Annotated in this window: 55 protein-coding genes and 1 pseudogene (2 of these 56 cut by a window edge); 32 read left to right on the top strand and 24 right to left on the bottom strand. The window is 63.2% G+C overall.

All coding sequences use genetic code 11. From position 1 onward, the window contains the following. The 3 genes from JN279_RS12620 to JN279_RS12610 all read right to left on the bottom strand — a co-directional run. A protein-coding gene (locus JN279_RS12620; protein WP_096449392.1) for a hypothetical protein crosses the window boundary here: on the bottom strand, nucleotides 1–245 show its 5' portion. Its footprint begins 67 nt before the window's first position; only the first 245 of its 312 coding nucleotides appear in the window; it begins with the start codon at nucleotides 243–245; its stop codon lies beyond the left edge, outside the window. A gap of 161 nt (nucleotides 246–406) precedes the next feature. Further along, nucleotides 407–700, bottom strand: a complete 294-nt coding sequence (locus tag JN279_RS12615; RefSeq protein ID WP_096457774.1) for a hypothetical protein — start codon at nucleotides 698–700, stop codon at nucleotides 407–409. A gap of 38 nt (nucleotides 701–738) precedes the next feature. Continuing rightward, complete coding sequence (locus JN279_RS12610; RefSeq protein WP_013893442.1) at nucleotides 739–1038, bottom strand: hypothetical protein; 300 nt, start codon at nucleotides 1036–1038, stop codon at nucleotides 739–741. Nucleotides 1039–1382: 344 nt separating this feature from the next. Between JN279_RS12610 and JN279_RS12605 the strand changes: the two genes are divergently transcribed. Next, nucleotides 1383–2099 carry a response regulator gene (locus tag JN279_RS12605; protein ID WP_096457777.1) on the top strand — a complete coding sequence of 239 codons (717 nt, stop codon included), beginning with the start codon at nucleotides 1383–1385 and terminating at the stop codon, nucleotides 2097–2099. Continuing rightward, nucleotides 2096–3502, top strand: coding sequence for an ATP-binding protein (locus JN279_RS12600; RefSeq protein WP_202352909.1), 1407 nt, complete (start codon nucleotides 2096–2098; stop codon nucleotides 3500–3502). The genes JN279_RS12605 and JN279_RS12600 overlap by 4 nt, the downstream gene beginning before the upstream one ends. A 150-nt stretch (nucleotides 3503–3652) precedes the next feature. On the opposite strand, the gene JN279_RS12595 is transcribed toward JN279_RS12600, so the two are convergent. From JN279_RS12595 to JN279_RS12580, 4 genes are all read right to left on the bottom strand, one after another. Continuing rightward, entirely contained in the window at nucleotides 3653–4198 is a 546-nt protein-coding gene (locus JN279_RS12595) for a hypothetical protein (RefSeq protein WP_202352908.1), read from the bottom strand. A 117-nt stretch (nucleotides 4199–4315) separates the two neighbouring features. Beyond that, nucleotides 4316–5497 carry a choline ABC transporter ATP-binding protein gene (gene choV, locus JN279_RS12590; RefSeq protein ID WP_202352907.1) on the bottom strand — a complete coding sequence of 394 codons (1182 nt, stop codon included), beginning with the start codon at nucleotides 5495–5497 and terminating at the stop codon, nucleotides 4316–4318. Beyond that, nucleotides 5494–6348 carry a choline ABC transporter permease subunit gene (gene choW, locus JN279_RS12585; protein ID WP_183462502.1) on the bottom strand — a complete coding sequence of 285 codons (855 nt, stop codon included), beginning with the start codon at nucleotides 6346–6348 and terminating at the stop codon, nucleotides 5494–5496. The genes choV and choW overlap by 4 nt, the downstream gene beginning before the upstream one ends. A 132-nt stretch (nucleotides 6349–6480) precedes the next feature. Beyond that, entirely contained in the window at nucleotides 6481–7416 is a 936-nt protein-coding gene (locus tag JN279_RS12580) for a choline ABC transporter substrate-binding protein (RefSeq protein WP_202352906.1), read from the bottom strand. A 256-nt stretch (nucleotides 7417–7672) separates the two neighbouring features. Here JN279_RS12580 and JN279_RS12575 point away from each other — a divergent pair, with 256 nt between their 5' ends. Continuing rightward, nucleotides 7673–8284, top strand: a complete 612-nt coding sequence (locus tag JN279_RS12575; RefSeq protein WP_202352905.1) for a thymidine kinase — start codon at nucleotides 7673–7675, stop codon at nucleotides 8282–8284. Nucleotides 8285–8297: 13 nt separating this feature from the next. Here the strand turns inward: JN279_RS12575 and JN279_RS12570 are convergent, their stop codons facing one another. Then, nucleotides 8298–9194: a DMT family transporter gene (locus JN279_RS12570; protein WP_202352904.1), complete on the bottom strand. Its 897-nt coding sequence runs from the start codon at nucleotides 9192–9194 to the stop codon at nucleotides 8298–8300. Nucleotides 9195–9293: 99 nt separating this feature from the next. Between JN279_RS12570 and JN279_RS12565 the strand changes: the two genes are divergently transcribed. The 8 genes from JN279_RS12565 to JN279_RS12530 all read left to right on the top strand — a co-directional run bounded on the left by JN279_RS12565 (nucleotide 9294) and on the right by JN279_RS12530 (nucleotide 20014). Continuing rightward, complete coding sequence (locus JN279_RS12565) at nucleotides 9294–10151, top strand: LysR substrate-binding domain-containing protein (protein ID WP_202352903.1); 858 nt, start codon at nucleotides 9294–9296, stop codon at nucleotides 10149–10151. A gap of 120 nt (nucleotides 10152–10271) precedes the next feature. Then, nucleotides 10272–10661, top strand: coding sequence for a c-type cytochrome (locus JN279_RS12560; protein ID WP_096449404.1), 390 nt, complete (start codon nucleotides 10272–10274; stop codon nucleotides 10659–10661). 309 nt (nucleotides 10662–10970) lie between these two features. Then, nucleotides 10971–12059, top strand: a complete 1089-nt coding sequence (locus JN279_RS12555) for a hypothetical protein (protein ID WP_202352902.1) — start codon at nucleotides 10971–10973, stop codon at nucleotides 12057–12059. Nucleotides 12060–12099: 40 nt separating this feature from the next. After that, a complete protein-coding gene (locus JN279_RS12550; RefSeq protein ID WP_202352901.1) occupies nucleotides 12100–13245 on the top strand; it encodes a hypothetical protein in 1146 nt (381 codons plus the stop codon). Nucleotides 13246–13269: 24 nt separating this feature from the next. Further along, nucleotides 13270–15180, top strand: a complete 1911-nt coding sequence (locus JN279_RS12545) for an AAA family ATPase (RefSeq protein WP_202352900.1) — start codon at nucleotides 13270–13272, stop codon at nucleotides 15178–15180. A 222-nt stretch (nucleotides 15181–15402) separates the two neighbouring features. Continuing rightward, a complete protein-coding gene (locus tag JN279_RS12540; RefSeq protein ID WP_202352899.1) occupies nucleotides 15403–16710 on the top strand; it encodes a DUF6638 family protein in 1308 nt (435 codons plus the stop codon). Nucleotides 16711–16814: 104 nt separating this feature from the next. Next, the gene (locus JN279_RS12535) at nucleotides 16815–17939 is read left to right on the top strand and encodes a DUF2333 family protein (RefSeq protein ID WP_096449414.1); all 1125 of its coding nucleotides are present in this window, start codon (nucleotides 16815–16817) and stop codon (nucleotides 17937–17939) included. A 395-nt stretch (nucleotides 17940–18334) separates the two neighbouring features. Then, a complete protein-coding gene (locus tag JN279_RS12530) occupies nucleotides 18335–20014 on the top strand; it encodes a formate--tetrahydrofolate ligase (protein ID WP_096449418.1) in 1680 nt (559 codons plus the stop codon). 70 nt (nucleotides 20015–20084) lie between these two features. Here the strand turns inward: JN279_RS12530 and JN279_RS12525 are convergent, their stop codons facing one another. After that, complete coding sequence (locus tag JN279_RS12525) at nucleotides 20085–20723, bottom strand: cysteine hydrolase family protein (protein ID WP_096449420.1); 639 nt, start codon at nucleotides 20721–20723, stop codon at nucleotides 20085–20087. A gap of 127 nt (nucleotides 20724–20850) precedes the next feature. Between JN279_RS12525 and JN279_RS12520 the strand changes: the two genes are divergently transcribed. Beyond that, a complete protein-coding gene (locus JN279_RS12520; RefSeq protein WP_096449422.1) occupies nucleotides 20851–21837 on the top strand; it encodes a helix-turn-helix domain-containing protein in 987 nt (328 codons plus the stop codon). 18 nt (nucleotides 21838–21855) lie between these two features. Here the strand turns inward: JN279_RS12520 and JN279_RS12515 are convergent, their stop codons facing one another. Beyond that, entirely contained in the window at nucleotides 21856–22413 is a 558-nt protein-coding gene (locus JN279_RS12515) for a sugar O-acetyltransferase (protein WP_096449424.1), read from the bottom strand. A gap of 140 nt (nucleotides 22414–22553) precedes the next feature. On the opposite strand from JN279_RS12515, the gene JN279_RS12510 reads away from it, so the two are divergent. From JN279_RS12510 to JN279_RS12495, 4 genes are all read left to right on the top strand, one after another. Continuing rightward, entirely contained in the window at nucleotides 22554–23015 is a 462-nt protein-coding gene (locus JN279_RS12510; RefSeq protein ID WP_096457780.1) for a DUF4126 domain-containing protein, read from the top strand. Next, the gene (locus JN279_RS12505) at nucleotides 23012–24388 is read left to right on the top strand and encodes an FAD-containing oxidoreductase (RefSeq protein ID WP_202352898.1); all 1377 of its coding nucleotides are present in this window, start codon (nucleotides 23012–23014) and stop codon (nucleotides 24386–24388) included. The genes JN279_RS12510 and JN279_RS12505 overlap by 4 nt, the downstream gene beginning before the upstream one ends. Before the next feature lie 111 nt (nucleotides 24389–24499). Then, on the top strand, nucleotides 24500–25675 hold the full coding sequence (locus tag JN279_RS12500; protein WP_096449428.1) for an MFS transporter: 1176 nt from the start codon (nucleotides 24500–24502) through the stop codon (nucleotides 25673–25675). A 176-nt stretch (nucleotides 25676–25851) separates the two neighbouring features. After that, nucleotides 25852–26907 (top strand): succinylglutamate desuccinylase/aspartoacylase domain-containing protein, encoded by a 1056-nt coding sequence (locus tag JN279_RS12495; protein ID WP_096449430.1) that lies wholly within the window; start codon nucleotides 25852–25854, stop codon nucleotides 26905–26907. Between the two features lies 1 nt (nucleotide 26908). Here the strand turns inward: JN279_RS12495 and JN279_RS12490 are convergent, their stop codons facing one another. Beyond that, a complete protein-coding gene (locus tag JN279_RS12490) occupies nucleotides 26909–27679 on the bottom strand; it encodes an isocitrate lyase/PEP mutase family protein (protein ID WP_096449432.1) in 771 nt (256 codons plus the stop codon). A gap of 318 nt (nucleotides 27680–27997) precedes the next feature. Here JN279_RS12490 and JN279_RS12485 point away from each other — a divergent pair, with 318 nt between their 5' ends. Together JN279_RS12485 and JN279_RS12480 are read left to right on the top strand one after the other, a co-directional pair. Beyond that, the gene (locus JN279_RS12485; protein WP_096449434.1) at nucleotides 27998–30187 is read left to right on the top strand and encodes an anthranilate synthase; all 2190 of its coding nucleotides are present in this window, start codon (nucleotides 27998–28000) and stop codon (nucleotides 30185–30187) included. Between the two features lie 5 nt (nucleotides 30188–30192). After that, nucleotides 30193–31140 (top strand): cation diffusion facilitator family transporter, encoded by a 948-nt coding sequence (locus JN279_RS12480; RefSeq protein ID WP_096449436.1) that lies wholly within the window; start codon nucleotides 30193–30195, stop codon nucleotides 31138–31140. A 141-nt stretch (nucleotides 31141–31281) separates the two neighbouring features. On the opposite strand, the pseudogene JN279_RS12475 reads toward JN279_RS12480, so the two are convergent. Together JN279_RS12475 and JN279_RS12470 are read right to left on the bottom strand one after the other, a co-directional pair. Further along, nucleotides 31282–31488, bottom strand: a pseudogene (locus JN279_RS12475) (antitoxin). Between the two features lie 21 nt (nucleotides 31489–31509). After that, nucleotides 31510–32613 carry a hypothetical protein gene (locus tag JN279_RS12470; RefSeq protein ID WP_096449440.1) on the bottom strand — a complete coding sequence of 368 codons (1104 nt, stop codon included), beginning with the start codon at nucleotides 32611–32613 and terminating at the stop codon, nucleotides 31510–31512. Between the two features lie 94 nt (nucleotides 32614–32707). Between JN279_RS12470 and JN279_RS12465 the strand changes: the two genes are divergently transcribed. The 7 genes from JN279_RS12465 to JN279_RS12435 all read left to right on the top strand — a co-directional run bounded on the left by JN279_RS12465 (nucleotide 32708) and on the right by JN279_RS12435 (nucleotide 38604). Then, on the top strand, nucleotides 32708–33145 hold the full coding sequence (locus tag JN279_RS12465; RefSeq protein WP_096449442.1) for a DsrE family protein: 438 nt from the start codon (nucleotides 32708–32710) through the stop codon (nucleotides 33143–33145). Nucleotides 33146–33208: 63 nt separating this feature from the next. Then, nucleotides 33209–33988, top strand: a complete 780-nt coding sequence (locus tag JN279_RS12460) for an SDR family NAD(P)-dependent oxidoreductase (protein ID WP_096449444.1) — start codon at nucleotides 33209–33211, stop codon at nucleotides 33986–33988. A gap of 64 nt (nucleotides 33989–34052) precedes the next feature. After that, the gene (locus tag JN279_RS12455) at nucleotides 34053–34361 is read left to right on the top strand and encodes a putative quinol monooxygenase (RefSeq protein WP_096449446.1); all 309 of its coding nucleotides are present in this window, start codon (nucleotides 34053–34055) and stop codon (nucleotides 34359–34361) included. Nucleotides 34362–34512: 151 nt separating this feature from the next. Next, nucleotides 34513–34755, top strand: coding sequence for a type II toxin-antitoxin system Phd/YefM family antitoxin (locus JN279_RS12450; protein WP_096449448.1), 243 nt, complete (start codon nucleotides 34513–34515; stop codon nucleotides 34753–34755). Continuing rightward, the gene (locus JN279_RS12445; RefSeq protein WP_096449450.1) at nucleotides 34752–35138 is read left to right on the top strand and encodes a type II toxin-antitoxin system VapC family toxin; all 387 of its coding nucleotides are present in this window, start codon (nucleotides 34752–34754) and stop codon (nucleotides 35136–35138) included. Before JN279_RS12450 ends, JN279_RS12445 begins: the two co-directional genes overlap by 4 nt. A gap of 79 nt (nucleotides 35139–35217) precedes the next feature. Next, the gene (locus JN279_RS12440; RefSeq protein WP_096449452.1) at nucleotides 35218–36321 is read left to right on the top strand and encodes an AbrB family transcriptional regulator; all 1104 of its coding nucleotides are present in this window, start codon (nucleotides 35218–35220) and stop codon (nucleotides 36319–36321) included. A 171-nt stretch (nucleotides 36322–36492) separates the two neighbouring features. Beyond that, nucleotides 36493–38604 (top strand): TonB-dependent siderophore receptor, encoded by a 2112-nt coding sequence (locus tag JN279_RS12435; RefSeq protein WP_096449454.1) that lies wholly within the window; start codon nucleotides 36493–36495, stop codon nucleotides 38602–38604. A 21-nt stretch (nucleotides 38605–38625) separates the two neighbouring features. On the opposite strand, the gene JN279_RS12430 is transcribed toward JN279_RS12435, so the two are convergent. The 6 genes from JN279_RS12430 to JN279_RS12405 form a co-directional block, all read right to left on the bottom strand. Beyond that, nucleotides 38626–39705, bottom strand: a complete 1080-nt coding sequence (locus tag JN279_RS12430) for a siderophore-interacting protein (protein ID WP_096449456.1) — start codon at nucleotides 39703–39705, stop codon at nucleotides 38626–38628. Nucleotides 39706–39860: 155 nt separating this feature from the next. After that, nucleotides 39861–41141: an MFS transporter gene (locus JN279_RS12425; protein WP_096449458.1), complete on the bottom strand. Its 1281-nt coding sequence runs from the start codon at nucleotides 41139–41141 to the stop codon at nucleotides 39861–39863. After that, nucleotides 41138–41467, bottom strand: a complete 330-nt coding sequence (locus tag JN279_RS12420; RefSeq protein WP_096449460.1) for a hypothetical protein — start codon at nucleotides 41465–41467, stop codon at nucleotides 41138–41140. Before JN279_RS12420 ends, JN279_RS12425 begins: the two co-directional genes overlap by 4 nt. 1 nt (nucleotide 41468) lies before the next feature. Beyond that, nucleotides 41469–42032 (bottom strand): cysteine hydrolase family protein, encoded by a 564-nt coding sequence (locus tag JN279_RS12415; protein WP_096449462.1) that lies wholly within the window; start codon nucleotides 42030–42032, stop codon nucleotides 41469–41471. A gap of 48 nt (nucleotides 42033–42080) precedes the next feature. Then, the gene (locus JN279_RS12410) at nucleotides 42081–42494 is read right to left on the bottom strand and encodes a MarR family winged helix-turn-helix transcriptional regulator (protein ID WP_244734544.1); all 414 of its coding nucleotides are present in this window, start codon (nucleotides 42492–42494) and stop codon (nucleotides 42081–42083) included. A 154-nt stretch (nucleotides 42495–42648) separates the two neighbouring features. Then, the gene (locus JN279_RS12405) at nucleotides 42649–43536 is read right to left on the bottom strand and encodes a LysR family transcriptional regulator (protein ID WP_096449467.1); all 888 of its coding nucleotides are present in this window, start codon (nucleotides 43534–43536) and stop codon (nucleotides 42649–42651) included. Between the two features lie 147 nt (nucleotides 43537–43683). Between JN279_RS12405 and JN279_RS12400 the strand changes: the two genes are divergently transcribed. After that, on the top strand, nucleotides 43684–45216 hold the full coding sequence (locus tag JN279_RS12400; RefSeq protein ID WP_202352897.1) for an MFS transporter: 1533 nt from the start codon (nucleotides 43684–43686) through the stop codon (nucleotides 45214–45216). Nucleotides 45217–45226: 10 nt separating this feature from the next. Here the strand turns inward: JN279_RS12400 and JN279_RS12395 are convergent, their stop codons facing one another. From JN279_RS12395 to JN279_RS12385, 3 genes are read right to left on the bottom strand one after another with little or no spacing between them, the layout of a single operon-like run. Continuing rightward, nucleotides 45227–45541 (bottom strand): nuclear transport factor 2 family protein, encoded by a 315-nt coding sequence (locus tag JN279_RS12395; protein ID WP_096449470.1) that lies wholly within the window; start codon nucleotides 45539–45541, stop codon nucleotides 45227–45229. After that, nucleotides 45541–46317, bottom strand: a complete 777-nt coding sequence (locus JN279_RS12390) for an esterase family protein (protein ID WP_202352896.1) — start codon at nucleotides 46315–46317, stop codon at nucleotides 45541–45543. The genes JN279_RS12395 and JN279_RS12390 overlap by 1 nt, the downstream gene beginning before the upstream one ends. 4 nt (nucleotides 46318–46321) lie before the next feature. Next, complete coding sequence (locus tag JN279_RS12385) at nucleotides 46322–47488, bottom strand: ATP-grasp domain-containing protein (protein WP_096449474.1); 1167 nt, start codon at nucleotides 47486–47488, stop codon at nucleotides 46322–46324. A gap of 435 nt (nucleotides 47489–47923) precedes the next feature. Here JN279_RS12385 and leuA point away from each other — a divergent pair, with 435 nt between their 5' ends. From leuA to JN279_RS12365, 4 genes are all read left to right on the top strand, one after another. Then, nucleotides 47924–49669 (top strand): 2-isopropylmalate synthase, encoded by a 1746-nt coding sequence (leuA, locus tag JN279_RS12380; protein ID WP_202352895.1) that lies wholly within the window; start codon nucleotides 47924–47926, stop codon nucleotides 49667–49669. A 254-nt stretch (nucleotides 49670–49923) separates the two neighbouring features. Beyond that, the gene (locus tag JN279_RS12375) at nucleotides 49924–51690 is read left to right on the top strand and encodes a tetratricopeptide repeat protein (RefSeq protein WP_202352894.1); all 1767 of its coding nucleotides are present in this window, start codon (nucleotides 49924–49926) and stop codon (nucleotides 51688–51690) included. Between the two features lie 239 nt (nucleotides 51691–51929). Continuing rightward, nucleotides 51930–52733: an alpha/beta fold hydrolase gene (locus tag JN279_RS12370; RefSeq protein WP_096449480.1), complete on the top strand. Its 804-nt coding sequence runs from the start codon at nucleotides 51930–51932 to the stop codon at nucleotides 52731–52733. A 112-nt stretch (nucleotides 52734–52845) separates the two neighbouring features. Continuing rightward, nucleotides 52846–53460 (top strand): hypothetical protein, encoded by a 615-nt coding sequence (locus JN279_RS12365; RefSeq protein WP_096449482.1) that lies wholly within the window; start codon nucleotides 52846–52848, stop codon nucleotides 53458–53460. Here the strand turns inward: JN279_RS12365 and JN279_RS12360 are convergent. Next, nucleotides 53444–54373: a metallophosphoesterase family protein gene (locus tag JN279_RS12360; protein WP_096449484.1), complete on the bottom strand. Its 930-nt coding sequence runs from the start codon at nucleotides 54371–54373 to the stop codon at nucleotides 53444–53446. The genes JN279_RS12365 and JN279_RS12360 overlap by 17 nt on opposite strands. A gap of 71 nt (nucleotides 54374–54444) precedes the next feature. On the opposite strand from JN279_RS12360, the gene JN279_RS12355 reads away from it, so the two are divergent. Together JN279_RS12355 and JN279_RS12350 are read left to right on the top strand one after the other, a co-directional pair. Beyond that, nucleotides 54445–54942 (top strand): NUDIX domain-containing protein, encoded by a 498-nt coding sequence (locus JN279_RS12355; RefSeq protein ID WP_096449486.1) that lies wholly within the window; start codon nucleotides 54445–54447, stop codon nucleotides 54940–54942. A 66-nt stretch (nucleotides 54943–55008) separates the two neighbouring features. Then, nucleotides 55009–55488 (top strand): ABZJ_00895 family protein, encoded by a 480-nt coding sequence (locus JN279_RS12350; protein WP_202352893.1) that lies wholly within the window; start codon nucleotides 55009–55011, stop codon nucleotides 55486–55488. Nucleotides 55489–55518: 30 nt separating this feature from the next. Here the strand turns inward: JN279_RS12350 and JN279_RS12345 are convergent, their stop codons facing one another. Further along, on the bottom strand, nucleotides 55519–55534 hold the 3' portion of the coding sequence (locus JN279_RS12345; protein WP_096449490.1) for a glutathione S-transferase family protein. 968 nt of this gene lie beyond the right edge of the window; 16 of the gene's 984 nt are visible here — the last part of the coding sequence; its start codon lies off the right edge, out of view — the gene reads right to left on this strand; its stop codon occupies nucleotides 55519–55521.

Raw genomic sequence — 55534 nt, 5'->3', positions numbered from 1 at the left:
ATCGGCCATCCGGCAACGCAGATCAGCGTCACGGCGAGAAGCACGATCAGCAGCCAGGCCTGGACGGGCGTGATGTAGTCCCAGTTGCTGGAAATGATCGGCGCGAACAGCGAGGGCTCGGTGCGGCCACTGGCGGGGTCGGGCACGGGGCTGGCGGTAAGCAGAATCAGGACCCTGGCGACACCGGTGGCAACCAGGCCACCAATCACCATCGAACGCAAAATGGACGAAAGCCGCTTCTTCATGCGGATTGTCCTACATGGCCGGCGTTGAAAACGGGTTAAATGCGATCGAGGTGGCTGGCTGTGAGCCGCCGGCATTCAGCTCATCGACCATGCACTTGGCAGAAGGCCGCCCCAGCCAGTGCGGCTGGAACGGCCTTGATAGAAACTGGCGTCAGAGCCGATCAGGGCTTCTTCTTCGGAGCAGCCTTCGGAGCAGCCATCGGGGCAGTCTTGGGGGCCGCCTTCTTGACCGGGCACTTGTGCTTCTTGGTCGGCTTGCAGACGGTCTTCTTGACGACCTTCTTCGGAGCAGCCTTGGCCGGAGCGGTGGCAGCCGGAGCGGTGGTGGCCGGAGCAGTGGTCGTGGCGGCAGCAGCCGGGGCAGCGGTCGTGGTGGCGGCAGCGTTGCCAAGAGCCGGCATCGAGAAGGCGAGAGCAACGGCGAGGCCGAGGGCCGACAGGAGGGACTTTTTCATGGCTTCATTTTCCTTTTTATGCGGGTCGATTTCGAGCGTCACTGGACCGGGTCGTTCGGTGTCACTCCAAGCAGCTTCAAAGCGTTGGCGAGCATCCGGATCCCCTGTGCCTGTTTCTTGGCGGCACAATACCGGTTGCCCTTTCTCTGAAGTGCCTTTGCCGCGGTGACCTGCGTTGCCGTGGCATGGGTTTCGAGGGCTTCATCAAATTGGTGGCTGAGATTGGCGCACCGTTCGCTCCGGGTGAGCGGCGCCTTTGCGTCCGATTGGCCGACAGCGGCAGTGACCAGGCCAAGGCCCAGCAACGCACCCAACAAACTGATCGACAACCTTGGCATCGGTTTTTCCGTAACCCGGAGATTTGCGTCGCAGCCGATAACCTGACCGCCACGGCACCGTTATGCCGACCTACCTTTTCAGGAGTTTTTCCCGATTGTAGAATTTTGTTTCTGGATTGTGTCTGGCCGGCCCGGCTGACGCGTGTCGGCCGAAAGTGGTCCCGGTTTTGGCAGAACGACACGCGTGGAAATAAGAGCTTCAGCACGGCCATCGCTTTCCATGTGGAGAAGGCGGAATTCGTTCTCCCTTGAAATCCAAGGCACTGGCCAACATATGGCCCGAATTCTATCGTGTGGCTCACCTGCCAGGAATGACTTGGCTGGCAATCGAGACAGGGCACCTCGTGAAATCCGACGCACACATACTGATCGTCGACGACGACAAGGGCATCCGCGACCTGCTTCAGGAGTTCTTCCAGAAGCGGGGGCTGCACACTTCGGTAGCCGCCGACGGCACCGAGATGGAGGCCATCCTGCGCCGTGCGCAGGTGGACCTCATCGTGCTCGACGTGATGTTGCCCGGCAAGAGCGGGCTGGAACTGTGCCGTGACCTGCGCGCCCAGTATACGACGCCGATCATCATGCTGACCGCCGTCACCGAGACCACCGACCGCGTGGTCGGCCTGGAGATGGGCGCTGACGACTATGTGCCCAAACCCTTCGACCCGCGCGAACTCCTGGCCCGCATCCGCGCCGTGCTGCGGCGCAACGGCACCACCGAGCCGAAACGCGCCACCACCAAGCAGATCTACCGTTTTGCCGGCTGGACAATGGACTGTTCGCGGCGCCGGCTGACGGCGCCCGACGATGTCAGGGTCGAGCTGACCATGGCCGAATTCAACCTGCTGCAGACCTTCGTCAAGAGCGCCCAGCGGGTGCTGACCCGCGACCAGCTCATCGAACTCTCCGGCGGCGACAGCGACTATTCCTTCGACCGCAGCATCGACATCCTGGTCAGCCGGCTGCGGCGCAAGATGGAAGACGACCCCAAGACGCCCAAGCTGATCCTGACGGTGCGCAGCGGCGGCTACCAGTTCCTGCCCGAGACGACCTCCGAATGAGACGTCTCCTGCCGCAGACCTTGCCTGCCTGGGTGCTGCTGATCGTCATTGCCGGGCTTTTGATCAGCCAGGTCGCGACCCTCTACATCGTGGCGCGCGACCGCGCCGTCGCCAATGACGTGGTCGACCTCTACCGCCTCAACGACCGCGCCTTCTCGCTGGTGCAGCTGATGAGCAGCGCCACGCCCGAGGAGCGCAAGGCCACCGCGGCGGGACTGTTCAACTCGACTTATGCGCTGACCGTCTCGGACACGCCCGCCGTCACCTCCTCGATCGCCGGCGACGACGAACTGGCTGAACTCGAAGACATCCTGGTCGGCCGGCTGTCGAAGTTCGGCGTCACCGACGCGCGCGTGCGGCGCGACCCGGCGACGCGCGAGGCCGACGACGCCAGCACCGTATCCGGCCCCGATATCGGCCAGGTCGAGCGCGACCTTCTGGTGCTGGCCGCCGATTTCGCCCAGAGCGACAAGCTGACGGCCTCTTTGCGCTTCGCCGACGGCCAGTGGCTGAACTTCACCGAGCCGATCACGCCGGTCGGCCCGATCCTGAGCTTCGACAGCCTGCCGCTCTATTCGCTGATCGCCGGCCTGGTGGTGGTCATGTCGATCTGGTCGCTGCGCCGGCTGACCGCGCCTTACCGGATGATGGAAACCGCCGTGAACCGGATCGGCAAGGATTTGAAGAGCCCACCGATCGCCGAGTCGGGCAGCCGCGAGGTGCAGGCTGCAGCCAGGGCAATCAACGCCATGCAGAAGAGGCTGCGCGAATATGTCGAGGACCGCGAACATCTGGCCGCCGCACTCGCGCATGATCTGCGCACACCGATAACGCGCATGCGTCTGCGCCTAGAATTGTTGCGCAAATCGGCGGTTCGCGAGGCGCTGGCGCATGATCTCGCCGATGTCGAAAGCATCGCCAGTTCCGTGATCGACTTCGCCACCTTCGAGGTCAACGAGGAAAAGACCGAGCGCATCGACTTCTGGTCGCTCGTGGAATCGATCGCCGACCCCTATCCGGAGGTCTCGTTCGACAATGACGACACCCGTTCGCGCGGCCTGATCTGCATCGCACGGCCGGTGGCGCTCAGGCGCTGCGTCACCAATCTGGTGCAGAACGCCGTCACCTACGGCAAGAAGGCGCATCTCAGCCTGCACCGCTCCGACGGCACGATCACGCTCACCATCCGCGACGAAGGACCAGGCATACCGCAGGCTCAGATCGATGCCGTGTTCGGCTCCTTCGTGCGCCTCGAACAGTCCCGCAACCGCCAGACCGGCGGCCTTGGCCTCGGCCTCACCATCGCCCGCAACATAGCGCGCGCTGCCGGCGGCGAGATCCGCCTGTCCAATCACCCGGATGGTGGGCTGCTGACGGAACTGCGCCTGCCGCTGGCGGCTTAAGCTTGGAACAGCCGGCCGAATCTCAAGTTCGGTCTGCGGCTCGCGATGCCGGTGATCCTGCAAAAGACCGCCACGTTTCGGCAGCGGCCAGGCATGAAGTGCCTGGATCAACCAGCAATAGGTCAACGAACGGTGGCGAGGGCTGGTTGCTTATTTTTGTGCCCCGTCCTTGCGTTGAAATATGCGACGTTGCATCGGGTCGCGCCAACGCGTCATCACCTTTTCCTCGAAGCGATCTCTTCTAAATTTAACGCAATCAATGTCCTCGACCGGGAAGACATCATCCTTGGATGCGACTGCCTCCAAGAACTGGGGAGATCGAACGGCCAGGTTGACCTCGTCCTCACGCGCCGAAGTTTGATCGATTAATTGGCGAAAGGTGAACATTGCGTAGCAATAATTGTCGAAGGTCTCGAACTCTGAAAAGTCTGCAACCCGACATTCGTCCAAGGTCATTAAGGGGTAGCTATACGGGCTGCTCCTGTTCGGGTGCATCTGGAGGGTTTTGATGGCGCCGACCTCCTCCAGCACAGACGTACTCCACTCCCAGCAGCTCATATGCATGTGATAGAAGGCTTCGCGCATCACGCCATGTTCGTCTGGCAGCCAATCGTTATGCGGTCGCCCGGCGTCGATTTGCCAGTAAACGTCGAATAGAAACTCGTATACGAGTGCAGCCACCGTCGTGTTTCGCATTCCTCAACCTCAATTAATGCGACCCCGGCTGTGCCTTAGACTATTCAGCAATTCCTGCTGAATAGTCCTGCGTTCCTCGAAACGATAAACGCTCTATGGCTGAATTGACGGCGAAGGTTACCGCCGCAGCACGGCGCTCAGCACATCCCTGATGCCGATGGCGCCGACGAAACGGGACTGGTCGTCGAACAGCGCCACCGGTGCCGTCTGCGAACGGTGCATGGCCAGCATCACGGTTTTCAGTGACGTTCCGGGATTGGCCCAGAACACCTGCGCTGCTTCCTCGGACTGAGCCTCGACATCGGCGCAGGACACCCACACCGCCGGCTTGCCGTCGCGTTCGGCCGCCGCCACCAGGCCGTGCTCGTCGATCTTGAAGCGCGTCGTCTTGCGCCGGTCGAGCCACACCCAGCCATTGTCGCCGTGGTCGAGGTCGCGGCTGTCGCGCATGACGTTCCAGGCGGTGAGCACCGACAGCGGGTTCACATTGGCGATGAAGTCGCGGACATAGTCGTTGGCAGGCCGCAGCACGATGTCTTCCGGCGCGCCGGTCTGGACGATGCGTCCGCCCTCCATGATGGTGATGTGGCTGCCGATCTTCAGCGCCTCTTCGAGATCGTGGCTGACGAAGATGATGGTCTTCTTCAGCTCGGCCTGCAGCTGCAGCAATTCGTCCTGCAGTTTGGTGCGGATCAACGGGTCGAGTGCCGAGAACGGCTCGTCCATCAACAGGATCGGCGCCTCGGTGGCGAAGGCCCGCGCCAGGCCGACGCGCTGCTGCATGCCGCCCGACAGCTCATGGGCGTATTTCTTCGACCACTGGTCGAGATTGACCAGTTTGAGCTGCTTGTGCACGCGCTCCTTGCGTTCGGCGTCCGGCACGCCGGCGAGTTCGAGGCCGAGGCCGACATTTTCCTCGACCGTGCGCCATGGCAGCAGGCCGAACTGCTGGAACACCATCGCCACCTGCTTCTGGCGCAGGCGCCGCAAGGTCGGCTCGTCGCAGGTGACCACGTCGACAATCTTGCCGCCGTCCTTGACCAGTACCTGGCCGCGCGACACCACGTTGAGCCGGTTGACGGCCCGAAGCAGCGTCGACTTGCCAGAGCCCGACAGGCCCATCAGCACCGAGATCTCACCCTCATGCACGGTCAGGCTGGCGCCGGCGCAGCCCAGCACGTTGCCGGTTTTCTCGAGGATCTCGGCGCGCGTGGCTCCCTTGTCGATCATGGCCAGCGAGCCTGCCTGATCGGCGCCGAAGACGATATCGACGTTCTTGAAATCGACGGCGACGGTCATTTCTTGCCTCCAACGCCAATGCGGGTCATTCGGTCGAGCACGATGGCCAGCACCACGATGGCGAGGCCGGCTTCAAGCCCGAGATCGATGCGGCGAGAGCCGAGCGCGCGGTTGATTTCGGTACCCAGCCCACCGGCGCCGATGAGGGCCGCGAACACCACCATCGACAGCGACAGCATGATCGACTGCGTCAGGCCCGCCATGATGGTGGGTAGCGCCGAAGGCAGTTCCACCTTCCACAGAAGCTGGCTCTTGGTGGCGCCGAACGCCTCACCGGCCTCGATGATCGACTTCGGCACCGAGACGACGCCGAGATGGGTGAGCCTGACCGCGGTCGGGATGACGAAGATGATGGTGACGATGAGGCCGGGCGCGTTGCCGAGGCCGAACAGCGTCAGCACCGGGATCAGGTAGACGAAGGTCGGCAGCGTCTGCATCAGGTCGAGCACCGGCAGCATGATGCGATAGACCTTCGGCTTGTGCGCCGCCCAGATGCCGAGCGGCACGCCGATGGCCATGGCCATGGCGGCGGCGGCGACGACCAGCACCAGCGTCTGCACCGTCTGCTTCCACAGGTTCTGGTTGATGATGAAGATCAGGCCGAGGAAGACGCCGATGGCGAGCGGCCGCGAGCGCTGCAGCAGCCATGCAATGATCGCGATGACCAGTGCCAGCAGCACCGGCGGCACCAGCAGCAGGACGTTGACCAGCCCGTCGAGGATGAAGTTGAGGCCATTGGAGAAGGCCCTGAAGATGGTATCGAAATTGTCGGTAAGGAAGCCGAAGAACGCCTTGCCCCAGGCGCCTATCGGGATCTTGTGATCGACCATGAATTGCGAAATCGGATCCATCTCACCCCTCTTCGTCCAGGAGCCGCCCTGCTCTCGGCTCGCGCAACGTCATCTTGTCACAGGATATGAAAAAGGGCAGCCTTTTCTAAGATGGCTGCCCTTCCTGGTTCGGCCTTGCCGAATTCAGTCGGCTCAGCTTCCGAGCGCGGTCTTGACCGCTGCCGCGGCATCGCCACCGTCGAAGGTGGTCACGCCGGCGAGCCATGGCTTGACCGCGTCCGGGTTCTTCTTAAGCCAGTCGGTCGCCACCGTGGCGGCGTCGCCACCCTTAAGGATCGCGTCCATCATCTGGCCTTCCATGTCCAGATTGAACTTCAAATTGGCGATGAACTTGCCGGCGTTCGGGCACTCGGTGGTGTAGCCCTTGCGCACATTGGTGAACACGGTGGCGGCGCCGAAGCCGCTGTCGCCCATGCCGTCGAGATAGGTGATCTTCATGGCGCCCATCACCGGATGCGGCGTCCAGCCGAGGAAGGCGATCCACTCATTGTTCTTCATCGACTGCTCGGCCTGGGTCAGCATGCCGGCCTCCGAGGATTCGACCAGCTCGAAGCCCTCGAGATTGTCCTTCGGGTTCTTGATCATGTCGAGGATGATGCGGTTGCCGTCATTGCCGGCTTCGATGCCGTAGATCTTGCCGTTGAACTTGTCCTTGAACTTGCCAAGGTCGGTCAACGACTTGACGCCGGCATCCGCGACATAGGTCGGCACGACGATGCCATAGCCGGCGCCGGTCAGGTTCGTGCTGATGGTCTCGACCGAGCCATCGGCGGTGTAATCCTTGATGTCGTTGGTCATCGACGGCATCCAGTTGCCGAGGAAGACATCGAGGTCCTTGTTCTTCAGCGAAGCCATGGTCACCGGCACCGACAGCTGGATCACCTTCGGCTCGTAGCCGAGCGCGGTGAGCAGCACCGAGGCAACCCCGGTGGTCGCCTGGATGTCGGTCCAGCCGACATCGGAAAGACGCACGGTCTTGCAGCTTGCGGCGTCGCCGGCGAAGGCGGCGCTCGTCGACAACAAAGCCGCCAGGCCGAGGCCGGCGGCGAAGGAATTCATACGCGACATAGTTAGTCTCCCATTGTGATTCTTTGGCGAAGCGTAGTTACGGTTTCTCTGCCCGCCTTGTTTCGTCAGCCAAACACCATTCTGGTGTGGATTCAAGCGTTAAGGCAATCACGATCAACGGCGCGGACTGGCCAATCAGCGACACGGTTGACGCTTTTGTCGCGCCAAGCATCTTTTTCAGGGGCAAGGCTGCTTTTTCGGGGGAATGCGTTGGCGGCCCCTCCCCGCGCGGAGGCAAGTCAGCTTAAAAGATCGCATGGCCAAGCTCTATTTCAACTACGCGACGATGAATGCCGGCAAGACGACGATGCTCTTGCAGGCGTCGTACAATTATCGCGAACGCGGCATGACGACGATGCTGTTTGTCGCCGGCCACTACCGCAAGGGCGACAGCGGCCTGATCTCATCGCGCATCGGGCTGGAGACCGAGGCCGAGATGTTCCGCGACGGCGACGATTTGTTTGCCCGCGTCGTCGAGCATCACGACCATACGACGGTCCATTGCGTCTTCGTCGACGAGGCCCAATTCCTCGAGGAGGAGCAGGTCTGGCAATTGGCCCGCATCGCCGACCGGCTGAACATTCCGGTGATGTGCTACGGCCTGCGTACCGATTTCCAGGGCAAGCTGTTTTCCGGCTCGCGCGCGCTGTTGGCGATCGCCGACGATCTGCGCGAGGTGCGCACCATTTGCCGCTGCGGCCGCAAGGCGACGATGGTCGTGCGCCTCGGCGCCGACGGCAAGGTGGCCCGCCAGGGCGAACAGGTGGCGATCGGCAAGGATGTCTACGTCTCGCTCTGCCGCCGCCACTGGGAAGAAGAAATGGGCCGCGCCGCGCCCGACGATTTCATCGGCTTCATGAAGTCCTGACCCGCGATCCGCCTCAGGCCGCCGAGACACGCCGCGGCGGAAACCGCCAGCCCAGTCGGACACCGAGCGTCGCCAAGGCGATCAGCGCCATGCCGGCGGCCTGCGCCGGCCCGAGCGGATGCCCATAGATCGCCCAGTCAATGATGATGGCAACGACCGGATAGATGAAGGTGATGATGCCGATCACCGGCGTCGTCAGGCGCGGAAAGGCCGAGTTCATCAGCACATAGGCAATGCCGGTGTGCAGCACGCCGATGCTGACCAGCCAGCCCCATGAATGCGCGGGAATAGGCTCGCCGATCCCGGCGAAGGGCGCGAGCATGACGATCCCGACGATCGTCTGGCAGAGCACTGTGACCTCCGCGCGCTGCTGGCCCAGCCCCTTGGCGAGGATCGTCGCGACCGCATAGAGCAGTGCGGCGACCAGCGTCAGCGCGATGCCCAGCGCCCAAGCCGCGCTGGCTTGCGTATGCGAGACCACCAGCCCGCTGGCCAGCACGACGCCAAGGAACGCGCCAAGCATCCACAGGATCTGGTCGAGCGCGATGCGCTCCTTGAGAAAGACCACGCCGATGATCACCACGAAGAACGGCTGCACGTGATAGACGATCGTCGTCGTGGCGATCGACGTCATGGCGAAGCCGGCGAAGAAGGCGGTCCAGCTCAGCACCATGCAGGCACCGCCAAGTGCCGCCAGCGCGAGGCGGGACGGCGACAGCGTCCTGTCCGGCAAATAGCCGCGCAGCAGGCACCAGGCGCCGAGGAACATGGCGCCAAACACGCAGCGCCAGAACACGATCGTCACGGGATGAAGCCCCGCTTCCGTGACGAAGGCGCCAACCGTGCCGGCGATCGTCATTGCAAAGGCCAGGCTCGCGGCCGGAAAACGGGAGGTTGGCAGGTCCTTCATCGAAGGCTCCTCAAACGGGCGAAACCCATCAGGCCAGCAGGATAGCTTTCAAACAAGCGAATAGATTTGGACATAGCTATTCGATATGCTGATAGCATTATGGCTACTCCGCTTGACCTCACCCTCCTGAAAACCTTCGTTGCCGTCGTCGAGAGCGGCAGCCTGTCCAATGCGGCACCCCGGGTCGGCCGCAGCCAGTCGGCGGTCTCAATGCAGATGCAGCGGCTGGAAGAGATGGTGGGCAACCAGCTTCTGGTGCGCGGCCCCCGAACCGTCACGCCCAACGCCATCGGCGAGGACTTTCTCATCTATGCGCGCCGGTTGCTGAAGCTGTCGGACGAGGCCTGGGCGAGCGTCACGCGGCCGAAGGAGACCGGCAGCGTGCGCCTTGGCGTGCCGGACGACTATGCCGCCTTCTTGCTGCCACCCGTACTCTCACGCTTTGCCGAGGACCACCCGCTGGTGACGGTGGAACTGATCTGCGAACAATCGACCGCGCTGGTGAAAACCCTGGCCGAGGGGAAGCTCGACCTGGCGATCGTCACCCGCTTGCCGGACCAGCCGCTCGACGTCATCCGGCTGGAGCGTTTCGTCTGGGTCGCCTCGCCAAACCATGTCGCCTGGCAGGCCGATCCCTTACCCGTCGCGCTGTTCGAGCCCGGCTGCGCCGCCAGGATGAGCGTCCTGCAGGCGCTCGGCGAAGCCGACCGATCCTACCGTTGCACCTATTCCAGCGCCTCCCTGCTTGGTCTGATCGCGGTCGTGCAGGCAGGGCTCGCCGTCGCTGGCCTCGCCCAGCGCAGCGTGCCCCAGTCGCTGCGCATTATCGGTGCCAATGAAGGGCTTCCCGCACTGCCGGATCTCGAAGTCGGCATCCTGCGCAACCCGCTGTCGACGACGCCGGCGGTCGATCGGCTGTATGATTTCCTGCGCCGCGACCTCGCGCAGCAGACCTGAGATCATCGTCCGGCCACAGGCAATTGGGCGAAGGTCCGCCCTTGCCAATCCGCCACGATGCAGCGTTTGTTAAGGCCTCGGTCCTATAAGGCCGTCAGCCAGAGCTCTCCGGGGTCAGCCATGCTTCGAGCCGTTTCCTCAGCCAGCCTTCTTCTCATTGCCACCTCGATTGCCGCCCATGCCGGCGGCGACCCCGTGCAAGGCAAGCACGTTTTCAACCGCTGCATCGCCTGCCATGAGGCGGCCAGCGACCGCGACAAGGTCGGCCCGCATCTCAAGGGTGTGGTCGGACGCACCGCCGGCACCGCGGAAAGCTTCCTTGGCCATTATTCCGAGGCAATGAAGGGCGCGGGCGCCGCCGGTCTTGTCTGGGACGAGGCAAATCTTGCTGAATATCTCCGGGCCCCCAAGCTCAAGGTTCCTGGCAACAAAATGGCGTTTGGCGGCCTGACCAATGATGATGACATCGCCAATGTCATCGCCTATCTGAAGGCCGATCCGAAGCCCTGAGCGAGCGCCGGTGCGGCACGGCCGCATCGATATGTTTGCCTGCAACCGGTTCAATCCCTTGCCGAATTCAGCATCTCCGCGTCGGCGAAGACCGGTTGCTTTGCCGGCGTGAAAGTTCAATGGTAGTTGAACTAGTTCCGGCTCACCGGCTAATCACGCTATGACCCCACCTTCATTGTCTTTCAAGGCCTTGGCGGATTCTTTTGTTTTCACGCCGCCCTTGTCTTCACGTCTTTCAATCCCCGGATGCCCCACATATATTCGCCGCTGTTCGCAACCAGCGACCGGAAGCCGAAGCGGGAGGCCCCAATGGCGACATTGCAGAATTTCGATGCCGAAATTGCCAAGACCAAGCAGGTCGTCCAGGACATGCGCACCAAGATCGAGCAGTCCGGCACCGTGCTCGACACGCTTGCCACCGCTGACAAGAAGATCGGCGACGCCAATTTCGACATCGAGAACGCCCGCATCGAGGATGTGCTGAAGCAGCAGAAGGTGATGGAAGGCAACATTGCCGACCTGATCATCGGCCTTGAGGACGCCACCAACGTCTTCGGCGCCGAGTTCGAGAGCATGAAGAACTACACTGGCTGGGAAAACTTCGTTGGCGTCTTCTCGGCGCAGCGCAAGCAACGCTTGCGCACCGACCGCGTCCGCAACATGTCGCTGGCCGGCAATCTGCAGGAACTGCTGGCCAAGTCCGACACCATCGTCGGCATCCTCAAGGCGCAGAAGGAGGTCCTCGACCAGCGCTACAAAACCTCCGAGGCCAGCCTGTCGCAGGTGATCGAGCGCCGCAAGGTCACCATGACCAACCTCGAAGCCGTGCAGAAGCGGATCGAGGAGCTCAACCCGATGCTGCTCGACATCGAAAACAAGATCGCCGCCTCCACCAGCCAGAAGGACCGCACGCAGCTCGAGGGCGAGCGCTCCAAGCTCGCCACCGAATACAACGAGAAGCAGGCCAAGGAGCAGGAACTGCTGGCCGAAAGCCAGACGCTCGAGCGTTACACCTCGATGTTCCAGACCTTCGTCGATTCGCTCAACAACCAGATCGCCGCGCAGTCGACACTGATCAACAAGCTGACCATCGATACCGAGCAGCGCATCGTGCTCTACAAGGCGCTGGAAGATTCCTTGAAGACCGCCGCCCAGCAGGACGTCGCCCACAAGATCAACACGCTGGGCAGCCAGGTCGACAACACGGCGGAAGAAACCATGGCCGGCATCGGAGCGGCTTCGCAAAAGCACATTGGCGACCTGCTTGAAATGCACGAGAAGAACATGGTCGCCAGCGCCGACATCCAGCGCCGCAAGAAGCTGGCGGACGATGCCTTTGCGCGGCGCTTCGACGAGGTGCTGAAGAAGCACAATTCGGCCAACTACGTGCAGTCATAATTGCCGCGCGCACCGGTGCGACAATCCCAGGGCTGACAGAATGACCCCCGAAAACGACGCGGCGGCGCGGTATTTCTCGGCAATCACTGCCGCGCTCAGCGGCCTTGAAGTGTTCATGCGCGACGACCGCTCGCCGCTCTACCGGCACGGCATCGTCGCCAAGATCGTTGCCGAATACATCGCCCGGCTCGACAAGTCCTTTGGCTGCTGGCGCAACCGGCTGGGCTTCATGGACACCTTCCGCATTTCGCGCGCCGAAAGCGGTTTTCCGGTCTTCCAGAACCTGCTCGAACTGGAAAACGACCGCCGCCAGGCCGATGCGCGGCTCGCCAACATCCCGCTGGCCGGCGAGTTGCGCGAGGAGATGGCCGACTTCATCCTGCGCCACAAGGAATTCCCCGAAGCGCTGCAGAAGTCGATGGCCGAACGGCTCTATCTCGAGGACGTCAAGAGCGAGCAGACCTTTGGGCCGTTCACGCTGGCGCAGACGGCCAAGGTGTCGGTCAACCCGAAGACGGCCCTGCCCTACTATCTCGTCCATTGGGCGACCTTCGACGGCAGCGCCAACCTGCCTTTGGTCTACATGGTGACGGTGGAGGATTCCTCCGAGAACATGGTCCGCCAGCTCGTCGACGGCAACGGCAAGCTCAACGACAAGGTCGACATCCCGCTGCCGGTCGACGGCCTGCTCAATCCCGAGCTTGCCCACCGTTTCGACGATTTCACCGAGAAGAACTCCGCCTACACGCTCTCGCCGGCGACCATTGCGGTCAATCTCGACAAGGATTTCGAGCCGCTGCACCCCAAGCAATTGCGCCGCGTCGTGCTTGGCCCCTTTTATTCGGCAGGGATTACCGACAACAATTCGACGGTGACGGAAGTGCTGGCCAAGGTGCGCAAGCCCGAAAACGCCTGGCTGCTGACCTGGACCATCCAGGAGGTCTATTCCAAGGGCGAGAAGCCCGGCCGCAAGGGGCTGTTTTCCAGCGAGAAGACGACGCAGGAATTCTTCATCAACACCGATGATCTGGAAGCCGCGCGCCAGGGCGTGTCGAGCTACGAGAACCACGCGCTGATCCCGCACGAGGCATATCAGGCGCTCTATGCCGCCGGCGAAGCACAGAAGATCTTTGGCGGCTACAAGGTCCACATCCTGTCAAACGGACAGGTCATCTCAGACGTCTGACCGTAACACCACGGAGCACACTTCATGGACACCGGCCTGACCACCATCCCGGAAGCGTCGATCGAGAAGCACCGCGCCACCGCGCAGAGCTTTATCACCCGCATCGTCGTGCTGGAGGATCCCTCACGCGAATCCGGCACGGCACTCGCCGGCACCAACCGCCGTTTCGTCTCCACCGTCTCGGTCGGCTCGGTGCGCCGCACCCGCGAGGTCGAACTCACAAAGACCGTCGGCGCCGTCCATCCCGACGACCAGTTGCTGACCATCCCGCAGCACACGCTTTTGTTCCGCGCCCGGCGCGGTACGGCGATTGCGCTCGCCGTATCGGATGTCTTCGCCGAAGGTTCCGACCTCGAAAGCCTGCAGGCGAAAAACACCCGCGCCCCGCTCGAGGGCGACGAGGCGTCCGCCTTCAAGAAACTCCTGTCGGCTTCGGCCTACATCTCGGCTTTCAGCCTTGCCTCCTATCTGTTCCAGTTGATCGACAGCGACGGCGAGGCGCCCAACGACATCCCCGAGCCCGACTTCCTGTTCGACACGCCACAGGATGCGGTGAAGTCGATCCTCGCCGGCCTCGACAAGGCGATAGCGGGGTCGAAGGATGATGCCGACCTGGTGATCAGGGCGCGCGCCTTCGCCCGCGTTGCCATCGACGGGCTGCTGGCCAGAAAAGGCCGTTTCGACGGCATCGGTCCGTTCGAGAACGCTCATATCCGCATCGATGCCGACAATTTCACCCTCGACGGTTTCGACGTCGCGCCGGGCAAGCGCTCCAAGCCGCTGGTGATGACCTTCAAGAAGCCGGAAGAGGTCGTCGGCAACCACATCGCCAAATACCAGTCGGTCAAGCTCGCCAAGATGCTGATGGCCTATGATTTCGAGCGCGAGCTGAACCCGTTCGTCGAGCTCGGTGGCTTCCTGTTCACCTTCATCGGCGACGGCGCCCCCGGCACCGGCAAGACGACTTTGATCCAGATGATCGCCGGCCTGGTCAACGGCTACTGCCAGGTCGCCGGCTATCCCTTCGCCTATGAGAATTTCGGCGTCGACCAGATTTCGTCCTATCAGGGCAAGTCGGGCCAGAACTGCCGCCAGTTCATCAACAATGTCTTGAACCCGCGCGTCATCGGCTTCGGCACCATCGACGACATCGACCAGGTGGCGGCGCGCCGCTCCGACGACCGCGCCTCGGCCGGCCAGCAGGAAATCACCGGCGTCCTGATGGATGCCTTTGCCGGCGCCTCAACCGTGGTGCGCGGCAATTGCTCCTTCGGCATGTTTTCCAACTATCCCGAAAATGTCGACGACGCGCTGCGCCAGCGCGCCGGCGCCCGCTGGCTGGTCGACGGCCCGCAGACCCGCGACGACTATATCGACATCTTCGTGCTGCTTGCCGGCAAGAACCACGAGATTCCTCTGGGCAAGCATGAGCTCTACGCCGCGCAGGAAATCCAGCGCGCCGTCGAGGAGGCCTACGAGGAGCACGAAAAGCCGCAGGAAGACGGCCTGATGAAGGTGTATGAGCGCTACATGAAGGAGAATGGCGCGCCCAAGACCATGGCCGACGTCGGCACCTACCTGCACCTGATCAAGGATGCCGAGCCGCGCTTCACCGGCCGCGCCATCAAGAACGTCACCGACGCCATCAAGATGCGCGCCATGGACATCGAGCTTCCCGACGATTGGTTCGAGAAGCCGGAAGCCTTCATGCACAAGACCTATGACGAGAAGAAAGCGATGATCGAGGAACTGCGCGGCCCGTTCTCGATGGACATGGTCATGCAGGAGATCAACCGCTACGCCGACTCGGAGTTCCGCTATTCCGACAAGTCCGACGACGCCGCGGTGGAGAAGCTTTTGCGCGACGCGCGGCTGCGTGACCGGGCGGCGCGGGAAATGGAGGAGATGAAGAAGAAGGGCAATTGGAATGCGTGAGGTGAGCCCGCCTTCCCTTCTCCCCTTGTGGGAGAAGGTGTCGCCGAAGGCGACGGATGAGGGGTGTTCCAGGGAACGCCAGCGTCTCACTCCGCTGGAACACCCCTCATCCGTCTCGGCGCTGTCGCGCCGATCCACCTTCTCCCACAAGGGGAGAAGGAAGGCTCGCGCCCCTCATCCGCCCTTCGGGCACCTTCTCCCCGTGAACAGGGAGAAGGCAAGATGAGCCATCCCGCCAAAAAACCCGATCTTCTGCGCGACAACGAACTCATCTACGGCCGGTTACTCACCGTCGACGAGCCGCATCTCATCCAGCGTTACAACAAGGCGCTGGCCGCGTTCGGCCTGCCTCCGAGCAAGCTGAAAAGCTTCCAGATCGACCGCACCGGTTTCTCGCCAGAGATCGCTGATGAATGCGGCGACCCCGACTATCTCGATCCCAACGAAGTCAATCGCCGCTTCATCATCCTGACGCCGTCGCAGATCGACCTGCCGGTGGTGCACACCGCCTTCTCCAACACCTCGCAGCTGATGTTCGAGTTCATGTCCAAGAACCAGCGCGCCATCGACGCGCTGACCATCAAGGACGTCATCTACGGCGAGATCGAGGACTCCGTTCCCAAGGTCAACGACATCGAGGACCTGCTGTCGATCAACCAGGTCGAGTTCAAGGTGCTGTCGGCCGAGGACGTGCTGGGCAAGGCCGCCGAACTCGGCAAGCTCGTCGACCGTCTGAAGCAGGAACCCGACGCCTGGCGCGACAATGCCATGCTGACCCGCATGGTGGAGCTGGCGAAGATCTGCGGCGACATCCGCGAGAACGCGCTGGTGCCCGACCAGGTGATCTTCCGCCACAATGCCTACTGGACCAGCCATTTCGGCGGTCTCTACGTGTTCGTCGACCCCGGCATGACGACGGTGATCAGCGATCCAGCCGCCCCGGGCTTTCGCCGTTCGCGGCCGTGGCAGGTCAGCTATCTCTCGATCAAAGATGCCGACAAGGTCTTCAAGTTCCTGGCCAGTACCGGCCGCATCGAACTGCCGCGCGCCTCCTGGATAGAGGCATCAGGCTATCTTGAGCATCGGGCCGAGATGGTGGTGCGCGCATTGATCCGCGACGCCGAACCGAACCGCAATCTGACCGATGTCGACAAGGTCTGGCTGCAGACCTGGATCCAGAGCCATGCCGACCTGATCACCAAGGATGGCAATTTTCCTTTCCTCAACGCCGCCAAGCGCGAGATCGCCCAGCTTGGCCATCTCAAGATCGACGATGTCTTCCCGCAGCAGCGTTTCCTGGTGATCCGCGCCAAGCCCGACCACCCCGACGCCTGGCTGACCAACCGGCTGATCTCGGATTTCGTGCCGAGCGACTTCGTCTCGCGCTACATCTTCAACAAGCAGGGCTTCTACAAGGACTATGACGGCTTCAGCGACGCCTGGAGATCGCATGTTGTGGACGTTCTGAAAACCACATATTTGAAGGACAAGGTGGCGTTTCGCACACGCCTCTACGGCCTGACTGACTAGAACGAAATGAACCGTCATTTCGTTCTAACTTATTGTTTGGCGCATGATTTTATCCAAAAAGTCTGCAACTTTTTGGCATCATGCTTTGAGGGGATGACACAGCCATGCTCGATCCGATCGTGAACTTCTTCACCCGGATTTTCCAATGGATCGGCCGCGGCATCGGCCTTCTGATCGGCGTCATCCTGTGGCCGTTCCTGTGGGCGGGCCGCTGGTACACGCAGCGCGGCTGGATCCTCAAGGCCGTGGTCGGCCTCGCCCTGCTGGTGCTGATCGGCCTCTATGCCAACTTCTTCTACGCCACCCAGTGGTGGAACAATTTCAATCCGAACTATCCGGACACCTACACGTTCGAGAAGCGCAATGTTTCCGCCGGCGAGCAGGTGGCCGCCGGAACGGGCACCGACACCGCGAAAACCTGCGGCAACTCCGGCATTGCCCAGATCGCCGCCGACCTGACCGACTTCAACGTCAACCAGAACGCCTGGATCTCGTCGATGATCCTCTACAAGCTCGGCCTGTTCGGAATCGACTGGGACAACACGCCGTGGATGGACAACAAGGCCTCTTTCCAGCGCGGCATCAACCAGGCGGTGCGACGCACCGCAACCGAGCTCGCCGACAATCTCGGCCGCGTGCGCACGACCTCGCAGATCGATGCCGATCTGCAGGATGCCCGCGGAAATCTGCAGTTCGACGAATACACCTGGTATTTCGGCGTCAGCCCGTTCGGCCCGAAGACGCCGACGCCAAGCTATTATCGCGACGCCGTGCGCAAGCTGCGCTCGTTCAACGCCCGGCTTGCCACCTGCCAAGCCACTTTCGACGCCCGCGCCGACAATCTGAAGCAGTATATCGACCGCATCGCGTCCGACATCGGCTCGACTTCCGCCATCCTCAAGGAGCGCGCCGAAAACCACAACAATGGCTGGTTCGACACCCGCGCCGACGACCGCTATTGGTTCGCCTACGGCCAGCTCTATGCCTATTACGGCCTGATGAAGGGTGCCCAGGCCGATTTCGAGGACGTCATCAAGGAAAAGCACCTGCAGAGCTTGTGGGACACGATGGACGCGCAATTCGTTTCGGCGCTGCGCATCCAGCCCTTCATCATCGCCAACGGCCGCGAGGATGGCTGGCTGCTGCCGACGCATCTGACGACGATGGGCTTCTACATCCTGCGCGTGCGCTCCAACATGGTCGAAATCAGCAACGTGCTGACGCAGTAGGGCTGCTTACCCGGCAATGCATGTCGCCCAAAAGTGGTCCCGGTTTTGGGAGAACGACATGCATAAGAACAAAAGGCTAAAGCGCGATGCGCTTTAGCCGGCCGATGGCGAATTTGCGGCGTCGCCTCTGTCGCATTCCGTGCATTGTGCGGCTGTTTTGAGACGGCGGAAGCGCCCCTGCTCTGGCTTCTATACGGCGCGGCAAGCGGAGCCAGAAAGAACCGAGGACAGGTCGGCCGGCCGCAGAAGAATTTTCTCTATAGGAAACATAGTTGCATGGAAGTTGACGCCACGGCAGCGACAGGGTTAGAACATGCCCGCGCGCCCGGTTCCAACCTGCTTGCGATAGAGATCAACCCCGTCCCCTCCACCGTCCAATCCAGAGGAAAGCCGTCATGGCCGAAGTGAAGTCCGACATCGAGATCGCGCGCGCCGCCAAGAAAAAGCAGATCCAGGAGATCGGCCAGAAGATTGGCATCCCGACCGAGCACCTGCTGCCCTATGGCCACGACAAGGCCAAGATCTCAGCCGAATTCATCAAATCGGTGAAGGGCAACAAGGACGGCAGGCTGATCCTGGTCACCGCCATCAACCCGACCCCGGCCGGCGAAGGCAAGACCACCACCACCGTCGGCCTTGGCGATGGCCTCAACCGCATCGGCAAGAAGGCGATCGTCTGCATCCGCGAGGCTTCGCTCGGCCCGAACTTCGGCGTCAAGGGCGGTGCCGCCGGCGGCGGCTATGCACAGGTCGTGCCGATGGAGGACATGAACCTCCACTTCACCGGCGACTTCCACGCCATCACCACCGCGCACAATCTGCTTTCGGCGCTGATCGACAACCACATCTACTGGGGCAATGAACTCGGCATCGACACCCGCCGCGTGGTGTGGCGCCGCGTCATGGACATGAACGACCGTGCGCTGCGCGAAATCATCTGCTCGCTCGGCGGCGTCGCCAACGGTTTTCCACGCGAGGCTGGCTTCGACATCACCGTCGCCTCGGAAGTGATGGCGATCCTGTGCCTGTCGACCGACCTCAAGGACCTGGAAAAGCGCCTCGGCGACATCATCGTCGCCTACCGCCGCGACAAGTCGCCGGTCTACGCCCGCGACCTCAAGGCCGACGGCGCCATGGCTGTCCTGCTCAAGGATGCCATGCAGCCCAACCTGGTGCAGACGCTGGAGAACAACCCGGCCTTCGTCCATGGCGGCCCGTTCGCCAACATCGCCCATGGCTGTAACTCGGTCGTCGCCACCACCACGGCGTTGAAGCTCGCCGACTATGTCGTCACCGAAGCCGGCTTCGGCGCCGACCTCGGTGCTGAAAAGTTCTTCGACATCAAGTGCCGCAAGGCGGGCCTCAAGCCGGCAGCCGCCGTCATCGTCGCCACCGTGCGCGCCATGAAGATGAATGGCGGCGTCAAGAAGGAAGACCTCGGCAAGGAAAACATCGAGGCGGTGAAGAAGGGCTGCGCCAATCTCGGCCGCCACATCGAAAACATCCGCCAGTTCGGCGTACCGGCGGTGGTTGCCATCAACCACTTCTATTCCGACACCGACGCCGAAATCCAGGCGATGAAGGACTATGTCGCCTCGATGGGCGAAGAGGCGATCCTGTGCAAGCACTGGGCCAAGGGCTCGGCCGGCATCGAGGAGCTTGCCAACAAGGTGGTTGCGCTGGCCGAATCCGGCGCCTCGCAATTCGCGCCGCTCTACCCCGACGCCATGCCGCTGTTCGAGAAGATCAACACCATCGTCCAGCGTATCTATCGCGGCTCGGAAGCGATCGCCGACAAGTCGGTGCGCGATCAGTTGCACGCCTGGGAGCAGGCCGGCTACGGCCATCTGCCGGTCTGCATGGCCAAGACCCAGTACTCCTTCTCGACCGACCCGAACCTGCGCGGCGCGCCGACCGGCCACACCGTGCCGGTGCGCGAGGTCAGGCTTTCGGCCGGTGCCGGCTTCGTCGTCATCATCTGCGGCGAGGTCATGACCATGCCCGGCCTGCCCAAGGCACCGTCCTCGGAAAAGATCTTCCTCAACGAGGCCGGCCAGATCGAAGGCCTGTTCTAGAAACCTTCAAATACCGGACGACAAAAGGGCGCCGCGGCGATGCGGCGCCCTTTCTGTTTGCGGAGTGGTCCTAAGCCGCGCTGCGCGCCAGTGCCCGCTGGTTGGACGCGTAGATCGTGTCGCGCTCCGGCAAGGCGCCGGTCTTCAGGCACTCGACCCATTCGGTGGTCTTGAGCACCGCGGCGAAACGCGACTGCAGGATAACAGTCACCACGCGGTGGATCTCCTCGGCCGAGGCATAGCCGGCGCTGTTAGCATAGGGCACCGAGCCGGTCGCATCCGACAGGAACTCGACGGCAAAGCCAGCGTGCAAGGCATGGATGATGGTCGACAGATCGCAATTATGCGTCATGTAGCCGACCACCGTGAGCGTATCGATGGCGTTGGCGCGCAGCCACGCCTCGAGGTCGGTGCCGGTGAAGGCTGAGGGCAGCATCTTCTCGACATAATGGTCGCGGCCACGCCTGGCGATTTCCGGATGCAATTCGCCGCCATGGCTGCCCCGGGCGAAGATCAGCGAGGTCTCAGGCGCCATCTGCTTGACGACAACCACCTTGATGCCGGCGGCGGCAGCCGCATCCATGGCGCGTGCCACATTGACGACGCTGTCGCGGAACGGCGGATGCTGGATGGCGAGGTTGCCGCCATCATAGTCGTTCTGGACATCGACGACGATCAGCGCGCGGTGCGGCGTGGTGTTGGTAGACATGGTGTTTTCCTTTCCGGCTTGAATGCGATGGATCGAAAATAGGCCGGTCGGCGGTTGATCAAAAGTGGCCCGATTGACATCATTCGAAAGAATTGGGACAGTTCGTTTTTCCCTACTGGAAACGCCCATGACCGCCCCGATCATTGCCGCCCTCGCCTTCGACGGCATCAGCCCGTTCCATCTCTCCGTGCCTTGCCTGGTGTTCGGCGCCGACCGCACGAGGCTCGGCCTGCCGCGCTTCGACTTTCGTGTCTGCGGGGTCGAGCAAGGCATGATCCAAACCGATGCCGGGCTGAGCATCCTTGTCCCGCACGGCCTGTCCGCGCTCGACGATGCCGACATCGTCATCATCCCAAGCTGGAAGGATCTCGGCGCCCCTCTCACGGCGCCGCTCGACGAAGCGCTCGGCCGCGCGCACCGGCGCGGGGCGCTGATCGTCGGCCTCTGCCTCGGCACCTTTGCCATCGCCGCCGCCGGCCTGCTTTCGGGCCGCAACGCGACCACGCACTGGGCCTATACGGACCAGCTGCACACCCTGCACCCCGACATTTCGATCGATGCCGACGTGCTCTATGTCGATGATGGCGACATCGTCACCTCGGCCGGCGTCGCTGCCGGGCTGGATTGCTGCCTGCATATCGTGCGCGCCCGCTATGGCGCGGAAGTGGCACTGCGGCTCGCCCGCCACATCGTGCTCTCACCCCACCGCCAAGGCGGACAGGCGCAGTTCATCGAACGCCCCGTGGCAAAGAGCGCTGATGCCGACCGCTTCACCCAGGCCCTCGACGCCGTGCGTGCCACGCTCGGCGAGACACACAGCCTCGACAGCGTCGCCGAAGCCGCCGGCCTGACCCGACGCACCTTCACCCGCCGCTTCCAGAAATCGATCGGCACCAGTTTTGGCGATTGGCTGACCAGCCAGCGCATCGAACTGGCGCAGCGCCTGCTGGAAGCGACGGAAAAATCGATGGACATCGTCGCCTTCGAAGCCGGCTTCGGCAGCGCCACCTCGCTGCGCCAGCATTTCGCCGCAAGGCTGAGGACATCGCCGGCGCGGTATCGACGGGAATTTTCCAGGCGGGGAGATCGGGACGAACGGGTGGCGCAGGCCTGATCGCTTTGCGACGCGAATTCAACCCCGCTTGACCGCCCGTGCCGGATTGCCGACCACCGTGGTGTTGGCAGACACATCGCGCGTCACCACCGCACCGGCGCCGACGATGGCGCCTTCGCCGATACGGACGCCGCCGAGGATGACCGCGCTGCCGCCGATCCAGGCATGGGCTCCGATCTCGACCGGCCTGGCGATCTCCAGTCCCGCTTGCCGGCCTGCGGCCTCCTTGTGATGCTCGGCGCAATAGATCTGCACATTGGGGCCAAGCAGCGTTCCCTTGCCGATGCGCACGCTTGCCGTGTCGAGGATGGTGCAGCCGGCATTGAGGAAGACGCCGTCGCCGAGAAAGATGTTGAAGCCGTAGGCACAGTGGAACGGCGCCTCGATGCGGGCGCCCTCGCCCACGCCGCCGAGCAATGCCTTCAGGCCCGGCCCGAGATTTCCGCGCTGCCGCGGCGCCAGCGAATTGTGCTCGAAGACCGCGTCGCGCGCCGTCACGCGCAGCGTTTCCAGCTCGTCATCGAGGCAAGTGTACCATTCGCCGGCCGCCATCTTCGCGCGCTCGCTTCCAGCCATGACGGGGTCTCCAATTGACGTCGTTGCAAAGCATAGTTGCGTCCAGCAGAAAAGCGCCAATCCAAGTACTGGTCAAATATCGGACCTATGGTAGCCTGCCATCTGAAGGCCGTTCTGGCCGGGTGATCGAGGGGATCAACATGCTCTATCTTCTAGCACTTCTGATCGGCGTCATTGCCGGCCTGCGCGCCATGACCGCGCCGGCCGCGGTCGCCTGGGGCGCGTATCTGGGCTGGCTGCCGGTTGCCGGCACCTGGGCAAGCTTTATGAGCCATTGGGCGGCCGTCGGCATCTTCACCATCCTCGCCATCGTCGAGCTGGTCACCGATCAGTTGCCGTCGACGCCCAGCCGTAAGGTGCCGCAACAGTTCGGCGCCCGCGTCATCATGGGTGCCTTCACCGGCGCGGTGATCGGCGCGACCGGTGGCGCCACCATCGGCGGCCTGATTGCCGGCGCCATCGGTGCGGTCATCGGCACGCTGGGCGGCGCCGAAGCGCGCGGCCGGCTGGCGGCCGCCTTCGGCAAGGATCCGCCCGCCGCCTTCATCGAGGACGCGGTGGCGATCATCGGCGGCCTGCTGATCGTGGCGGCGGTGGCATGACGGCAAAAACCTTCGACGCCATCATCATTGGCGCCGGCCAGGCCGGCACACCGCTCGCCGGCAGGCTGAACGCAGCCGGCATGAGCGTGGCGCTGATCGAGCGCAAGCTGGTCGGCGGCACCTGCGTCAACACCGGTTGCATTCCGACCAAGACGATGGTGGCGAGCGCCTATGCCGCGCATCTGGCGCGGCGCGCCGCCGATTATGGCGTGACGCTCAGTGGCCCTGTCGGCGTCGACTATAAGGCGATCAAGGCGCGCAAGGACAAGGTTTCGGGCGCCTCCCGCACCGGGCTGGAAAGCTGGATCGCCGGCATGGACAAATGCACGCTCTATCGCGGCCATGCGCGCTTCGAATCCGCCAACACGGTGCGCGTCGGAGACGACCTTCTGACCGCCGACAAGATTTTCCTCAACACCGGCGGTCGGGCTTCCGTGCCTGATTTGCCCGGCATCCACGACATCGACTATTTGACCAATTCCTCGATGATGGATCTCGAGGTCCTGCCGCGCCATCTGATCGTCGTCGGCGGCAGCTATATCTCGCTCGAATTCGCGCAGATGTTCCGCCGTTTCGGCAGCGAAGTCACCGTCATCGAGAAGAGCCCGCGCCTGACCGGACGCGAGGACGAGAACGTCTCGGCCACCATCCTGTCCATCCTCGAAAATGAAGGCATCACGGTCCATGTCGGCGCTGATGACATCGGCTTCGCCAAACAGGGCATCGATATCGCCGTGACCTTCTCGGCCGGCAAGCCACCGGCGGTCGGCTCACATGTGCTGCTGGCGCTCGGCCGAACACTCAACACCGACGATCTCGGCCTCGACAGAGCCGGCGTCGCCGTCGACAAGCGTGGTGCCGTTATCGTGGACGACCAGCTGCGTACCAGCGTCCCAGGCATCTGGGCGATGGGCGACTGCAATGGCAAGGGCGCCTTCACCCACACCTCCTACAATGACTACGAGATCGTCGCCGCCAATCTGCTCGACAACGACCCGCGCAAGGTCAGTGACCGCATCGAGGCCTATGCGCTCTACATCGACCCGCCGCTCGGCCGCTGCGGTATGACCGAGGCGGCGGTGAAGAAATCCGGACGCCGCGCGCTGGTCGGCCAGCGGCCGATGACGCGCGTCGGCCGCGCCGTCGAAAAGGGCGAGACGCAAGGCTTCATGAAGATCCTCGTCGATGCCGACACCAGGGAAATCCTCGGCTGTTCCGTGCTCGGTCCCGGCGGCGACGAGGCCGTGCACTGCGTGCTCGATTTGATGTATGCCAAGGCACCCGTCGACACGCTGGCGCGCGCGATGCACATCCACCCCACTGTCTCGGAACTGCTGCCCACCATTGCCCAGGAGCTGAGGCCGCTGGTCTGAGACATTTCGAGCTCTGGACTTTCTGCATTGGTGCATTGCAGCAATGTGCATTGCGCATGGCTTGGCTCGTCGTTCAATCTCCAAATTGAACCGATTCAGTCTGGACGCCCCATGCCTTTGCCGATCCTTGCGCTTGCCATTGCGTCCTTCTGCATCGGCACCACCGAATTCGTCATCATGGGCCTGCTGCCGGAGGTCGCCGCCGACCTTCGCGTGTCGATCCCTTCGGCCGGCCTGCTGGTCACCGGCTATGCGCTGGGCGTCGTCTTCGGCGCACCGATCGTCGCCATGGCCACCGCGCATTTGCCGCGCAAGCCGGTGCTGGTCGGGCTGACGGCGTCGTTCGTTGTCGGCAATCTGCTCTGTGCCATCGCGCCTGATTATTGGACGCTGATGGCCGCGCGCGTCTTCACCGCTTTTGGCCATGGCGCCTTCTTCGGCATCGGTTCGGTTGTCGCCGCCAGCCTGGTGCCGCGCAACAAGCGCGCCAGCGCCATGGCGCTGATGTTTGCCGGCCTGACGCTTTCCAACATTCTAGGCGTTCCCGCCGGCACGGCACTTGGCGAAGCTTTCGGCTGGCGCGCCACCTTCGTGGCCGTGGTCGGCATCGGCCTGATCTCGGTCGCGGCGATCGCCTGGCTGGTGCCGTCCGATGTCACTGAGCCAAGCGGCGGCGGCCTGCGTGGCGAGCTGCGCGTGCTGGGCAAGCTGCAGGTCTGGCTGGCGATGCTCATCGCCTCGCTGGCCTCGGCCAGCCTGTTTGCCGTTTTCACCTACATCAAGCCCTATCTGACCGACGTATCCGGCCTGTCGACCTCTGCCGTTACCTGGGTGCTGCTGCTGTTCGGCGCCGGCATGACCATCGGCAACATCATTGGTGGGCGGCTGGCGGACTGGAAGCTGATGCCGACGGTGATCGGCACGCTGCTGTTGATGGCGGTGCTGTTTGTCGGCTTCATGCAGTTCGGCGCGATTGCCAGTGTCGCCATCGGCATCGTCTTCCTCTGGGGCCTGCTCATCTTCGTCGTCGTGCCGCCACTGCAGATCCGTGTCGTCGAGGCAGCGTCGGAAGGGCCGAACCTCGCCGCCACGCTGAACCAGGGCGCCTTCAATGTCGGCAATGCCAGCGGCGCCTGGATCGGCGGCGTGGCACTTTCCGCCGGAGTTTCCTACGCCCACCTGCCCTTGGTCGGCGCGGTGCTCGCCTTGCTAGCTGTCACCGTCGCGGTGCTGTCGCAAGCCTTGGACCGGCGCGCGCCGGTCCCGCTTCAGGCTGCTGCGGAGTAGCTGCCTGTCGCCCAAAAGCATGCCCACGGGCTTGACCCGAGGGTGCGCAGCGGTTTTGGGACAACGACATGCAGCACGGCAAAAGACTACTCTTGCGCCCATAGCGCGGCGGGCTGGACCAATCGACATCGATAGCCCCAAATGGGCATGTCTCGTGGCTGTTTAGGGAGGACGTCATGCAGAAATCGATCGAACGCATCGCCGGTGACAGCGAGGGCGTTTCCTACGAATTCCCGGTGTTCCGCTTCACAGGCAGCGATAAGGCGGCGCCTTCGGCCTATCTGCAGGCGGCCCTCCATGCCGGCGAACTGCCGGGCGTCGTCGCCATCGACGCGCTGATGCCGGCGCTGAGCAAGGCCGAGGCCGAAGGCCGCATCAACGGCAGCATCACCATCGTGCCCTGGGCCAACCCGATCGGCCGCGCGCAATATCATTTCGGCGAGCATCAAGGCCGCTTTCACCTGGGCACCCGCACCAATTTCAACCGCGCCTTTCCGCTGCTCGCCGCGCCCGACGCCAAGCTCTTGCCCGACACCAGCTTTGGCGGCGCCGACCAGCGGCTGAAGTCGCGTCTGGTGCAGCTGTCGCTCGGCCACGACATCGTGCTCGACCTGCATTGCGACGACGAAGGTCTCGCCTATCTCTACGTCCACACCAGCCTTTGGCCGGCCATGGCCGATTGCGCCGCCGCCATGGGGGTCGATGCGGTGGTGCTGTGGAGCGAGGACACAGATGGCACCTTCGAGGGCGCCTCGATCATGCCCTACCAGAACGTTCCCGCCGACGTGGCGAAGTTCGACCGCCGCGTCGCCACCACGGTCGAATATCGCGGTATCCTCGATGTCGATGGCGCGCTGGCTAGCGCTGATGCCGAAGGCCTCTACAGGCTGCTGGTGGCGCGTGGCACGATCACCGACAGCGCGCTGCCCGCGCCCGGCCCGTTCAAAGGTGTCGTCGCCCCCTTGGAAAACATCGACATGATGCCGGCCCCTCGGGCTGGCGCTGTGCTCTACGACGTAAAACCCGGCGACCGTGTCGCCAGGGGCGATCGCCTCGCCACCATCGTCCACGCACCGGGCGAGACCGGCGGCCGCGCCGAAGTGTTCGCGCCGCAGGACGGCATCATCCTGACCCGCCGCTCGCGCCGCATTATCCGCGCCGGCGAGGATCTTTTAAAGCTGGTCGGCGACAGGAAGAGCGCCGACGCCAGGTCGGGGACGCTGGAGGATTGACCTAACCGGAAATGGCCAGCCGCGCCTTCGCCTCCAGCCATTCCGCCATCTGCCGATATGGCACAGGGCCGTGGCTGATGCGGGCGACGCCGAGTTCGGCCAGCCGCTGGCGCGGCGGCACATGCGCCAACGCGATGATGTTGACCGGCAGCGCAACTGCCTTGCACAGCGCCTCGATGAGACCCTCGTCGCCAAGGCCCGGCGCAAAGAAGCCGCTTGCTCCGGCCTTTTCATAGGCATGCGCCCGCTCGATCGCCTGGTCGAGCAGCGCCTTGTCATGCGCATCGGGCTTGGCCTTGAGGAAGATGTCGGTGCGGGCGTTGAGGAAGGCCGGGATGCCGGAGGCCTTGACGGCGGCCGCGGCCGCTTCGACCCGCTTCACCTGCACCGCGATATCGTGCAGGCCGGTGCCGCCGACGATCTGGTCCTCGAAATTGAAGCCGATAGCGCCAGCCTGCAAGGCGCGTGTCACAGTCTGGGCGACGACTTCCGGCTCGGCGCCATAACCGCCTTCGAGGTCCATGGTCACCGGCAGGTCGACCGCCGCGACGATGCGCTTGATGTTGTCGAGCGCCAGTTCCAGCGGAATCTTCTCACCATCGGCATAGCCAAAGGCAGCCGCGACCGGCCAGCTTCCGGTGGCGATCGCCTTGGCGCCCGCCTTCTCGACGATCTTGGCCGAGCCCGGATCCCAGGCATTGTAGAGAACGACCGGGTTGCCCTTGACGTGAAGGGAATGGAAGGTCCGCGCGCACTCGGCCTGGTCGGTCATTGGTGTTTTCCCGTCTTGGTATCGCTGGAAGCAGCCTAGCCGGGACCACCGGCTGTGGCGATGTGCCATGAGCCCGGGAAGCGGCGGCCACCGGACAGGCTTTTCAAACCTGTTGCGCATCCGGTTTTTCGCCGCTATGGATTTCGCCATGAACATGCGTTCGACCAAGACCATTTGGTGGTGGGCCTGCTGACAGCGGCCTGTTCGAACGCGCGTGCGTGAAAAGAGAGGGTGGCCGCAACGGAAAGTCCGGGCGGCCATTTGTTTTTTAAAAGCCAGTCCCGGGTCCGTTGCCCCAACAAGCTGATGGAGACGGCAATGACGATGAAGGTTCTGGAAAACGGTGCTGAAAGCTTCGTGACCGCGGGTGGCATCACCATCACCCGCGAGCGCCACGACCGGCCCTATGCAGGCGCGATCGACACCTATGTCGATGGCTTGAATTCGCGCCGGGGCGCAGTGTTTTCCTCCAACTACGAATATCCCGGCCGCTACACACGCTGGGACACTGCCATCATCGATCCTCCGCTGGTGATCTCGGCGCGGGGCCGCGCGATGCGCATCGAAGCGCTCAACGGCCGCGGCCAGGTACTGTTGCCTGTCATCGGCAAGACGCTGGGCGGGCTTGCCGACATCACCATCGCCGAGACGACGAAGACACTGATCCGCCTCGACGTCGCCAAGCCCGGCCGTGTCTTCACCGAAGAGGAACGTAGCCGCGTTCCCTCGGTCTTTACCGTGCTGCGCTCCATCACGGCCCTGTTCAAGACCGAGGAAGATGCCAATCTCGGCCTCTATGGCGCCTTCGGCTACGACCTTGCCTTCCAGTTCGACCCGGTCGACTACAAGCTCGAACGCAAGCCCAGCCAGCGCGACCTCGTCCTGTTCCTGCCCGACGAGATCCTGGTCGTCGACCATTATTCGGCCAAGGCCTGGACCGACCGCTACGACTATTCGGGCGAGGGTTTTTCGACCGAAGGCCTGCCGCGCGACGAAATCGCCGAACCGTTCAAGACCGCCGACCGCATCCCGCCGCGCGGCGACCATGAGCCGGGCGAATATGCCAACCTTGTGCGCAAGGCGATGGATAGTTTCAAGCGCGGTGACCTGTTCGAGGTCGTACCCGGGCAGATGTTCTACGAGCGCTGCGAGACGCAGCCATCCGAGATTTCCCGCAAGCTGAAGTCGATCAACCCCTCGCCCTACTCGTTCTTCATCAATCTCGGTGAAGGCGAGTATCTGATCGGCGCGTCGCCCGAAATGTTCGTGCGCGTCAACGGGCGCCGCGTCGAGACCTGCCCGATCTCGGGCACCATCAAGCGCGGCGACGACGCCATTTCCGATAGCGAACAGATCCTGAAACTGCTCAACTCGAAGAAGGACGAATCCGAACTCACAATGTGCTCGGACGTCGACCGCAACGACAAGTCGCGGGTCTGCGAGCCCGGCTCGGTGCGCGTTATCGGCCGCCGCCAGATCGAGATGTATTCGCGCCTGATCCACACCGTCGACCACATAGAGGGCCGGCTGCGCGAAGGCATGGACGCTTTCGACGCCTTCCTGTCGCATGCCTGGGCGGTCACCGTCACCGGCGCGCCGAAACTGTGGGCCATGCGCTTCATCGAGCAGAACGAGAAGAGCCCGCGCGCCTGGTATGGCGGCGCTATCGGCATGGTCAACTTCGACGGTGACATGAACACCGGCCTCACCTTGCGCACCATCCGCATCAAGGACGGCATCGCCGAAGTGCGCGCCGGCGCGACATTGCTCTTCGACAGCATTCCCGAGGAAGAAGAAGCCGAAACCGAACTGAAGGCATCCGCCATGCTCTCCGCTATCCGCGACGCCAAGACGGGCAATTCCGCCAGCACCGAGCGCACCACCGCGCGCGTCGGCGACGGCGTCAACATCCTGCTCGTCGACCACGAGGACTCCTTCGTCCACACGCTGGCCAATTACTTCCGCCAGACCGGCGCCAATGTCTCGACAGTGCGCACGCCGGTGCCGGAGGAAGTGTTCGAGCGGCTCAAGCCCGATCTCGTCGTGCTGTCGCCCGGACCGGGCACCCCGAAGGATTTCGATTGCGCGGCGACCATAAAGAAGGCGCGCGCCCGCGACCTGCCGATCTTCGGCGTCTGCCTTGGCCTGCAGGCGCTGGCCGAGGCCTATGGCGGCGAGTTGCGCCAGCTGCATATTCCCATGCACGGCAAACCATCGCGCATCCGCGTCTCGAAGCCAGGCATCATCTTCTCCGGTCTGCCCAAGGAAGTGACCGTCGGCCGCTACCACTCGATCTTCGCCGATCCGGTGCGGCTGCCCGACGACTTCATCGTCACGGCCGAGACGGAGGACGGCGTCATCATGGCCTTCGAGCACCGCAAGGAGCCGATCGCCGCCGTGCAGTTCCATCCGGAATCGATCATGACGCTCGGCCACAATGCCGGCATGCGCATCATCGAGAACATCGTCGCTCATTTGCCGCGCAAGGCCAAGGAAAAGGCAGCCTGACCGCGATGGCCGAAGCCGAGAACACGATGGCGATCGCAGCCAAGGCGGCCGCGAAGCGCAAGGTTGCCAACCTTGCCTTCTGGTCGATCGTGGTCGCCTTTGTCGTGCTCGCGCTGAAGGCCGCCGCCTGGTACGTCACCGGCTCCGTCGCGCTTTATTCGGATGCTCTGGAATCGATCGTCAACGTCATTGCCTCGGTCGCCGCCTTCTGGGCGATCCAGGTCAGTTACAAGCCGGCCGATCAGGATCATCCGTTCGGCCATCACAAGGCGGAATATTTCTCGGCGGTGCTGGAAGGCGTGCTGATCGTCGTCGCGGCGCTGTTGATCCTCAACGAGGTCTGGCGCTCCTGGCAAGCGCCGGCGCCTCTGGAAAGGCCCTGGAACGGCCTCGCCGTCAACGGCGTCGCTACCGTCATCAATGCCTTCTGGGCCTGGATGCTGATTCGCGCCGGCCGCGCGGAGAAATCGCCGGCGCTGGTCGCTGACGGCAACCACATCATGACCGACGTCGTCACCTCGGTGGGGGTCTTCGGCGGCCTGGTCGGGGCAATCCTGACCGGCTGGCAGATCCTCGATCCGGCGCTCGCCGTCCTCGTCGCGCTCAACATCCTGTGGCAGGGCTGGCACGTCATCGGCTCGTCGATGAACGGCCTGATGGACCGCGCCGTCGACACCACCGAACATATGCACATCCGCGACGTCATCTCGGCCAATTGCAAGGGCGCGCTGGAGGTGCATGACCTCAAAACCCGCATCGCCGGCCGCGCCACCTTCATCGAGTTCCATCTGGTCGTTGACGCCGACATGTCGGTCGGCGCCAGCCATGTCATCTGCGACCGCATCGAGGACGCGCTGAGGGCCGAAATCCCCTCGGTGCGCGTCACCATCCACGTCGAGCCCGATGATGAGGCGAAGCTGCCGAAGGGGACGACGGCGGTGCCGTTTGCGTGAGGCGGTTCGCCGCCGCGACCTTGGAAACCTCTCGAGTTCGTCATCCTGGGGCGAAGCAAGAAGCGCAGCGACGCGGCGCAGACCATAGGATGACGAAGCGACAGGCGTACCGCGAAAACTTCTGCGCCGAGGTACTCGTCCCTAACGGCCCTCTAAGACCGCCTCTACAAAATCATCATCAAGCGGTCCAGTCAGACGGTCGAGCCAGTCCTAATCCTGCGCAAGCGGTTCGAGAACGACCGCTCGGCCCTCGCGGCGGATTGAAACATCGCCGGTTTCAAAACGATATTTCTTCGGCAGGCGTACCGCTTGCGATCGGCCAGACCTAAAAACCTTCGCCTTATCCATTCGCGCTCCTCCCGCCTCAACTCAAGGCGCACAAGCCGACTGCGGCATTGGCTCCAGCCGGTAGACCTTGTCGTCCGACTTCGTCTTGCCGTCGGCGGCCTTCGAGCAGAGATCGACGATTGCCAGGCTGCTGTTGGGATTGGCCAGCATCATCATGCCGTTGGCGCCGCGCTTGAGGAAGATTTCCTTCTGCGCGATGTCGCAGGCAAAATCGCTCATCTTCGAGCTTGCCGCGCAACGCCATTGGTCGGCCTCGCCCTGGCAGGAATAGGTCTGCGTGACCTTGGCCCCATTTTTTCTGGTCGTCACCGAGACGGCAATGTCTGCACCATCGGGCCAGTTGGCGGCGTCCCCGCCAGATGCGAAGGACGCCAGTTCGACCGGCCCGCGAAAAACCCGGATCGACTGCGTCAGCTGGTCGGGATGCGAAATCATATGCGCCGCATCGTAATCGCGGCCGTAGCAGAACGGCTGGTCGGGCTTCAGCCGCTCGCGCAGCGGCGCCCCAAGTGCCGGATCGATCGGATCGATGCGCGCGAATTCCGCCTTGCAGGTCGCGGCCGGCATCGGATCGAGGCGGAAATTGTCGTCCTCCGAGCCGAGCGCTTGCCTGTTGTATTCCGCCTTGCCGAGTTGCTCCTCAGAGTCCGGATCGAGATAGATGTCGGAAGACAGGTCGGAGAGGAGCAAGCGGCCCTTGTCGTCGACCTTCAGCGAGGCCAGCGTGCGGTCGCAATCCATGCCGCAACGGATCGGGCCTGAAGTGCCGTCCTCTGATTCGTGATTGCACCAGCCGCCAGCCCATTCCGGCGCCTTGGCGCCACGCACCGTGGTGGTGAGAAAACCGTTGTAGGATGTGTCGGCATTGGCCGTGGGTTCCTCGTTCGGCCGGCTGACCGGATCATGGCCGTAGTAGAAGAAGATCCGCGCCACTTTCTGTTTCGGATGCGCCTTGAGATGCGCCGCGTCATAGACCCGGCCGAAACAGGCGTCCGCCCCGTTCGGGCTAAGTTCCCTAAGTTTAAGCGCGTCGTCGGCGACAGCCGTGCCGATCAGCAAACCAAGCAGCGCAACGGCAAATCCGGCGCCCGCAACTGTCTTCCATTCCCCTGCCCTGAACGTCATGTGACCTCTCCTCGCACCGACAGGACGTAACGTCAATTTATGCTAGTATTGCGACCGGAGCCACGCAAGTTGCGGTGAATCCAGGGAGGATGCCATGCGCCGACGCGACATGTTCCGCGCAGTTCTTGCCGGGACCGGAACGTTTCTTGGCCTGCGGGCGGTGCAGGCCGCTGCCACGGAGCCTGCCAGGCCGAAAGTGGCCTATCACCTGAGCGATGTGGACAAGGTCAACTTCGTGCTGGGTAACATCAAGAACCACTATGAGGGCACCGGCGGCAATGTCGACATCGTGCTGGTCGTGCATGGCCCGGCCTTGGCCGCCTTCAAGTCGAAGGGCATATCGGCCGCGGTCTCCGGCCGCTTCGCCGGCCTGGTGCAGCAGGGGCTCGTGCCGCAGGCCTGCAGCAACACCATGCGGGGCATGGACATTTCGCTCACCGACCTGCTCGACGGCTTCCATGCCGCAGACAAGGGCGGCGTCGTCAAGCTCGCGGAACTGCAAAGCCAGGGCTATGCCTATATCAGGCCATAGTGCACAGTCTTGACTCCGGGGCCGGGAACGGCTGGTCTCGCTGAACCCTCCGGAGGACCAGCAGTGCCCACGACCGCGCTTACCATTCCCGATCTCGCCGGCAAGGCGGTGCTGATCACCGGCGCCTCTACCGGCATAGGCGCGGCACTCGCGCTGGCCTACGCCGCGCAGAAATCCAAAGTGGCGCTGCATTACAATTCGAGCCGCGAAGCGGCCGAAAAGCTTGCCAGGACGATCACCGACAACGGCGGCGAGGTCTTCCTCGTCCAGGGTGATTTTTCCGTTGCCGCCGATGTCGAACGCGTCGTCGAGGAGAGCGCGCAACATTTCGGCCGCCTCGACGGGCTGGTCAACAATGCCGGCGGCATGCTCGGCCGCGTGCCCTATGCCGAGCAGACCGAAGCGCACTACGACGCGGTGATGGACCTCAACGCGCGTTCGGTGCTGACCGCCTCGCGCAAGGCCATGCCATGGCTGAAGAAACGGGGCGGCTTCATCGTCAACACCTCGTCCATCGCCGCGCGCAATGGCGCGGGCGGCGGTGCCGGCCTCTACGGTTCGGCCAAGGCCTTCGTCTCCAATGTGACGCGCGGCATGGCCAAGGAGCTGATCGGCTTCGGCATCCGCGTCAACGCCGTGGCGCCGGGCACTATTCTCACCCCGTTCCACGAGCGCTATTCCACCGCCGAACAGATCAAGGGCATGGTCGCCACCATTCCGCAAGGGCGCGCCGGCACGGCGGAAGACTGTGTCGGCGCCTATCTGTTCCTCTCTTCCGATCTCCTGAGCGGCTACATCACTGGCCAGGTGATCGAGGTGAATGGCGGCCAGTTGATGCCGTGACCGGCTATCTGCATACTGACGGTCCGCATACTCTTGTCGAAGACTTTGAAGGGGAGACAACAGAATGTACGGACTGATCGGCAAGATGCGGGCGGCGCGCGGCCAGCGCGACGCGGTCATGGACGTGCTGCGCGCCAGCACCGGCGCCCTCCCCGGCTGCCTGAGCTATATCGTCGCCACCGACCCGGCCGATGCCGACGCGATCTGGGTGACCGAGGTGTGGACGGATCAGGCAAGCCACAAGGCCTCGCTGCAGCTTCCGGAAGTCCAGGCGGCCATCGCCAAGGCGCGCCCCTTCATCGCCGGCTTCGAGTTCCAGGTGGAAACCCACCCCGTCGGCGGTTTTGGGTTGGCTGACGGCAAGACGGGCTGACCCCGGAACGGCGCGAAGCCTACCCGGAGCGCAGTCCTTCGTCACATCGAAAGGTAAACGGTCGTAACCTCAGGTTCCTAAGTTTCAGTTCTTGCAATGCCCCGAGAATGAACTAAGTTCTATGGACTAAGTTTATCAGGAGCAACCTGCGATGCAGACCGTAAACATTCACAATGCGAAGACCAATCTTTCACGTCTCGTTGACCGAGCCGCCAAAGGCGAGCCGTTCATCATCGCCAAGGCAGGCAAGCCGTTGGTCAAAGTCGTCCCTATCGATCAGCCGGCCTCGGAGGCGCGGCGGGTGGGCTTTATGACCGGCCAGCTTTCCGTCCCTGACGATTTCGACCGCATGGGCAGCGATGACATCGAGCAACTGTTCGGTGCCAAGGCGTGAAACTGTTGCTCGACACTCATTTGCTGCTGTGGGCGGCTGGCGAACCGGAGCGGCTACCACTTGCGGCCCTCGGCGAGATTGAGAACCCAGAGAACGAATTGCTGTTCAGTCCTGCCAGCCTTTGGGAGATCGCAATCAAGCGTGGACTTGGGCGCGATGATTTCCAGGTCGACCCGCGTTTGCTGCGACGAGGCCTCTTCGACAACGGTTATCTTGAGTTGCCGATCACCAGTGAACACGCCGTCACCGTCGACGGACTTCCGGCGGTACATAAGGATCCCTTCGATCGAATCCTGGTTGCCCAGGCAATCGCGGAAGGCATTACCCTGCTGACAACGGACGATCTTGTGGCTCGCTACCCTGGCCCTATCCGAAAGTTCTGATCAAGGCACCTTGGAACCGCGCTTCGTTTTTCGGCAAGGCGGGGTTCGCATGGCCCTGCTTCGCGTCTAAGACCGAAGAATGGATTCCTCGGCCCAGCAGCCACCCCCTGACCAGCCCGCCACCGAGCGCATGGCGCGGATCGGCAAGCCCTGGCAATGGTTGGTCCTGCTCACCATCTCCGCCCTCTTTGCCGGCGCGCTCGAACTTGCCGCTCTCCCGGCGGCGCTGCTGATCGGGCCGATGCTGGCGGCCATCGTCGCCGGCACCAATGGCGCCACGGTGCGGGTGCCGCGCCTGCTGTTCGGCTCCGCCCAGGCCATTGTCGGCTGTCTCGTCGCCGCGTCGATCTCGGCTGATATCTTTCCCGTCTTCTACCAGGAATGGCCGCTGTTCCTTGGCGTGGTGATCACCACAGTCGCGGCTTCCAGCCTGCTTGGCTGGCTGATCAGCCGCTGGCGTATCCTGCCCGGCACCACCGCCGTCTGGGGCTCCTCGCCGGGTGCTGCCACCGCCATGGTGCTGATGGCCGGCGCTTTTGGCGCCGACCAGCGGCTTGTCGCCTTCATGCAGTATCTGCGCGTCATTTTCGTTTCGATGACGGCCGCCATCGTCGCCAAGATGTGGGTCGACACGTCGGGTATCGAAATCCCACCCATCATCTGGTTCCCGCCGATCGATGCCCAGGCCTTCGCCGCGACCATCGGCATCGCAGTCATAGGCGGCCTGGCGGGCAAGCTTTGCCGGCTGCCCTCGCCCTTCTTCCTCGGCACCTTCATCTTCGGCGCCATCATCCATCTCGGCCTTGGCGTGGAGATGCAATTGCCGCCCTGGCTTCTGGCGGTCAGCTACGCCATGGTCGGCTGGTCGATCGGGCTGAACTTCACCAGGCCGATCCTGCGCCATGCGACGCGCGCTCTGCCGCAGATCATCGCCTCGATCGTGGCGCTGATCGGCTTCTGCGGCGGGCTCGCCTTCCTGATCAGCCATCTCCTCGGCATCGATCCGCTGACCGCCTATCTGGCGACCAGCCCCGGCGGCATGGACAGCGTCGCCATCATCGCCGCCGCGGCGCGGAACGTCGACATCTCCTTCGTCATGGCGCTGCAATCGGCCCGCTTCCTGATCGTGCTGCTCGTCGGCCCGAGCGTTGCGCGGCTGGTGGCCAGAAGCATCAGGGAATAGGCAAAACCGCTCCTCCAATCGCATTATTTGACCGGCTGGATCCCGACCAGAGTTGCCGCCCTGCGACACCCCTCGATTGCATGGGCGCCGGTCGCAAAAAATACTTGACTCACATACTCATATTTGAGAGCGCGGGTGCGCAATCCTGCATGAGACAGTGGAGACGAGTTGATGCGAACACGGCCGACGACATGGCGCCCGGGACTATCCTTGCTGGGCGGCGCGGCGATGCTTTGCCAACCCGGCGCAGCCTATGCACAGGACGATGGGGCGGCTCCTGTCCTCGGCAAGATCGAGGTGACCGCGCAGAGCAACGAGATCCTGAAGCAGGATGGCTATGTCGCCAGCAAGGACCGCATCGGCACCAAGACGGACACGCCGATCGCCAAAATCCCGCAGGCCATTTCGGTGGTGACGCAGAAGCAGATCGAGGACCAGAAGCCACGCACGCTCAACGAATCGCTCGGCTACACGGCCAGCGCCAATCCCAACAGTTTCGGCTTCGACACCCGCTATGACGCCTTCTTCCTGCGCGGCTTCCCGGCCTTCTACAACGGCATGTTCCGCGACGGGCTGCGCCAGTACAACGGCCCCTCAGCCTGGTTCAAGACCGAGCCCTACGGCATAGAGGGCGTCACCATCCTGAAAGGCCCGGCATCCTCGCTCTACGGCGTCAGCGGCCCGGGCGGCATCGTCAACGTCGTCACCAAGCGTCCCAAGGACGAGCCGTATCACGAGATCGAATTGCTCGCCGGTGAACACGACCGGTTCCAGGCCGCGCTCGACGCTTCCGGACCGATCAATGACGACGGCAGCATCCTCTATCGCTTCACCAGCCTTGGCCGTCTCAGCGAGACCGATCTGCCTGGCTATCCCGACGACAAGCTCTACCGGGCGCCGGCCGTCACCTTCAAGCCGGACGAGGACACCAAGCTCAGCATCCTTGGCGAATATTCGAAGTCCGCCACCGGCGGCACCGCCGCCTTCTACAATTCAGGCTATGGCGTGCTGTCCAACGTCTATGAGGGTGATCCGGCCTGGAACGATTTCGACCAGACCCAGGGCCGCATCGGCTATGAGTTCGAGCACCGTTTCAACGATGTGCTGACGGTGCGCCAGAACCTGCGCTACAACGCAGTCGACAGCGACATCGAGTATAGCGGCCATTATTTGCCCGGCGTCGGCCAGCCGCTGCAGCGCTACTGGGGCCATTACACCGAGACGATGAAGAACTTCGTCGTCGACAACATGGCGCAGTTCGAGTTCGACACCGGACCGGTCAGGCACACCGCCGTCGCCGGCATCGACTATGCCTGGTCGGATTACGATGCCGCCAGCGGTATCTCATATGTCTCCGTCGACGACATCAAGGCGATGCCGGTTCCCCACTCCGGCGGGCAAGAGATGAACCAGCTCGGCGCCTATCTGCACGACCAGATGGAGTGGAACGATTTCACCCTGTTCACCAGCGGCCGCTACGACTGGGTCGACACCACCTCCACCGCCGCCGACTTCAGCCAGTCCAAACAGAAGGACAGCGCCTTTTCCGGCCGGCTCGGCCTGTCCTACCAGACCGAGTGGGGCATCATACCCTACCTCAACTACTCGACCTCGTTCTCGCCCAACATCGGCTTCGTCTATGACGACGTCACCAGCACGGTTGGCCGCGTCGCCCGTCCAACCATCGCCATGCAAAAGGAGATCGGCATCAAATACGAAATCCCCGATCACAATGCGACCATCAGCGCCGCGCTGTTCGACATCGACCAGAAGGACGGCGTCGTCTTCGACGCCTCGACCGGCATCAACAAGCAGCGCCAGCTCGACCTCAACTCGCGAGGCGTCGAGCTGGAAGCCAATGCTTCGGTCGACAACGGCTTCAGTTTCATCGCCTCCTATACCTATCTGCAGGTGAAGATTGAGCGCGGCGCCGAAGGAACCGACGGCAAGGAACTGTCGGCGACGCCGAACCACATATTGTCATTGTGGGGCCACTACCAGTTCGAGAACGGCACGCTGGAAGGACTGGGGCTGGGCACAGGCGTACGCTTCGCCGGCTCGAGCTATGGCGACGACACCAACACTTTCAAAAACAGCGCGCGCGCCTTCGTCGACGCGTCGGTGTCCTACGATTTCGGCACTCGCAATCCGAAGCTCGAAGGCGTCAAGCTGCAGGTCAACGCCAAGAACCTGTTCGACAGCCAGAAGACCATCTGTTCGGCCGGCTATTGCTATCGCGACGAAGGCCGCTCGCTGTTCGCCAGCCTGCGCTACCGCTTCTGAGATGACGCGAAGCGGCGAGGACTAGTCTTCGCCGTCCCCGTTTTCGCCCTGCGCGCCGCGGCGCCAATAGGCGGTGACCAGATGCCGGTCGCGTGCCAGGCCCCATTCCTTGCGCACGATCTTGCGGATCTCGCGGAAGTCGGCGAATTCGCATCCGGCCCACACAAAGAGACCGTCGGCAAGTGCCGCGTGGCTGCGCTCCCGCAAGGCGGCCGGCAGCAGGCCGGCGGTGCCAGCCTCGCGGCCGTTCCGGTAGAGCCAGGTGATGTCGATATTGTCCCCTTGCGGCAGCGTGATCCGATCGTCGGGATCATCGACCTCAATGAGCGCCTCGGCCCGCGTTGACGGCGGCAAGTGCTCGAGGATCCTGCCGATGGCGGGCAGCGCGGTGTCATCGCCGACGAGAAGCAGGGTCCGTCCCTCCGGCGCCTCGCCGCCGCCGGGCCCGATCATGCCGATTATGTCTCCCGCCTGGGCGTTCTGCGCGAAGGCGGCGGCCGGCGTGTCCTGGCCGGGGTGCAGCACGAAATCGACATCGAGCCAGCCGGTTGCCGCATCGATCGCCCGGATCGTGTAAACCCGCACGGTGAGCGCATCCTCGCCCGCGGGCCAGACAAGCAGACCGCCAGGGCCTACCGAGGGCCAGACCGGCCGCCGGCCACGCGGCGGCAACAGCAGCCGCATGTGCAGGCCGCCATGGGTGAAGCGGCCGAGGTTCGTGCCGGCGAAGCGCAGGCGCTGCATGTGCCGCGAGATCCGTGTCGACGACATCACCGTGATCTCGCGGAAGAAGACCGGCGTGCCGGCATCGCTGCCGTCGCCTTGCCAGCGCAATCCGCTGGCGGTGCCGAGATGCTGGGCGACGTGGCCGGCAACCGTCATCTTCATGTAGGAGAGGCAGGTCTCGTCGATCGCTGCGACACGGACCAGCATGGCGTCATCCTCGAGCGTGGCGCTCAACGACCCGTAATACAGGCGAAGCTCCCAGCGGTCGGCAGCACCGGTTTCGATCTCGTATTCGCCGTGCTCGGCGCGCAGACGCTCGATCGCCGACCTGATTGCCTCGTCGCTGATGCGGGCCTGCGCGCTCAACTGGTCCATCGCTGAAAATCCTTCGATAGCGGTTCAAACGAAGCCGCCGAAAGATCTGGCCTCGTCGCCATCGTCGGGCATGCCACAGCACCGCCAGGGTTTCCAGAAAAAACTTGACCAAAGTAATCATATTTTTATCGAAGTGCCGGGGAAGGCTCATTCACCTATGTCGGCTCGGCTTTACCGTCATCGAGGTCGAAGCGCAGACGTCTGGCCTCGATCAGCACGCGCAGGTGGCGATACGTCACGAGATAGCGAACCCCGACGATCACAGCCGCAAAGCCGGCTACAGCGGCCACGCCAAGCGCCCAGCGCGGACCGACATCATCGGCCACCCAGCCGACCACGGGCGCGCCGAGAGCGGTGCCGCCCAACGTTGTGGCCAACAGGATCGCCATCACGCGCCCCCGCATGGCAGGGTCGGTCGAGAGCTGCACCAGGCCGATCGTCGAGGTGGTCATCGTTTGCGCCGAGACGCCGATGACAACGAGCGCGAGCCCGAACAGCCAGTAGTTGGGCATGATCGCGGCCAGGCTGAAGCCAATGCCGAAAATAGCGGCACCCGCCAGAAGAAGCACCAGGCGGGGATGCTCGCGCCGCGCGGCCAGTAATGCGCCGCAGACCGATCCGATCGCCATGGTCGACGTCAACAGCCCGTATTGGCCGGCTCCAGCGTGAAAGACGGAGACTGACATGGTCGAGATGAAGATCGGAAAGTTGAGCCCGAATGTGCCGATCAGCAAAAGCATCAGAAGGATGGCTTTGAGGTCAGGGCGCTTCCACACATAGGCAAAGCCCTGGGCAAGGCCGCCGCGGCTGCGCTGCGCCTTGTCCTTCAGGTGAAGCTCACTGAGACGCAGCAGGCCGAGCGAGGCGAGGACGGCGGCAAACGATGCCGCGTTGATCAGAAAAACCCAGCCGGAGCCGACGGAAGCTATCAAGGTTCCGGCGACGGCGGGCCCGATCATCCGCGCCACGTTGAACGAGGTGGAGTTGAGCGCCACGGCATTCGACAGGTCTGTCTCGCCAACCAGATCGGATACGAATGTCTGGCGCGCCGGCGCGTCGAACGCCGTCGTGCAGCCGAGCAGGAAGGCGAATACATAGACATGCCACAATTGAACCAGCCCGGCGACGGTGAGCAGGCCAAGACCGAGCGCGAGCAGGCCCATGGCGGCTTGCGTGGTGAGCAGCAGCTTGCGCCGGTCGAGATGATCGGCGGCAAAGCCCGTCCATGGCAACAGCAGGATCTGCGGTGCGAACTGCAGCGCCATCACCACGCCCATGGCGGTCGCGTTGTTGTGGGTCAGTTGCGTCAGCACCAGCCAGTCCTGGGCGGTGCGCTGCATCCAAGTTCCCACATTGGACACGATCGCGCCGCCGGCCCAGATCCGGTAGTTGAAATTAGCCAGCGACCGGAACGTGCCCTTTGCCGGGGCGCTCATCCGTCGACCGGGGAATTGCCGCCGTTGAAGCGGCCGAACATGCGTGCCGTCATCACGCCCATGAGGAGGGTGCCCAGCCCCAGCGCGAGGACGTCAGCCGTGGATCGCAGGTCGAAATCTCCAACACGGACCACCAGGAGATAACCGATCGCCAGGTTCAGGAACCCCCACAGCACGTTCACGGTCGAGGAGGAATGGCCCTGGCCGCGCGGTGTGGCGAAGGGGCTTTGAAAAGGCCGCCCCATCACGCCACTGACGAAATGCGGCACGGCATTCGTCAGCACGGCGCCACCGAAGAAATAGGACACACAGTCGATCCATTGCATATCAGGCATTCCTCCTCGCGAGCAGATCAAGGATGTCCCGTGTCGTGCCGGTTTCGCCCAACCTCGGGAAAATATGCACGATGCTGTTGGCGTGGGCATCGAGGCTCATGTCGGTCATCGCGTCCAGCGCCAGCGTGACGTTGAACCCGAGATCGCGGGCATGGCGGGCTGTCGCCTCGACACCCATGCTGGTGGAAACGCCGACGATCACCACCTGGGTGACGCCCTCGCCCTTCAGCCAGGCTTCAAGATCAGTGTTGACGAAGGCGCCCGCCGTGCGTTTGGTCACGATGTGGTCCGCCGGCCGCTGTTGCAATTCGGGGACAAGATCAGCCCAGCCGCTGGGAAACTCCCGCATGCGAGGCGCCTGCTCCGTCCGGCCCGGAGGCGCGCCGGCAACGTTGACAAGCACAACCGGCAAGCCGCGGCCGCGAAACGCATCGGCGAGCGTGCACGCCCGCTGCACGACGTCGCCCATCGGATGGACAGCGGGCAAGGCGACGATGCCTTTCTGCAGGTCGATGACGATAAGTGCCGTTTTCCGGTCAAGCGTGGTGACTGCCATCCCTATTTTCCTTCTGATGATTGAAACAGCGGCGCACCGGACGACTGGTCAGAAATCGGCAAGGCGTCCGAGCAGTTCGACGGCGCCTGCGAGTTGCTCCTGCTCGTCGTGGTCAAGCTTCGACTGGATGGCGCGGAACAGCCAATCCTGCCTTGCCGCCCGCCCGGTCGCGATCATGTCCCGGCAGGCCGGCGTGAGCGACAGGAGGGTCTGCCGGCCATCGGCCGGATCCGGCGCGCCTTCCACCAGTCCGGCCACTTGCAGCGCCGACACAATGGCGCCCATCGATTGCGGACGCATATGCTGAGCGCGCGCCAGCGTCGTGACCGTCGCCGGACCCTCTCGATCCAGATGCAGCACCACCGACTTCTGCGACGACGTCAGATCGCCGTCGCCTGCCTGCTCCCGCAGGCGCCGGATCAGCCGGCCGGCGACAACCCGAAGCTCGGCCGCTAAAGCCATCGCACGCACAGTTTCCGGGTCGTCTTGCAGAGACACTTGATCTTTCATGGCTGCTTCGTAGCAGATATGAAGGTAAACTTCAAAGTTTAGCTTCATATCTGGACATCACAAGGCCGTGACCTCAGGCCGGCCGAAGGCCGTGCCGTCTGGCCGGCTATCGCGGCGCCGCAAGCCGGTCAGGAAGGAAATCGACGAAAACGCGCACCTTTGGCGAGAGATGGCGATTGGAGGGCCACAGCATCCGGAACTGGCCACGGCCGTCGACATGATCGTCCAGCACGCTGAGCAGCCTGCCGTCGCGCAGCGCCTCGCAAACCAGGAAATCCGGCATGCAGGCGATACCCAGTCCAGCGAGCGTGGCGCCCTTCAGGGCTTCCATGTTGTTGCAGGTCAGCATTGAGCGGATCTGCGGTTCAGCGCTTCCGGTGATGAATGGCCACTCCAGCAGCCTGCCGCTGTTGAGAAAGCGGAAGTTTATGCCGAAATGCCTGATGAGATCGGCCGGCTCGCCGGGTGTGCCATGGCGCTCGAGATAGGAGGGCGCCGCGCACAGAAGCATGCGAAACGGCGCAACGGGTCTCGATACCAATCGTGAGTCCGGCAACTGGCCGCTGCGGATGGCAACGTCGATGCCTTCCTCGATGATGTCGACGATGCGGTCGTTGAAATCGATGTCGAGTTCGATCTCGGGATAGCGAGCCATGAACTCCGACAGCACCGGCAAAAGCAGATGATAGGTGACGATCGGGGTCGAGACGCGCAGCCGTCCGTGCGGCGTTTCCCGCGTCCGCGACAGCATCGCCTCAGCATCGTCGATGTCGTCGAGGATGCGGCGCACCCGCTCGTTGAACAACCTGCCCTCCTCCGTCAGGCCGATGCGCCGCGTGCTGCGCTGCAGGAGCCGCACGCCGAGCTCCTGTTCGAGCCGCGCGACGCTCTTGCCGACCGCGGAGGCCGAAATGCCGAGCGCCCGGCCGGCAGCGATGAAACTGCCGAGTTCGGCGGTGCGGGCGAAGGCCAACAAGCCACTGAGACGATCCATCGCAGTCCTCTATTCGAGCGTTTTAGTCCGGTATATCAGGAGATATAATACCATTTTTCCTGAAAGGCCGTCGACCTATCTTGTCGCTACGACCGGCGCACGACCCACGTGGCATGCCGGCGGATGCTGCTTCAGATAGGAAAATCCATGACCTCGAAGACCCCATCCGGCCCGGCCGAGCGATGGCTCGTGCTCTTGTCGGTATGCCTTGCCGCGATGACGATGCCTCTGACTTTCACCGGCCCGGCCGTCGCGCTCTCCCGCATCGCCGCCGATCTCGGCGGCAGCCCGATCGCGCTCAACTGGGTGACGAACGCCTTCATGCTGACCTTCGGCGCCAGCCTGATGGCGGCTGGTGCGCTGGCCGACAACCGGGGCCGCAAGCGCATCTTCCTCGTCGGCCTCTGCCTCTATGTCCTGGCGTCGCTCGGCGCGATGCTGGCGCCCGGCATCGTTTGGTTCGACATGTTCAGGGCCGCGCAAGGCATCGGCAGTGCCTTGGCCTTCGCCGGCGGCGCCTCCGCACTTGCCCAGGAATTCGAGGGACCGCTGCGGCTGCGCGCCTTCTCCTTCCTCGGCACCAGTTTCGGCATCGGTCTCGCCTTCGGCCCGATCGCCTCGGGCCTGCTCATCTCCGCATTCGGCTGGCGCTCGATCTTTGTCCTGGTGGCAGTGCTGGCGATCGCCTCGGCAGTGCTGGGCCTGCGCACCATCAGGGAATCGCGAGACCCGGACGCGACCGGCCTCGATTGGGCGGGAGCCGGCACTTTCACCATAGCACTGGCTTCGCTGACCTATGGTGTCCTGCAGGCGCCTCAGAGCGGTTGGGCCGATCCCGTCGTCATCGCTTTGCTCGCCGCGGCAGCCCTCTTCTTCGCCGCCTTCGTTGCCGTCGAACGGCGCGTGCGGCGGCCGATGCTTGATCTCACGCTGTTTCGCTACCCCCGCTTCGTCGGCGTCCAGTTCCTGGCGGCGGCGCCCGCCTATGGCTTCGTCGTCCTGCTGGTGCTCTTGCCGATCCGCTTCATCGGCATCGAAGGGATGAGCGAGATCAAGGCCGGGCAATTGATGATCTGCCTCTCGGGGCCGCTGTTGATCCTGCCGCTGCTGGCCGGCCAGCTGGCGCGCTGGATCGCGCCGGCCACGATCTGCGGCGCCGGCCTGCTCATCGCCGCCGCCGGTCTCGTCTGGCTGAGCCTGACGCCGCCGATCGGCATCGCGCTGGTGGCGCCGCTGGTGCTGATCGGCGTCGGCATCGCTTTGCCCTGGGGGCTGATGGACGGGCTTGCCGTCAGCGTCGTGCCCAGGGAGCGCGCCGGCATGGCGGTCGGCATCTTCAACACCACGCGCGTTGCTTGCGAGGGCGTGGCGGTGGCCATCGTCATGGCGACCCTGTCGGGTTTCACCGCGGCACAGCTAGGCACTCAAGGAGCGTCTTCCAGGGATGCGGCCGCCGCGGCGCAGCTGCTGGTGACCGGCAATGTCGGTGAAACGGCACTGCATCTGCCGACGGCCAGCGCCACGGCTCTGGTCCAGGCCTATGAGACAGCGTTCGACAGGCTGCTGATCGTTCTGGCGGCAATCACCATCGTCACCGCCCTCGTCGTCTTCCTCGGCCTGCGTCGCGGATCGGCGGCGGAACGCGAGCCCGTTTCTCTGCCGGTATGCCAGGAAGGATAGGCTACGGGTGTCAGGTGATGACGAGGCTCGCTATGCGGTCGCCATCCAGCGTGAAGGTCATGTCGCCCTCGCCGTTGAAGCCCTTGCCCTCGACGGCGATGCGGACGCGATAAGTGGCTTCCGCCGGCGTGATGCTGACGATGCTGAGATGCGACTTCACGCCGATATTGTCCGACTGGTTCCAGCGCGCGATCTGCTCGCGGCCATGGAAGTCCCTTCCCCAGTCGCTCAAGAACGCGTCGTCGGTAAAGGTACCAAGGAAGGCCTCGGTGTCGCCTTCATTGGTGGCCTCGACGAAGCGGCGGATGGGCTCGGGTGTCGTCATCAGTCCAATCGGTGCATCAAATCATCATCCAGCCAACGGCCGAAGAAATAGACCAGTTGCTTGTGCCACCACGGCCAGTCATGGCTGACGTCGCCGCCCCAATAGTCGACCCAGGCCGGAATGGATTTGTCGCGCAGGATCTGTTCCAGCTGGCGCGTTTCGACCAGCATTCGCTCTTCCCAGGCGCCCTGCCCGCAGCAGAAGATCAGCCGCAGCGCCTTCAGCCGCGCCAGCAGCTTCGGATCGACAATGCCGGGCAGATAGTCGAGCGGCGAGTTGTAGAAGATGTCGCCCTCCAGCACCTTGCCGAAGAAGTCGCGGGCCGAATAGACGCCCGACAGCGAGATGACGCCACTGGCGAGTTCGGGAAAACGGAAGACGAAATTCGAGGAATGGTAGCCGCCCATCGAGCAGCCTGAAAACAGCGGCTTCAGCTTGCGCCCGCCATTAGCGGCCGATGCCGTGGACAGGATTTCCGGCAGTGCCTCCTCGCGCACGTAGCGGAAATAGGCCTCGTGGCGGCCGATGCGATGCGCCGCATCGGCATGCTTGTCGAAGAAGGATTCCGAATCGATGCCGTCCACCGTGAACAGCTGGATACGGCCGGTGTCGATGAACTCGCCAAGCGCACCCACGCCACCGGAATCCTCGAACTGGTAGAACCGTCCCTGCGAGGTCGGGAACACCACCACCGGCCGGCCGGCATAGCCGTAGCGCTTGTATTCCATGTCGCGGCCGAGCTTGCCCGAGAAATGCTTGTGATAGGAAATGTCCATCGCCTCAGGCCTTTTCCGCGTGGATATAGGCGACCGCCTCGCGCAAAGCTGCCTGATCCTTCGAGCGCATCTGGTAGGCGTAATTTCCCATGGCGCGGCTGAAAACCTCTTCTATCGGCTGATGGTGGACGATCTTGTCGCGGTGCGCCGCTAGCACGTCCTCATGGCTGTGCAAATAGTGGAGGTGGCGCTTGCGGCTGGCATAGGCGGTGAAATACTTGCCCTCATAGGGGCCGCCGGCGGCGTCCTTGACCACCATATTGGCCCATGCCGCGTAGACGTCGATGTCGAACGTGTAATTGATGGCGTCGGTCATCCAGGCGCCGGGCGGCCGCATATTGACCTCCAGCGCGATGATGCGGTCGTCCCTGGTCTCGAACAGCTCAATGTGGAAGAAGCGCTCGCGCACGTCGAACGCCTTCAGGATCTTTCGGCCGGCCTCCTCGACCGCTGGCCTGATATGGGGAAAGCAGGTGTAGCTCATATGGCGGTCCTTGTTGACCACCTCCATGACGCTCTGGTCGTAGCGGTGGCTGGCCGCCAGCACCACTTCGCCGTCGCGGTTGACCAGCCCGTCATAGGTCACCACCAGCCCTTCGATGAACTGCTCCATGACGAAGGTCACGTCCTCGGGCTTGTCCCGGAAGAACTGGTCGAGTTCCGCTGTGTTGGAGATCTTGAAGGTGTTGGAGGCGCCTGAGCCGCTGTCGGGCTTCACCACCACCGGGTAACCGACGCGGCGGATGAAGGTCATGGCGCCGGCGCGGTCGGAGCATTTGCGCTGCGCGATCGTCTCGACGCCGCTCTTGCGGAAGAAGGCGCGCATGCGGCTCTTGCGCTTCAGATTCTTCACGAAATCGAGCTTGGTGCCGTAGATGTTGAAGTCGGTGCGGATGTTGGCTTCCAGCTCCAGCCAGTGCTCGTTGAGCGATTCGAAGCGGTCGATGCGGCCCCATTTGTGGATGAAATGGCCCATCGCGCGGAACACCGGATCGTAGTCCTCCATGTCGGCGACGCGATAATATTCCGAAAGCGCACTCTTCAGCTTGCTGTTCAGCGCGTCATAGGGCGCATCGCCAATGCCGAGCACGGTGGCGCCGGCCTTCTTCAGCCGGTCGCAGAAATCGGCGCCGTTGGTCGGAAAATGCGGCGAGAAGAACACGAAATTCATCGACACCCCCTCATGGCGGCGGCGCACCGCAGCTCCACCGACACGCAAGTCTGGCGCATTTGCGGCGCGCGGGGAAGAGCTTCCGCGTCAGGGATTCAGGGATAATGTTCAACGGATTCAGCACCCGCTTGCCTCCCACAGGCCGCTCCTGTATGAGAACCGACATGAACACGCGCGCCACCACCGCTTCCCGTCAGACCGGCTTTGCCGGCGAGACCGTGCGCGCGCTTGCCTCGACCCTGCTTCTTCTCGGCCTTATCGGCGATCGCCGGGTTCGCTGAAGGAGCGCCCGGCGGTCGAACCGCCGCGCAAGCGCATGCTCCTTGGCCAGTCTCAAAATTGGCAGTCACATCAAGCGAACGAAAATCTGGTAAAGGCGCCACTCGCCAGCAATCCGTCCGAGACGGATCCGAGGGCCGCCGGGAGAACAAGACGATGAACGCACGAGAACAGATCCGCCCTGATGCCGGGGGCACCGGCAAGGATGTGGAACCCGTCCGGGGCATGCCCGATGCAGCCCGCAAGTATCAACCTTATCCGACCGTTGGCCTCACCGACCGGACCTGGCCCAACAAGGTCATCGACAAGGCGCCGATCTGGTGCTCGGTCGACCTGCGCGACGGCAACCAGGCGCTGATCGATCCGATGGGCCACGAGCGCAAGGCGCGCATGTTCGGCCTGCTGCTCGATATGGGCTTCAAGGAAATCGAGATCGGCTTCCCCTCGGCCTCGCAGACCGATTTCGACTTCGCCCGCTGGTGCATCGAGGAAGGCAACGTGCCCGCCGACGTGTCGCTGCAGGTGCTGGTGCAGTGCCGGCCCGAGCTGATCACCCGCACCTTCGAGGCGCTGAAGGGCGCCACCAACCCGATCGTGCATTTCTACAATTCGACCAGCGAATTGCAGCGCCGCGTCGTCTTCGAAAAGGATGTCGGCGGCATCAAGCGGATCGCCACCGATGCGGCCAAGATGATCACCGACATGGCGGCCAAGGCCGGCGGCGGCTATCGCTTCGAATATTCGCCGGAGAGCTTTACCGGCACCGAACTCGAAGTCGCGCTGGAGATCTGCAACGCCGTCACCGAGATCGTCAGGCCGACTTCAGACAACAAGCTGATCATCAACCTGCCGTCGACGGTCGAGATGTCGACGCCCAACATCTATGCCGACCGCATCGAGTGGATGTGCCGCAATCTCGACAACCGCGAAAACCTGATCATCTCGCTGCATCCGCACAATGACCGCGGCACCGGCATCGCCACCACCGAACTCGGCCTGATGGCCGGCGCCGACCGTGTCGAAGGCACGCTGTTCGGCAATGGCGAGCGCACCGGCAATGTCGACATCGTCACGCTGGCGCTCAACATGTACACGCAAGGCGTCGATCCGGGCATCGATTGCTCCGATATCAACCGGATGAAGGATGTCTACGAGTACTCGAACCAGCTGAAGATCCCCGAGCGCCACCCCTATGTCGGCGAGCTCGTCTACACCGCCTTTTCCGGCTCGCACCAGGACGCCATCAACAAGGGCATGAAGGCGCTGAAAAAGGCCAACACTGGCCTGTGGGAAGTGCCTTACCTGCCGATCGACCCAGCCGACGTCGGCCGCAGCTACGAGGCGATCATCCGCATCAACTCGCAGTCCGGCAAGGGCGGCATTGCCTATGTGCTGCAGGCCGACTACGGCCTCAATCTGCCACGCAACCTGCAGATCGAGTTCAGCCAGGCGATCCAGGCGATCACCGACGCCGAAGGCAAGGAAGTGCCGGCCAAGCGCATCTATGAGCGCTTCCTCGAAACCTATGTCGACCAGCCGGGCGCGCGCCTGAAATTCCTCGACCACCACACCTATCCCGATACCGAGGTGAAGGGCCGGCGCGTGGTCGAGGCGATCATCCTCGACAAGGGCAAGGAAGTGACCATCTCAGGCACCGGCACGGGCCCGATCGATGGTTTCGTCGACGCGCTGTCGCGCCATGTCGGTGTCGAGATGTCTGTGCTCGATTATTCCGAGCACTCGATGCAGCGCGGCTCCAATGCCTCGGCCATTTCCTATGTCGAAATGGAACATCCCGGCGGCAAGCTGTTCGGCGCAGGCATCAACACCAACATCGTCGCCGCCTCGCTGGAAGCGGTGACTTCGGCCGCCAACCGCATTGTCGGCCGCAAGGCGCGGTAGCGTTTGCCGACTGGCGCGAGGGATCGGAACAACTCTCGCGCCATTCATCTTTTCAGGCCGAAACAAGGTCTTGGCCTCGAATGGCTGACACTGGCGGCGGCGTGCTCATTCTGTAGCCGACATCGATCGCGCCATTAACCACCGGAAAATTATCCGGTTGGGTACGCGATCTCATAATGGGTGTATACTTGTCTGGTGGTGCGAGCCCTATATGATCGCATCTCAACCTGTGCCGACTTCGAGAGGATCGACACTTGCAGCATGCCACGCCTGCCGCCCCCGCAGTGCGCGAGACACTGGAGCGACTGCTTGCCAGCGAAACGTTCGGACGGTCCGAACGCGCGCGCAAACTCATCCGTTATCTCGTCGAACGCGAACAAGCCGGCGAAGCCGACAGGCTCAAGGGCTTTTCCATCGCCATGGACGTCTTCGGCAAGGACGGCGATTTCGATCCGTCGACCGATGCCGTGGTACGGGTCCAGGCAGGCAGGCTGCGCGAGCTGCTGCAGCAGTATTTCGCCAATGAAGGCATCGCCGAGCCTGTCCGCATCGCCATTCCACGCGGCGGCTACGTCCCGGCCTACGAGCTCAACGCGATCCGCTTGCCGGAAGCAGCCAAACCCGCGGAACAGACGCAAGCGACAGCGGCTCCATCCGAGTCCGCCGACAGTGTCATTGCGGCCGCTGCGTTGCTGGCGCCGGCGGCCGCGCCGTCGTCTTCCGTAACGCGCCACCTCAGGTTCTTCTGGATGGCGATCGCGCTGGTCATCGCCATGCTCGGTGTCCTGATCCTGCGTCAAGGCAGCGGCGCGCTGCTGGCCGGCGGTGACATGCCGGCCACACTCGAGACCGCCGGCCTGACCAGCAACATCGCATTATCTGCGATGGCAGAAGCCCTGCCGCTCGTCTACATTGACATCAAGGCCGACGGTGCTGACGCCAGCCGCGTCGCCGCCTCGCTGCGCGCCGGCCTGAGCGGCTTCGATACGATCGACTTCATCGGTCGCGACACCATCAACAGGCACGATCCCGCCAGCGACGCCACCAGCTTCATATTCGACATTCTACCTGGTCCGAACGCGGGCGATATCACGATCGAACTGCAAAGCGTGGCGTCCGGACGAGTGCTTCTTTCACGCAATCTCACGCCGGCCGACAGCGCCCCTGCTGCTGTCGAAGACCGTGTTGCCGACATGCTGAGCTCGGCACTTCCCGCCTCGGGCACGATCTACAACTATATCGAGCAGACCGGCACGCCAAACGGCCTGACTCAATGTTTGCTGCTCAACGACAAATATTATCTCGACCAGAATGCCAGAACCCATGAGGCCGCTTATCGCTGCCTCGAGACGTTGGCCAACTCAGGGGCAAAATCCTCACTCGTCTATTCGGAACTTGCTTCTCTACAAGTCGAGGCGGTCTCCGATCACTATGTCTACCCGCCCAATGCGACGATCGAAAAGGCCGTCGAGTTTGCTCACCGCGGCGTGCAGATGGGACCGACCAGTCCTTATGCGCATCGCGCCTATGGCTATGTCAGCTCGCGCCTCGGCAATACGGACGAAGCGATCCGCTGGATGCGCAAGGCCCATGAACTCAATCCCTATGATCTCGGCATGGCCGCGGCTTACGGCTATGGGCTGATCTTCGCCGGCCGATACGCGGAGGGAACGCCGATCCTTGCCCATGCGGCCGAGACCTTCAGCGGCCATTCGACATGGTGGGACTACGGACTGTTCGTCGGTGATTTCATGCTGGGCGACATGAACAAGGCCATAGCGGCCAGCATGGCATTGCGAACGACGGCAACGAAATCGCATTATCTGGCAGCGCGTCTGATCGGCGCCAAGGCCGCCGGACAGAACCAACTGGTGACCACGCTGTTGGACGAGCTGAACACCAAGTTCCCCAAATTTGCCGCCGATCCGCGCGCGACCTTCGTCGAGCGAAAATACCCGGCCGATCTGACCGATCGGCTGGTCGGCGCCTTGCGCGCCGCCGGACTCAGCAACGCCAGCTGAAGTTCAACGGTCTCCGACCATTTGGACCAATGGAATTGTTGGGCGTACGCGCGCGGAGAACAAAGCACCAATCGGGCTGATTTGCCGGCTTTGCCAGACGAATCCGTTGAATTCCATGCTTGCGCTCGCGAATAATCGCGAAAATTTTACTGGCTATGGCGCTGGACGAAGAGCAATCCAGCCACATTTGGTGCCCGGTCCCGCGCTTTTCTCAGTCCTGCAATAAGCCCCCCGCTTTCATGATTTCATCGCTCTATGCCGCCGAACAAGGTGTTGGTTCGAAGACCATCGTTCTGCTGCATGGTTTCGGCGGCTGCTCCGATGTCTGGCGCGAGGTGACCGCCTCGCTCGCCGCTTCCGCGCGCACCCTTGCATACGACTTGCCGGGACATGGCATGTCGCTCGACTTTCCCGGTGCCGGGCCCGCTAAGGTCGCGGCAAGGGCCGTTCTTGCCGACCTTGAGGCCCGCCGGGTCAAACGCATCCATCTCGTTGGCCACTCGATGGGCGGAGCGGTGGCGACCTTGATGGCTCTGGCCGAGCCTGAGAAAGTGGCTTCGCTGACCTTGCTGGCGCCTGGCGGTTTTGGCCCGGAGATCAACGGCCCCCTGCTGCGCCGCTATGCCGGGGCACGGGATCTTGCCGATGTGCGTGCCTGCCTTGGCGCGATGTCAGGGCCCGCCAGCACGCCTTCGCCACGCGTCGCCGATGTGCTGTTCCAAATGCGCAAGCGGCCCGGGCAAGTCGAAAAACTCGTCGAGATCGCCGCCGCCATGACCAGGGACGACCGGCAAGGCGTCATCCCGCGCGACCTGCTGGACAGGCTGACCATGCCGGTGATGGTGGTGTGGGGCAGTGATGACACGGTGCTGCCCTTCACCCATGCGGATGACCTGCCAGCACGCTTTCATGTGCATCACGTGCTGGAGGCCGGCCATATGCTGATCGAGGAAGCGCCCGATCTGATGGCCAGCATCATCCAGCGCAATATGAACCGTCGCGCCAGGACCGTTCGCCCGAAACTCGCCGCCGCGGCCGGCTGAGTTGCTTCCGGCGCGCCGAGCGCCTCGATGCCGCGATCCCTTGATCTCGTCAGTGCATTTTGCCGGCGGCTGTGTTAACCCCATGTTAACCAACCCCGCGAGGCAGACGCCGATGAAGGACGCAGGCGAAAAGATCGATCCGTCAAGGAAACTGTCCGATGCCATCCGTGATGTGAAGAATGCCTTCGCCGACCGCGACGATGTCGTCGTCGACATGCGCGAGGCGCATCGCATGCGCCTCGATCTCCTGGCCGCCGAGCTTGCACCCATCTTTGCCGACGTGCCCGCCGACATGGACAATTTCGACTTCGTCGTGTCCGCTGGGCTGCAGCCGCGCCTGTGGATCGATGCCGTTAGTCATGTCGCGATGGGGCGCGACCGCCGCACCTACCGCTTCCTCAAGGACACCCGCATCGGCCGCGTGGTGCTTGCCGAATCGACCGAGATGAAGCCGATTGCCGATTCCGTGACCCGCTATGTCGCCGAGCGCATCGTCGAACGCCAGAGGATGATGGAAGGCGGGGTCGAGCCGGCCGTCGCCGGCATGAAGCGTGCCGAAGTAGCGGAAGCCGAACCGCCGCTGCGCTCGATGGCGCGCAGCAAGGGCTGGTCGGCCTTCCTGTCGGGCCTTGGCGTGATCGCCGCCGGCGCCCTGGTCGGCCTGGCGGTGTCGGCCGCCCTGTTCTGGGACCGTATCGTGGCGATGGGGCTCAGCCTGCGGCCATAGCGGCTGGCGCCTCCGCGCCGATCTCCAGCGTCTGCAGGTCGGCAGGCGGAATCGCCGGCCCGGTCAGGCCGCGCCGCGTCAAGCGGATGCGCCAATTGCCCTTTTCGCCATCGATGTCGAACAGATTGTACTGTGCCGCCGGATGCTTGCCGCCCGGCGCCTGGCCGGCGGCGGCGACACCGACCACCGGAACCTTGGTGCCGCGCAGCCCGATCTGGAACAGCGACGGCAGATGCGAATGACCGTGCAGGACGAGTTCCGCACCGTTCTTGCGAATGACCTTGTGGAAGCGTGAGATGCCGAACAGCCGCTTGTGCTGCGAGACGGCGCCGCGCACCGGCGGATGGTGGATCATGATCGCGCGAAACAGGCCTTGCCCGCCGGTTTCTCGCAGGATCTTGCCAAGCCGCTCCGCCTGCCCCTCCATGAAGAAACCATTGGCCATGAAGGGTGCCGTGGCGCGCGCCGTCGAGACGCCGATCAGCGCGACATTGCCGCGCACGCGCAGATAGGGAAATGCGTTGCGGTCGACCGGCGTGTTGACACCGTCGCCGCTCATCCAGGCCGCCCATGACCGGCAGACCTTGTCGAAGGCGCCTGGCACATAGGCGTCGTGGTTTCCCGGAACGACGGAAACGTCGTGCGGCGATCCCAGCGTCTCCAGCCAGTGCTTGGCCATCTCGATCTCACCGTCGAGCGCCAGATTGACCAGGTCGCCGGTGACGGCGAGATGGTCGGGGTCCTGCGCCTTGATGTCGGCGGTGATGGCATCGATGACGGCGTCATGCATGTGGCGGCGGCGGTTGCGCTGCCAGTTGACGTAGCCGAGCACACGCTTGGAGGCGAGATCGCGATAGGATACATCGGGGAGCGGCCCGAGATGGACATCAGAAATATGCGCGAGCCTGAACATGTTTCTTTCATAGGCGACGCGCGTCCTCCTTGCCACAAAAGCTTGGCTTTCCACCCACGGTTTCGCCAACGATGACAAACGATTCCGAAACCGCTTTCCGCCAGATCGGCTGGCCGGGGTTGCGGGCCAGATTGTTTCACCTCTATTTCGTGCTGCGGCGGCCGATGACGCTCGGCGTGCGCGGCCTCGTCCACGACACGGCGACCAATTCCCTCTTTCTGATCCGCCACACCTATGTGCCGGGCTGGCAGCTTCCCGGCGGTGGCGTCGAAGTCGGCGAGACGCTGGCCGAAGCGCTGGCGCGGGAACTCGCCGAGGAAGGCAACATCGCGCTGGCGGCACCGCCGCTGTTGAAATCGATGCATTTCAACCGCCGCTCCAGCCGGCGCGACCATGTCGGCTTCTACGTCATTGAGCATTTCAGCCAGACAGCGCCGAAGCAGCCGGACCACGAGATCGCCGAGGCCGGTTTCTTCCCGCTCGATCGCTTGCCCAGGGACACGACGCCAGCGACACTGCGGCGGATCGCCGAGGTTTTTGAGGACGAAGCCGCGTCGCCCTATTGGTAAGCTTGCATTAGCTGTTAAAAAAGTTCCGGGTTGTATTGATCAAGAAAATACACGAGGGGCGAATCCATGGACGTCGAACAAGTAAAATCGGTAAGCGTTTGGCCCTATGTCGGCTTTTATTGTCTTATGATGGTCGGCTTGACCGCCGTGTTTATCGGCATCGCGATGATGTTTCCGTCGCTGCCCGACAGCTTCGGCCATGCAAGTGGCTTCGCCATCACGTTCGGATCGACCTCTTTCGCCTCTTACAAATTCGTCAAGAGGAACCTTCGGCTTTTCAATCGAAGCGAATATTGGAAGATAACGCTTTTTTCGTCTTTGGCCTCGTGCCTGCTTTCACTGGTGTTCCTGGGCCTTGCTGTTGCGGGCGGAGCCATGCCGGGAAGCGATACCATCCCTGCTCTCGGCTGGGTTTTCATCCTGCTGTTTGCCGGGCTTGTGGTTTTCGGCATCAACGCCTGGGGCTATTCCAGCCGCATGGGCAAGAATTTCCTGAAAGCGGAGCTTGCCAGACAGGCGCGCATCAACGCCGAGACCTTCCAGTAAGGTCTCGGCGTTTTGCAGCCATAGGCGATTTCAGATCGCGAACCTT

Source organism: Mesorhizobium sp. 113-1-2, assembly GCF_016756475.1.
In the GTDB taxonomy this organism is placed as follows: Bacteria; Pseudomonadota; Alphaproteobacteria; order Rhizobiales; family Rhizobiaceae; genus Mesorhizobium; species Mesorhizobium loti_C.
The sequence above is the reverse complement of the archived record's forward strand: the minus strand, read 5'-3'. Positions and strand labels throughout refer to the sequence as shown.

What these genes read in the sequence shown, in the direction of transcription:
- JN279_RS12615 (WP_096457774.1), bottom strand. Translation starts at nt 700, where the DNA reads ATGAAAAAGTCCCTCCTGTCGGCCCTCGGCCTCGCCGTTGCTCTCGCC.
- JN279_RS12610 (WP_013893442.1), bottom strand. Translation starts at nt 1,038, where the DNA reads ATGCCAAGGTTGTCGATCAGTTTGTTGGGTGCGTTGCTGGGCCTTGGC.
- JN279_RS12600 (WP_202352909.1), top strand. Translation starts at nt 2,096, where the DNA reads ATGAGACGTCTCCTGCCGCAGACCTTGCCTGCCTGGGTGCTGCTGATC.
- JN279_RS12595 (WP_202352908.1), bottom strand. Translation starts at nt 4,198, where the DNA reads ATGCGAAACACGACGGTGGCTGCACTCGTATACGAGTTTCTATTCGAC.
- choV (WP_202352907.1), bottom strand. Translation starts at nt 5,497, where the DNA reads ATGACCGTCGCCGTCGATTTCAAGAACGTCGATATCGTCTTCGGCGCC.
- choW (WP_183462502.1), bottom strand. Translation starts at nt 6,348, where the DNA reads ATGGATCCGATTTCGCAATTCATGGTCGATCACAAGATCCCGATAGGC.
- JN279_RS12580 (WP_202352906.1), bottom strand. Translation starts at nt 7,416, where the DNA reads ATGTCGCGTATGAATTCCTTCGCCGCCGGCCTCGGCCTGGCGGCTTTG.
- JN279_RS12575 (WP_202352905.1), top strand. Translation starts at nt 7,673, where the DNA reads ATGGCCAAGCTCTATTTCAACTACGCGACGATGAATGCCGGCAAGACG.
- JN279_RS12570 (WP_202352904.1), bottom strand. Translation starts at nt 9,194, where the DNA reads ATGAAGGACCTGCCAACCTCCCGTTTTCCGGCCGCGAGCCTGGCCTTT.
- JN279_RS12565 (WP_202352903.1), top strand. Translation starts at nt 9,294, where the DNA reads ATGGCTACTCCGCTTGACCTCACCCTCCTGAAAACCTTCGTTGCCGTC.
- JN279_RS12560 (WP_096449404.1), top strand. Translation starts at nt 10,272, where the DNA reads ATGCTTCGAGCCGTTTCCTCAGCCAGCCTTCTTCTCATTGCCACCTCG.
- JN279_RS12555 (WP_202352902.1), top strand. Translation starts at nt 10,971, where the DNA reads ATGGCGACATTGCAGAATTTCGATGCCGAAATTGCCAAGACCAAGCAG.
- JN279_RS12550 (WP_202352901.1), top strand. Translation starts at nt 12,100, where the DNA reads ATGACCCCCGAAAACGACGCGGCGGCGCGGTATTTCTCGGCAATCACT.
- JN279_RS12545 (WP_202352900.1), top strand. Translation starts at nt 13,270, where the DNA reads ATGGACACCGGCCTGACCACCATCCCGGAAGCGTCGATCGAGAAGCAC.
- JN279_RS12540 (WP_202352899.1), top strand. Translation starts at nt 15,403, where the DNA reads ATGAGCCATCCCGCCAAAAAACCCGATCTTCTGCGCGACAACGAACTC.
- JN279_RS12535 (WP_096449414.1), top strand. Translation starts at nt 16,815, where the DNA reads ATGCTCGATCCGATCGTGAACTTCTTCACCCGGATTTTCCAATGGATC.
- JN279_RS12530 (WP_096449418.1), top strand. Translation starts at nt 18,335, where the DNA reads ATGGCCGAAGTGAAGTCCGACATCGAGATCGCGCGCGCCGCCAAGAAA.
- JN279_RS12525 (WP_096449420.1), bottom strand. Translation starts at nt 20,723, where the DNA reads ATGTCTACCAACACCACGCCGCACCGCGCGCTGATCGTCGTCGATGTC.
- JN279_RS12520 (WP_096449422.1), top strand. Translation starts at nt 20,851, where the DNA reads ATGACCGCCCCGATCATTGCCGCCCTCGCCTTCGACGGCATCAGCCCG.
- JN279_RS12515 (WP_096449424.1), bottom strand. Translation starts at nt 22,413, where the DNA reads ATGGCTGGAAGCGAGCGCGCGAAGATGGCGGCCGGCGAATGGTACACT.
- JN279_RS12510 (WP_096457780.1), top strand. Translation starts at nt 22,554, where the DNA reads ATGCTCTATCTTCTAGCACTTCTGATCGGCGTCATTGCCGGCCTGCGC.
- JN279_RS12505 (WP_202352898.1), top strand. Translation starts at nt 23,012, where the DNA reads ATGACGGCAAAAACCTTCGACGCCATCATCATTGGCGCCGGCCAGGCC.
- JN279_RS12500 (WP_096449428.1), top strand. Translation starts at nt 24,500, where the DNA reads ATGCCTTTGCCGATCCTTGCGCTTGCCATTGCGTCCTTCTGCATCGGC.
- JN279_RS12495 (WP_096449430.1), top strand. Translation starts at nt 25,852, where the DNA reads ATGCAGAAATCGATCGAACGCATCGCCGGTGACAGCGAGGGCGTTTCC.
- JN279_RS12490 (WP_096449432.1), bottom strand. Translation starts at nt 27,679, where the DNA reads ATGACCGACCAGGCCGAGTGCGCGCGGACCTTCCATTCCCTTCACGTC.
- JN279_RS12485 (WP_096449434.1), top strand. Translation starts at nt 27,998, where the DNA reads ATGACGATGAAGGTTCTGGAAAACGGTGCTGAAAGCTTCGTGACCGCG.
- JN279_RS12480 (WP_096449436.1), top strand. Translation starts at nt 30,193, where the DNA reads ATGGCCGAAGCCGAGAACACGATGGCGATCGCAGCCAAGGCGGCCGCG.
- JN279_RS12470 (WP_096449440.1), bottom strand. Translation starts at nt 32,613, where the DNA reads ATGACGTTCAGGGCAGGGGAATGGAAGACAGTTGCGGGCGCCGGATTT.
- JN279_RS12465 (WP_096449442.1), top strand. Translation starts at nt 32,708, where the DNA reads ATGCGCCGACGCGACATGTTCCGCGCAGTTCTTGCCGGGACCGGAACG.
- JN279_RS12455 (WP_096449446.1), top strand. Translation starts at nt 34,053, where the DNA reads ATGTACGGACTGATCGGCAAGATGCGGGCGGCGCGCGGCCAGCGCGAC.
- JN279_RS12450 (WP_096449448.1), top strand. Translation starts at nt 34,513, where the DNA reads ATGCAGACCGTAAACATTCACAATGCGAAGACCAATCTTTCACGTCTC.
- JN279_RS12440 (WP_096449452.1), top strand. Translation starts at nt 35,218, where the DNA reads ATGGATTCCTCGGCCCAGCAGCCACCCCCTGACCAGCCCGCCACCGAG.
- JN279_RS12435 (WP_096449454.1), top strand. Translation starts at nt 36,493, where the DNA reads ATGCGAACACGGCCGACGACATGGCGCCCGGGACTATCCTTGCTGGGC.
- JN279_RS12430 (WP_096449456.1), bottom strand. Translation starts at nt 39,705, where the DNA reads ATGGACCAGTTGAGCGCGCAGGCCCGCATCAGCGACGAGGCAATCAGG.
- JN279_RS12425 (WP_096449458.1), bottom strand. Translation starts at nt 41,141, where the DNA reads ATGAGCGCCCCGGCAAAGGGCACGTTCCGGTCGCTGGCTAATTTCAAC.
- JN279_RS12420 (WP_096449460.1), bottom strand. Translation starts at nt 41,467, where the DNA reads ATGCAATGGATCGACTGTGTGTCCTATTTCTTCGGTGGCGCCGTGCTG.
- JN279_RS12415 (WP_096449462.1), bottom strand. Translation starts at nt 42,032, where the DNA reads ATGGCAGTCACCACGCTTGACCGGAAAACGGCACTTATCGTCATCGAC.
- JN279_RS12410 (WP_244734544.1), bottom strand. Translation starts at nt 42,494, where the DNA reads ATGGCTTTAGCGGCCGAGCTTCGGGTTGTCGCCGGCCGGCTGATCCGG.
- JN279_RS12405 (WP_096449467.1), bottom strand. Translation starts at nt 43,536, where the DNA reads ATGGATCGTCTCAGTGGCTTGTTGGCCTTCGCCCGCACCGCCGAACTC.
- JN279_RS12400 (WP_202352897.1), top strand. Translation starts at nt 43,684, where the DNA reads ATGACCTCGAAGACCCCATCCGGCCCGGCCGAGCGATGGCTCGTGCTC.
- JN279_RS12395 (WP_096449470.1), bottom strand. Translation starts at nt 45,541, where the DNA reads ATGACGACACCCGAGCCCATCCGCCGCTTCGTCGAGGCCACCAATGAA.
- JN279_RS12390 (WP_202352896.1), bottom strand. Translation starts at nt 46,317, where the DNA reads ATGGACATTTCCTATCACAAGCATTTCTCGGGCAAGCTCGGCCGCGAC.
- JN279_RS12385 (WP_096449474.1), bottom strand. Translation starts at nt 47,488, where the DNA reads ATGAATTTCGTGTTCTTCTCGCCGCATTTTCCGACCAACGGCGCCGAT.
- leuA (WP_202352895.1), top strand. Translation starts at nt 47,924, where the DNA reads ATGAACGCACGAGAACAGATCCGCCCTGATGCCGGGGGCACCGGCAAG.
- JN279_RS12370 (WP_096449480.1), top strand. Translation starts at nt 51,930, where the DNA reads ATGATTTCATCGCTCTATGCCGCCGAACAAGGTGTTGGTTCGAAGACC.
- JN279_RS12365 (WP_096449482.1), top strand. Translation starts at nt 52,846, where the DNA reads ATGAAGGACGCAGGCGAAAAGATCGATCCGTCAAGGAAACTGTCCGAT.
- JN279_RS12360 (WP_096449484.1), bottom strand. Translation starts at nt 54,373, where the DNA reads ATGTTCAGGCTCGCGCATATTTCTGATGTCCATCTCGGGCCGCTCCCC.
- JN279_RS12355 (WP_096449486.1), top strand. Translation starts at nt 54,445, where the DNA reads ATGACAAACGATTCCGAAACCGCTTTCCGCCAGATCGGCTGGCCGGGG.
- JN279_RS12350 (WP_202352893.1), top strand. Translation starts at nt 55,009, where the DNA reads ATGGACGTCGAACAAGTAAAATCGGTAAGCGTTTGGCCCTATGTCGGC.